The organism is Diaphorobacter nitroreducens (assembly GCF_002214645.1).
Lineage (GTDB): Bacteria > Pseudomonadota > Gammaproteobacteria > Burkholderiales > Burkholderiaceae_C > Diaphorobacter > Diaphorobacter nitroreducens.
Map to the genome: position 1 here is coordinate 3,951,684 of NZ_CP016278.1, position 54,774 is coordinate 4,006,457.

General features: G+C 68.9%; 55 protein-coding genes (2 of these 55 running past the window's edge). 24 read left to right on the forward strand and 31 right to left on the reverse strand.

Annotated elements, in window-relative coordinates:
* The 4 genes from BA022_RS18465 to BA022_RS18480 all read left to right on the forward strand — a co-directional run.
* A protein-coding gene (locus BA022_RS18465) for a COX15/CtaA family protein (RefSeq protein ID WP_187305990.1) crosses the window boundary here: on the forward strand, positions 1-594 show its 3' end. 597 nt of this gene lie to the left of the window's left edge; 594 of the gene's 1,191 nt are visible here — the last part of the coding sequence; its start codon lies off the left edge, out of view; its stop codon occupies positions 592-594.
* Positions 591-1,511 carry a heme o synthase gene (gene cyoE / locus BA022_RS18470; RefSeq protein ID WP_088888413.1) on the forward strand — a complete coding sequence of 307 codons (921 nt, stop codon included), beginning with the start codon at positions 591-593 and terminating at the stop codon, positions 1,509-1,511. Before BA022_RS18465 ends, cyoE begins: the two co-directional genes overlap by 4 nt.
* A gap of 57 nt (positions 1,512-1,568) precedes the next feature.
* Positions 1,569-2,132: an SCO family protein gene (locus BA022_RS18475; protein ID WP_015914157.1), complete on the forward strand. Its 564-nt coding sequence runs from the start codon at positions 1,569-1,571 to the stop codon at positions 2,130-2,132.
* Between the two features lie 215 nt (positions 2,133-2,347).
* Positions 2,348-4,171 carry a putative bifunctional diguanylate cyclase/phosphodiesterase gene (locus BA022_RS18480; protein ID WP_228403657.1) on the forward strand — a complete coding sequence of 608 codons (1,824 nt, stop codon included), beginning with the start codon at positions 2,348-2,350 and terminating at the stop codon, positions 4,169-4,171.
* A 21-nt stretch (positions 4,172-4,192) separates the two neighbouring features.
* On the opposite strand, the gene BA022_RS18485 is transcribed toward BA022_RS18480, so the two are convergent.
* From BA022_RS18485 to rpoH, 3 genes are all read right to left on the reverse strand, one after another.
* Positions 4,193-4,975, reverse strand: coding sequence for a Crp/Fnr family transcriptional regulator (locus BA022_RS18485; protein ID WP_088888415.1), 783 nt, complete (start codon positions 4,973-4,975; stop codon positions 4,193-4,195).
* A gap of 248 nt (positions 4,976-5,223) precedes the next feature.
* Complete coding sequence (locus BA022_RS18490; protein ID WP_088888416.1) at positions 5,224-6,234, reverse strand: Bug family tripartite tricarboxylate transporter substrate binding protein; 1,011 nt, start codon at positions 6,232-6,234, stop codon at positions 5,224-5,226.
* A 126-nt stretch (positions 6,235-6,360) separates the two neighbouring features.
* Positions 6,361-7,296, reverse strand: coding sequence for an RNA polymerase sigma factor RpoH (rpoH, locus tag BA022_RS18495; RefSeq protein WP_088888417.1), 936 nt, complete (start codon positions 7,294-7,296; stop codon positions 6,361-6,363).
* A gap of 189 nt (positions 7,297-7,485) precedes the next feature.
* On the opposite strand from rpoH, the gene cutA reads away from it, so the two are divergent.
* On the forward strand, positions 7,486-7,848 hold the full coding sequence (cutA, locus tag BA022_RS18500; protein ID WP_088888418.1) for a divalent-cation tolerance protein CutA: 363 nt from the start codon (positions 7,486-7,488) through the stop codon (positions 7,846-7,848).
* A 51-nt stretch (positions 7,849-7,899) separates the two neighbouring features.
* Here cutA and ftsY read toward each other — a convergent pair whose 3' ends face one another.
* A complete protein-coding gene (ftsY, locus tag BA022_RS18505) occupies positions 7,900-9,048 on the reverse strand; it encodes a signal recognition particle-docking protein FtsY (protein ID WP_088888419.1) in 1,149 nt (382 codons plus the stop codon).
* Between the two features lie 29 nt (positions 9,049-9,077).
* Between ftsY and BA022_RS18510 the strand changes: the two genes are divergently transcribed.
* The 4 genes from BA022_RS18510 to coaD all read left to right on the forward strand — a co-directional run bounded on the left by BA022_RS18510 (position 9,078) and on the right by coaD (position 13,191).
* The gene (locus BA022_RS18510) at positions 9,078-10,532 is read left to right on the forward strand and encodes a M16 family metallopeptidase (RefSeq protein ID WP_088888420.1); all 1,455 of its coding nucleotides are present in this window, start codon (positions 9,078-9,080) and stop codon (positions 10,530-10,532) included.
* Positions 10,533-10,547: 15 nt separating this feature from the next.
* Complete coding sequence (locus tag BA022_RS18515) at positions 10,548-11,930, forward strand: M16 family metallopeptidase (protein ID WP_088888421.1); 1,383 nt, start codon at positions 10,548-10,550, stop codon at positions 11,928-11,930.
* Positions 11,927-12,550 (forward strand): 16S rRNA (guanine(966)-N(2))-methyltransferase RsmD, encoded by a 624-nt coding sequence (gene rsmD / locus BA022_RS18520; RefSeq protein ID WP_088888422.1) that lies wholly within the window; start codon positions 11,927-11,929, stop codon positions 12,548-12,550. Before BA022_RS18515 ends, rsmD begins: the two co-directional genes overlap by 4 nt.
* A gap of 143 nt (positions 12,551-12,693) precedes the next feature.
* Positions 12,694-13,191, forward strand: a complete 498-nt coding sequence (gene coaD / locus BA022_RS18525; protein ID WP_011806614.1) for a pantetheine-phosphate adenylyltransferase — start codon at positions 12,694-12,696, stop codon at positions 13,189-13,191.
* On the opposite strand, the gene BA022_RS18530 is transcribed toward coaD, so the two are convergent.
* The 6 genes from BA022_RS18530 to BA022_RS18555 all read right to left on the reverse strand — a co-directional run bounded on the left by BA022_RS18530 (position 13,192) and on the right by BA022_RS18555 (position 17,488).
* Positions 13,192-14,292, reverse strand: a complete 1,101-nt coding sequence (locus tag BA022_RS18530; RefSeq protein WP_088888423.1) for a zinc-binding metallopeptidase family protein — start codon at positions 14,290-14,292, stop codon at positions 13,192-13,194.
* Positions 14,293-14,382: 90 nt separating this feature from the next.
* Positions 14,383-14,697 carry a BON domain-containing protein gene (locus BA022_RS18535; protein WP_015914146.1) on the reverse strand — a complete coding sequence of 105 codons (315 nt, stop codon included), beginning with the start codon at positions 14,695-14,697 and terminating at the stop codon, positions 14,383-14,385.
* Positions 14,698-14,796: 99 nt separating this feature from the next.
* On the reverse strand, positions 14,797-15,342 hold the full coding sequence (locus BA022_RS18540) for a ferritin-like domain-containing protein (RefSeq protein ID WP_088888424.1): 546 nt from the start codon (positions 15,340-15,342) through the stop codon (positions 14,797-14,799).
* A gap of 22 nt (positions 15,343-15,364) precedes the next feature.
* Positions 15,365-15,757, reverse strand: coding sequence for a hypothetical protein (locus BA022_RS18545; protein ID WP_011806610.1), 393 nt, complete (start codon positions 15,755-15,757; stop codon positions 15,365-15,367).
* Between the two features lie 55 nt (positions 15,758-15,812).
* Complete coding sequence (locus BA022_RS18550; RefSeq protein WP_011806609.1) at positions 15,813-15,977, reverse strand: DUF1328 domain-containing protein; 165 nt, start codon at positions 15,975-15,977, stop codon at positions 15,813-15,815.
* Between the two features lie 167 nt (positions 15,978-16,144).
* Positions 16,145-17,488 (reverse strand): sensor histidine kinase, encoded by a 1,344-nt coding sequence (locus BA022_RS18555; RefSeq protein WP_015914144.1) that lies wholly within the window; start codon positions 17,486-17,488, stop codon positions 16,145-16,147.
* A gap of 153 nt (positions 17,489-17,641) precedes the next feature.
* On the opposite strand from BA022_RS18555, the gene BA022_RS18560 reads away from it, so the two are divergent.
* On the forward strand, positions 17,642-18,274 hold the full coding sequence (locus BA022_RS18560) for a response regulator (RefSeq protein ID WP_015914143.1): 633 nt from the start codon (positions 17,642-17,644) through the stop codon (positions 18,272-18,274).
* Between the two features lie 115 nt (positions 18,275-18,389).
* Here the strand turns inward: BA022_RS18560 and BA022_RS18565 are convergent, their stop codons facing one another.
* The 4 genes from BA022_RS18565 to gpmA form a co-directional block, all read right to left on the reverse strand.
* The gene (locus BA022_RS18565; RefSeq protein WP_015914142.1) at positions 18,390-18,800 is read right to left on the reverse strand and encodes a response regulator; all 411 of its coding nucleotides are present in this window, start codon (positions 18,798-18,800) and stop codon (positions 18,390-18,392) included.
* Positions 18,801-18,908: 108 nt separating this feature from the next.
* Complete coding sequence (locus tag BA022_RS18570) at positions 18,909-19,673, reverse strand: HesA/MoeB/ThiF family protein (protein WP_088888425.1); 765 nt, start codon at positions 19,671-19,673, stop codon at positions 18,909-18,911.
* Positions 19,674-19,740: 67 nt separating this feature from the next.
* Positions 19,741-21,177, reverse strand: coding sequence for a S41 family peptidase (locus BA022_RS18575; RefSeq protein WP_015914140.1), 1,437 nt, complete (start codon positions 21,175-21,177; stop codon positions 19,741-19,743).
* A 114-nt stretch (positions 21,178-21,291) separates the two neighbouring features.
* Positions 21,292-22,035: a 2,3-diphosphoglycerate-dependent phosphoglycerate mutase gene (gpmA, locus tag BA022_RS18580; RefSeq protein ID WP_088888426.1), complete on the reverse strand. Its 744-nt coding sequence runs from the start codon at positions 22,033-22,035 to the stop codon at positions 21,292-21,294.
* Positions 22,036-22,108: 73 nt separating this feature from the next.
* On the opposite strand from gpmA, the gene BA022_RS18585 reads away from it, so the two are divergent.
* The 4 genes from BA022_RS18585 (at position 22,109) to BA022_RS18600 (ending at position 24,443) form a co-directional block, all read left to right on the forward strand.
* Positions 22,109-22,516 (forward strand): rhodanese-like domain-containing protein, encoded by a 408-nt coding sequence (locus BA022_RS18585; protein ID WP_047349768.1) that lies wholly within the window; start codon positions 22,109-22,111, stop codon positions 22,514-22,516.
* A gap of 50 nt (positions 22,517-22,566) precedes the next feature.
* The gene (gene grxC, locus BA022_RS18590) at positions 22,567-22,824 is read left to right on the forward strand and encodes a glutaredoxin 3 (protein ID WP_011806601.1); all 258 of its coding nucleotides are present in this window, start codon (positions 22,567-22,569) and stop codon (positions 22,822-22,824) included.
* 101 nt (positions 22,825-22,925) lie between these two features.
* Entirely contained in the window at positions 22,926-23,378 is a 453-nt protein-coding gene (secB, locus tag BA022_RS18595) for a protein-export chaperone SecB (RefSeq protein ID WP_011806600.1), read from the forward strand.
* A gap of 72 nt (positions 23,379-23,450) precedes the next feature.
* Positions 23,451-24,443 carry an NAD(P)H-dependent glycerol-3-phosphate dehydrogenase gene (locus BA022_RS18600; RefSeq protein ID WP_088888427.1) on the forward strand — a complete coding sequence of 331 codons (993 nt, stop codon included), beginning with the start codon at positions 23,451-23,453 and terminating at the stop codon, positions 24,441-24,443.
* Positions 24,444-24,753: 310 nt separating this feature from the next.
* On the opposite strand, the gene panC is transcribed toward BA022_RS18600, so the two are convergent.
* Both panC and panB read right to left on the reverse strand, forming a co-directional pair.
* Positions 24,754-25,626: a pantoate--beta-alanine ligase gene (panC, locus tag BA022_RS18605; protein ID WP_088888428.1), complete on the reverse strand. Its 873-nt coding sequence runs from the start codon at positions 25,624-25,626 to the stop codon at positions 24,754-24,756.
* Between the two features lie 16 nt (positions 25,627-25,642).
* Complete coding sequence (gene panB, locus BA022_RS18610; RefSeq protein WP_011806597.1) at positions 25,643-26,524, reverse strand: 3-methyl-2-oxobutanoate hydroxymethyltransferase; 882 nt, start codon at positions 26,522-26,524, stop codon at positions 25,643-25,645.
* A gap of 65 nt (positions 26,525-26,589) precedes the next feature.
* On the opposite strand from panB, the gene nadC reads away from it, so the two are divergent.
* The 3 genes from nadC to BA022_RS18625 all read left to right on the forward strand — a co-directional run bounded on the left by nadC (position 26,590) and on the right by BA022_RS18625 (position 30,541).
* Positions 26,590-27,468 (forward strand): carboxylating nicotinate-nucleotide diphosphorylase, encoded by an 879-nt coding sequence (gene nadC / locus BA022_RS18615; RefSeq protein WP_088888429.1) that lies wholly within the window; start codon positions 26,590-26,592, stop codon positions 27,466-27,468.
* Positions 27,469-27,547: 79 nt separating this feature from the next.
* On the forward strand, positions 27,548-28,672 hold the full coding sequence (gene nadA / locus BA022_RS18620; protein ID WP_088888670.1) for a quinolinate synthase NadA: 1,125 nt from the start codon (positions 27,548-27,550) through the stop codon (positions 28,670-28,672).
* 69 nt (positions 28,673-28,741) lie between these two features.
* Positions 28,742-30,541, forward strand: coding sequence for a chorismate-binding protein (locus BA022_RS18625; protein ID WP_088888430.1), 1,800 nt, complete (start codon positions 28,742-28,744; stop codon positions 30,539-30,541).
* Positions 30,542-30,889: 348 nt separating this feature from the next.
* Here BA022_RS18625 and BA022_RS18630 read toward each other — a convergent pair whose 3' ends face one another.
* The 5 genes from BA022_RS18630 to BA022_RS18650 all read right to left on the reverse strand — a co-directional run bounded on the left by BA022_RS18630 (position 30,890) and on the right by BA022_RS18650 (position 34,470).
* Complete coding sequence (locus BA022_RS18630) at positions 30,890-31,252, reverse strand: 5-carboxymethyl-2-hydroxymuconate Delta-isomerase (RefSeq protein WP_011806593.1); 363 nt, start codon at positions 31,250-31,252, stop codon at positions 30,890-30,892.
* A 31-nt stretch (positions 31,253-31,283) separates the two neighbouring features.
* Positions 31,284-31,664, reverse strand: a complete 381-nt coding sequence (gene panD / locus BA022_RS18635; RefSeq protein ID WP_011806592.1) for an aspartate 1-decarboxylase — start codon at positions 31,662-31,664, stop codon at positions 31,284-31,286.
* Between the two features lie 27 nt (positions 31,665-31,691).
* Positions 31,692-33,281, reverse strand: coding sequence for an L-aspartate oxidase (gene nadB / locus BA022_RS18640; RefSeq protein WP_088888431.1), 1,590 nt, complete (start codon positions 33,279-33,281; stop codon positions 31,692-31,694).
* 49 nt (positions 33,282-33,330) lie between these two features.
* Complete coding sequence (locus BA022_RS18645; RefSeq protein ID WP_011806590.1) at positions 33,331-34,191, reverse strand: segregation and condensation protein A; 861 nt, start codon at positions 34,189-34,191, stop codon at positions 33,331-33,333.
* Positions 34,192-34,266: 75 nt separating this feature from the next.
* On the reverse strand, positions 34,267-34,470 hold the full coding sequence (locus BA022_RS18650) for a DUF3460 family protein (RefSeq protein WP_011806589.1): 204 nt from the start codon (positions 34,468-34,470) through the stop codon (positions 34,267-34,269).
* 144 nt (positions 34,471-34,614) lie between these two features.
* On the opposite strand from BA022_RS18650, the gene bamE reads away from it, so the two are divergent.
* Together bamE and BA022_RS18660 are read left to right on the forward strand one after the other, a co-directional pair.
* Positions 34,615-35,115 (forward strand): outer membrane protein assembly factor BamE domain-containing protein, encoded by a 501-nt coding sequence (gene bamE, locus BA022_RS18655; protein WP_088888432.1) that lies wholly within the window; start codon positions 34,615-34,617, stop codon positions 35,113-35,115.
* Between the two features lie 149 nt (positions 35,116-35,264).
* Positions 35,265-35,951 (forward strand): YitT family protein, encoded by a 687-nt coding sequence (locus BA022_RS18660; RefSeq protein WP_088888671.1) that lies wholly within the window; start codon positions 35,265-35,267, stop codon positions 35,949-35,951.
* A gap of 120 nt (positions 35,952-36,071) precedes the next feature.
* Here BA022_RS18660 and BA022_RS18665 read toward each other — a convergent pair whose 3' ends face one another.
* The 4 genes from BA022_RS18665 to BA022_RS18680 form a co-directional block, all read right to left on the reverse strand.
* A complete protein-coding gene (locus BA022_RS18665; protein WP_088888433.1) occupies positions 36,072-37,727 on the reverse strand; it encodes an acetolactate synthase large subunit in 1,656 nt (551 codons plus the stop codon).
* A 67-nt stretch (positions 37,728-37,794) separates the two neighbouring features.
* On the reverse strand, positions 37,795-38,955 hold the full coding sequence (locus BA022_RS18670) for an L-lactate dehydrogenase (RefSeq protein ID WP_088888434.1): 1,161 nt from the start codon (positions 38,953-38,955) through the stop codon (positions 37,795-37,797).
* The gene (locus BA022_RS18675; RefSeq protein WP_088888435.1) at positions 38,945-39,835 is read right to left on the reverse strand and encodes a bile acid:sodium symporter family protein; all 891 of its coding nucleotides are present in this window, start codon (positions 39,833-39,835) and stop codon (positions 38,945-38,947) included. Before BA022_RS18675 ends, BA022_RS18670 begins: the two co-directional genes overlap by 11 nt.
* Positions 39,836-39,863: 28 nt before the next feature.
* The gene (locus BA022_RS18680) at positions 39,864-41,471 is read right to left on the reverse strand and encodes an FAD-dependent oxidoreductase (protein ID WP_088888672.1); all 1,608 of its coding nucleotides are present in this window, start codon (positions 41,469-41,471) and stop codon (positions 39,864-39,866) included.
* A gap of 115 nt (positions 41,472-41,586) precedes the next feature.
* On the opposite strand from BA022_RS18680, the gene BA022_RS18685 reads away from it, so the two are divergent.
* Positions 41,587-42,600 carry an AraC family transcriptional regulator gene (locus BA022_RS18685; protein WP_228403659.1) on the forward strand — a complete coding sequence of 338 codons (1,014 nt, stop codon included), beginning with the start codon at positions 41,587-41,589 and terminating at the stop codon, positions 42,598-42,600.
* 48 nt (positions 42,601-42,648) lie between these two features.
* Here BA022_RS18685 and BA022_RS18690 read toward each other — a convergent pair whose 3' ends face one another.
* From BA022_RS18690 to mnmH, 5 genes are all read right to left on the reverse strand, one after another.
* On the reverse strand, positions 42,649-42,918 hold the full coding sequence (locus BA022_RS18690; protein WP_228403661.1) for a hypothetical protein: 270 nt from the start codon (positions 42,916-42,918) through the stop codon (positions 42,649-42,651).
* 56 nt (positions 42,919-42,974) lie between these two features.
* Positions 42,975-45,041, reverse strand: a complete 2,067-nt coding sequence (gene metG, locus BA022_RS18695) for a methionine--tRNA ligase (protein ID WP_088888438.1) — start codon at positions 45,039-45,041, stop codon at positions 42,975-42,977.
* Between the two features lie 59 nt (positions 45,042-45,100).
* Complete coding sequence (locus BA022_RS18700; RefSeq protein ID WP_088888439.1) at positions 45,101-46,333, reverse strand: patatin-like phospholipase family protein; 1,233 nt, start codon at positions 46,331-46,333, stop codon at positions 45,101-45,103.
* A gap of 29 nt (positions 46,334-46,362) precedes the next feature.
* Positions 46,363-46,932 carry a restriction endonuclease gene (locus BA022_RS18705; protein WP_088888673.1) on the reverse strand — a complete coding sequence of 190 codons (570 nt, stop codon included), beginning with the start codon at positions 46,930-46,932 and terminating at the stop codon, positions 46,363-46,365.
* A 166-nt stretch (positions 46,933-47,098) separates the two neighbouring features.
* The gene (gene mnmH, locus BA022_RS18710; RefSeq protein WP_088888674.1) at positions 47,099-48,148 is read right to left on the reverse strand and encodes a tRNA 2-selenouridine(34) synthase MnmH; all 1,050 of its coding nucleotides are present in this window, start codon (positions 48,146-48,148) and stop codon (positions 47,099-47,101) included.
* Positions 48,149-48,276: 128 nt separating this feature from the next.
* Between mnmH and selD the strand changes: the two genes are divergently transcribed.
* The 3 genes from selD (at position 48,277) to apbC (ending at position 51,584) form a co-directional block, all read left to right on the forward strand.
* Positions 48,277-49,347, forward strand: a complete 1,071-nt coding sequence (gene selD, locus BA022_RS18715) for a selenide, water dikinase SelD (protein ID WP_011806578.1) — start codon at positions 48,277-48,279, stop codon at positions 49,345-49,347.
* Positions 49,344-50,414, forward strand: a complete 1,071-nt coding sequence (locus tag BA022_RS18720) for a tellurite resistance/C4-dicarboxylate transporter family protein (RefSeq protein ID WP_088888440.1) — start codon at positions 49,344-49,346, stop codon at positions 50,412-50,414. The genes selD and BA022_RS18720 overlap by 4 nt, the downstream gene beginning before the upstream one ends.
* A gap of 78 nt (positions 50,415-50,492) precedes the next feature.
* Complete coding sequence (gene apbC / locus BA022_RS18725; RefSeq protein ID WP_015914116.1) at positions 50,493-51,584, forward strand: iron-sulfur cluster carrier protein ApbC; 1,092 nt, start codon at positions 50,493-50,495, stop codon at positions 51,582-51,584.
* 21 nt (positions 51,585-51,605) lie between these two features.
* Here apbC and pstS read toward each other — a convergent pair whose 3' ends face one another.
* Positions 51,606-52,721 (reverse strand): phosphate ABC transporter substrate-binding protein PstS, encoded by a 1,116-nt coding sequence (pstS, locus tag BA022_RS18730; protein WP_088888441.1) that lies wholly within the window; start codon positions 52,719-52,721, stop codon positions 51,606-51,608.
* A gap of 351 nt (positions 52,722-53,072) precedes the next feature.
* On the opposite strand from pstS, the gene BA022_RS18735 reads away from it, so the two are divergent.
* Positions 53,073-54,774 carry the 5' portion of an NADH-ubiquinone oxidoreductase-F iron-sulfur binding region domain-containing protein gene (locus BA022_RS18735; protein WP_088888442.1) on the forward strand. The gene runs 284 nt beyond the window's last position, so 1,702 of the gene's 1,986 nt are visible here — the first part of the coding sequence; its start codon is at positions 53,073-53,075; the stop codon falls past the right edge of the window.

The window sequence follows — 54,774 nt, forward strand, 5'->3', positions numbered from 1 at the left end:
CTGTGCGTGCAGGCCGTGCGCCAGACGCAGATGACGGCACCCGTGGCGCTGCCACGCGGCCTGCGCTGGCTGCTGGGCGTGACGGCGGCGCTGGTGGCGCTGCAGGTCGTGCTGGGCGGCTGGGTCAGCACCAATTACGCGGTGCTGGCCTGCACCACTTTCCCGCAGTGCCAGGGCAGCTGGTGGCCCGACATGGCCTTTGCCGAGGGCTTTCAGGTCTGGCGCGCGCTGGGCCTGCTGCAGGACGGCAGCCACATCAGCTTCGCCGGGCTCACGGCCATCCACTATGTGCACCGGCTCGCGGCCTACCTGGTGCTGGCGGCGCTGGCGCTGCTGGCCTGGCGCCTGCGCCGCGCGGGCGTGTTGCGCGACCTGGCGCGCTGGCTCGCAGGCCTGGCGCTGCTGCAGTTTGTCACCGGCCTGTCCAACGTGGTGCTGGACTGGCCGCTGGTGGCCGCCGTGCTGCACACGGGCGGCGCTGCCGCGCTGGTGGTGGTGCTGACCTGGGCGCTCACGGCCAGCCGCGCCACCGCCGGCGCCACGGCTTCGCAGCCGCGCGCCGGTGCCGATTCCGTCAAGAGAGTTTCCGCATGAGTGCCGCTCCTGCTCCCGCCCCCGCCGCCGCAGCGCCACGCGCTCTGCCGTCGCGGCTGTCCCAGTTCTACGCGCTGACCAAGCCGCGCGTGGTGCAGCTCATCGTGTTCTGCGCCTTCATCGGCATGGTGCTGGCCGTGCCGGGCATGCCCAGCGGCGCGCAGTGGGCGTTGATGGCCGTGGCCAGCGCGGGCATCTGGCTCGTGGCCGGTGCGGCGGCGGCGTTCAACTGCATCGTGGAGCAGGGCATCGACGCCAAGATGAAGCGCACGGCCTGGCGCCCCACGGCCAAGGGCGAGCTGTCCAACACGCAGACGCTGCTGTTCTCGGCGCTGCTGTGCGCGGCGGGCTCGGCGCTGCTGTACTGGTGGGTCAACCCGCTGACCATGTGGCTGACCTTCGCCACGTTTGTCGGCTATGCGGTGATCTACACGGTGATCCTCAAGCCGCTCACGCCGCAGAACATCGTGATCGGCGGCGCCAGCGGCGCCATGCCGCCCGTGCTGGGCTGGGCCGCGATGACCGGCGAGGTGGGCCCCGAGGCACTGATCCTGTTCCTCATCATTTTCCTGTGGACGCCGCCGCACTTCTGGGCACTGGCGCTGTACCGCGTGGAGGACTATCGCAAGTCCGGCCTGCCCATGCTGCCCGTCACCCACGGCAACGAGTTCACGCGCCTGCAGGTGTTTCTCTATACCTTGATCCTGTTCGCAGGCTGCCTCATGCCTTTCGTGTACGGTATGAGTTCGTGGATCTACCTTGCAGCCGCCGTGGTGCTGGGCGCGGGCTTTTGCCTGTACGGCTTCCGGCTGTGGCGCGATTACTCCGACACGCTGGCGCGCAAGACCTTTCGTTTCTCGCTGATCCACCTGAGCCTGCTGTTCGCGGCGCTGCTGGTGGACCACTACCTCCTGTGAGGCAAGCTTATGGATAAACGTGATGCTCTGAAAAAAATAGCTGCTGGCGCTCTCTGGATGGGCGTTGCAGGCACTTTTGCCGCGTGTTCTCCGAAGGCGCCCAAGTTCCAGGGGGTGGACCTCACGGGCGCCGAGTACGCGCGCGACCTGCAGTTGACCGACCACAACGGCCAGCCGCGCAGCCTCAAGGACTTCGCGGGCAAGGTGGTGGTGGTGTTCTTCGGCTACACGCAATGCCCGGACGTTTGCCCCACGTCGATGTCCGAACTGGCCGACGTCAAGCGCGCCCTCGGCGCGGACGGCGACAAGCTGCAAGGCATCTTCGTCAGCGTGGACCCCGAGCGCGACACGCCCGAGGTACTCAAGGCCTACATGGCCAACTTCGATCCCAGCTTCCTCGCGCTGCGCGGCACGCCCGAGCAACTGGCCGCCGTGGCCAAGGACTTCAAGATCTACTACAAGCGCGTGGAGGGCCAGACCCCCACGAGCTACACCATGGACCATTCCGCCGGCAGCTATGTCTATGACCCTGCCGGCCGCCTGCGCGTGTACCACCGCTACGGCAGTGGGGCACAGAGCCTGGCGGCCGACGTGCGCGCGCTGCTGGACGAAACGCGCTGATTCCACGCGCTCCACGCGCCCAGGGGCTGGCGTGTGGCAAAAGCCACATTGCCCGTAGGGCCTGAATTGACGTGTGCGTCACCTTGGGTGGCGATAGGCGCCAGGAGTACGCCGCGCCTGCCTAGAGTGCGCAGTGGCTGGTCGCCATGCGCATCGACGGTGATGGCGCAGGCGCCGGCCACGGCCTCAACCTACCGACGCCCTACCGACGCGCCATGGATTCCTTTGCCCCTGCCGCCCGCCCCCGGTCCGAGGACGGCGTGACGCACCCGCCGCCCCATCGGACCGATGACGCCGCCGACGACAGTGCGGCGGCCTTCCTGCAGCGCATCGGCAGCCTGCGCGCGGGCACGCTGGAGCGCGCTGCCATGGATGCGGCGCCCGACGGCATCGTGCTGGCCGACCGACAGGGCCGCATCCTCATGGTCAACGCCCCCATGGAGACCATCAGCGGCTACACCAACGCGCAGTTGTGCGGCCAGTCCATCGACCTGCTGGTGCCGGTGCACGCGCGGCCCGAGCATGGCCAGCATATGCAGCGCTACCACCAGTCTCCCAGCCGCCGGCCCATGGGCATGGGGCGCGACCTGTGGTTGCAGCGACGCGACGGTAGCCAGGTGCCGGTGGACATCGCCCTCGGCCATTCCTCCGCCCACGGGGGCACGGTGGTGGCTTTTGTGCGCGACGTCTCCGACCTGCGGCGCCTGGAGGCGCGTATGCACTACCAGGCCACGCACGACACGCTGACCGGTCTGCTCAACCGCTGGAAGTTCGGCCAGCGGCTGGAACAGGCGATCGCGGAGCAGGCGGCAGCGCAAAGCCCGCCCTTCGCGCTGCTGCTGCTCGATCTGGACGACTTCAAGGCCATCAACGATGGCTACGGCCATGCCGCCGGCGACCAGGTGCTGCAGGAGGTGGCGCGGCGCCTGCGGGGTGCGCTGGGCACGGGCGACATCCTTGCGCGCCTGGGCGGCGACGAGTTCACCGTGCTGTTGCCCGGGGTGGCCTGCGCCGCGCAGGCCGAGTGCGTGGCCGCGCGGCTGATGCAGGCGCTGTGCGTGCCCTGCCGCGTGCAGGGGTTCGAACTGAACTTCGGCGCCAGCATGGGCATTGCGCTGTGCCCGCAGGATGCGGGCGACGCCGCCACGCTGCTGCGCTATGCCGACATGGCCATGTACCACGCCAAGCACCGCGGGCGCGCCAACTTCGCGTTCTACGCTCCGTCCATGGGCCGCAAGATGGCCGAGAAGATCCAGTTGCACGACCGGCTCAAGCTGGCGCTGGCCTACGGCGGGCTGACGCTGCATTACCAGCCGCAGGTCGAGGTGGCCACCAACCGCATGGTGGGTGTGGAGGCCCTGCTGCGCTGGCACGACCCGCAGCTGGGCGAGGTGTCGCCCGAGCGCTTCGTACCCGTGGCGGAGGCCACGGGACTGATCCTGGAGTTGGGCGCCTGGGTCATGGCCGCGGCCTGTCGCCAGATCGCGGCGTGGGAGCGCCAGGGCATGCGTCTGCGCGTGGCGGTGAACCTGTCCGCCCAGCAGCTGCGGCAGACCGACCTCGTCGAGCAGGTGGCGCGCAACCTGCGCACCCACCATGTCCCGCCCGAGCTGCTGGAACTGGAGGTGACCGAGTCCGAAGCCCTGGCGGACCCCGAGCAGGCCTGCCAGGTGCTGAACGAGCTGCGCGCGCTGGGCGTGGCCGTGGCGCTGGACGACTTCGGCACGGGCCACTCGTCGCTGGCCTACCTCAAGCGCCTGCCGGTGTCGCACATCAAGGTGGACCGGGAATTCATGCGCAACGTGCCTGCCAGCGGAGGCGACACCACGCTGGTGCGCGCCGTGGTCGCGCTGGCGCACACCATGGGGCTGCGGGTCGTCGTGGAGGGGGTGGAAACGCGCGAGCAGCTGCAGTTCTTGCGCGAGATGCAGTGCGCCTGCTACCAGGGCTGGCTGTTTGCCAAGGCGCTGGCGCCCGACGACGTGGCGCTGCTGTACGCGGCCGGTGCCGACGTGGCGGCGGAAGGCGCGCTGGGCTGAGGTGCCGGCAGCGACGCTGGCTTACAGCGCGGCGTGCACCGGCGCTTGCGCCGCAGGGGTGGTGCGCGCAGCCGCACGCGCCTGGTACAGGTTGGCCGCCGAGCGGCGGCCGCCGCGCGTGAGCGCCAGCAGCGGCGCGCGCTGGATCTCGCAGTGCCAGCGGTCGCGCCGCAGCACGCCTTGCTCCTGCGCCAGCAGCGCCAGGGCGCGCGCCACGGACTCGCGCGTGGTGGCGAGCAGGGCAGCCAGCACCGTATGGCTGGGCAGGCGCACCAGCGTGCTGCGCTGCAGCTCGGCCAGTTGCAGCAGCGCGCCCGCCAGTTGGCCCACCACGCCGCGGATGCGGGCGATGCGGCCCCAGTCGGCCAGGCGCGCGTTGGCGTTCAGTTGTTCGCGCGCCAGTTCCAGCAGGAATTCGCCTTGGGACTGGCGGCCCGCCCCCAGCAGGGGCGCCAGGTCCAGTTGGCAGACGCGCCCCGGCGTGACCGCCACGTAGGACAGGTCCGCCGGCTGCTGCAGCAGCGCGGGGGCGCCCAGGGCCTCGCAGCAGCCCGCCATGCCTACGGGGTGCTCCACTCCATCGTCGCCGCGGCGCTGCACCAGCAGCGTACCGATCTTGACCACCTGCACACTGTGGATGCTCTCGCCCTGGCGCTGCAGCATCTCGCCCTTGCGAAAGCGCCGCTCCGTCAGGTGCCCGCGCCAGCCCGCGCGCGTTTGCGGGTCCAGGCGGCCCAGCAGGCACTGCTGCTGGCAGGCGCAGTCGTTGCAGGTATGGCCGCCGGAGGACGGATGGTCGGTCATGAGTACAAGCCAAAATGGGCTTCAGCGCTTGTCTGGCAAGCGGTGGAAGCTATGAATACCGTAGCGTCTCGCAGAGGGCCGGTCAGCGGCCTCGGAGTGCTGGGGATTGGCGGAGAGTGTGCAAGGCGGGGCCGTCCTGCCCCGTGACCTAGGTCAACGTTTGGGACCAAGTGCTTGCACTGCGCGCCGCAGGCCGCGCCCCCGGCCGGCCCTTACCGCCGTGGCCGCCGCGCTGCGACGGTGCGCGGTCAATCGGCGCGGATGCCCTGTTCGCGGATGACGCGGCTCATGGTGGCCGTGTCGGCCTGGATCCGGTTGGCCAGCCCCTCGGCCGAGGAGCCAATGGCCTGCCAGCCCTGCTGGAACAGCTTGGCGCGCACTTCCGGGCTGCGGGCGATCTCGCCGATCACGCGGGACAGCCGTGCGCGCACCGGGGCGGGCATGGACGCGGGTGCGGCAAAGGCGTTCCAGATCTCCAGCTGGAAGTCGCGCACGCCGGCCTCCGCCAGGCTGGGCACCTCGGGCGCCAGCGTGCTGCGGCCCGCGGAGGTCACACCGATCAGGCGCAGCTTGCCCGCCCGTGCCTGGGCCTGCGCGAGCGCGGGCGGCAGCAGCGCCATTTGCAACTGGCCACCGAGCATGGCGGTGGCCACCTGCGGGTAGCCGGGGTAGGGTACGTGCACCGGGGCGATGCCGGTGCGCGCCTTGAGCAGCTCGGTGCCCAGGTGGCCCACGGTGCCCACGCCGGGGGTGCCGTAGCTCCAGCGGTCGCCCCCGGTGCGCGCGGCCTGCAGGAAGGCGCGTGCGTCGGCGCCCGCGGGCACGTCGGGCTGGTTCACGGGAGCGGTCAGGACCAGGGGCGATACGCCGATCAGCGACAGCGGCGCGAAATCCTTCACGGGGTCGTAGGGCACGTGCGCGTTGAGCAGCTTGGCGATCGTCAGGTTGCCGTTGATAAACAGGCCGATGGTGTGGCCGTCCTGCGCCTTGGCGACCGCATCGGCGCCGATGTTGCCGCCCGCACCCACCTTGTTTTCCACGACCACGGGTTGGCCCAGGGCTTGGGACAGTGGCTCGGAGAAGGTGCGCGCCGTCAAGTCGGGCGAAGAACCCGGTGGGAAGCCCACGATGATGCGCAGGGGCTTGGCGGGCCAGCCGGGGGTGGCGGGCGCGGCATCCTTCTGGGCCATGGCGGCGCCGCAGGCCGAAGCCAGGGCCAGTGCCAGCAGGCCGCGGCGGGCGAGGGGGTGGGGGAACATGGGTGGCGATCTCCAGTCTGGGCCGGGCAGCGAAGTGCGGCCCCGCCGGCAAAGAAAAAGGCGCGTAGCCGGTGAGGGCCGCGCGCCTGGATTATCTGCCCGCGATCCGGGCTGCTGGGCGAAGGCTCAGGCGTACTCGGCCAGCGCCTTCTTCATCTTTTTCATGGCGGCCACCTCGATCTGGCGGATGCGCTCCGCGCTCACGCCGTACTCGGCCGCCAACTCGTGCAGTGTCATGCCGCCCGAGCCATCGTCGTTCACCTGCAGCCAGCGCTGCTCCACGATGCGGCGGCTGCGTGCGTCCAGGCTGTCCAGGGCGGTGGCAATACCGTCCGTGGCCAGCGCGTCACGCTGGCGCGACTCGATCATGGCGGTGGGCTCATGGCCCGCGTCGGCGAGGTAGGCGATGGGGCCAAAGGCCTGCTCGCCGTCGTCGCTGGGAGCGGGGTCCAGCAGCACGTCGCCACCGGACAGGCGGGTTTCCATCTCGATGACTTCCTCGCGCTTCACGTTGAGCTGCTCGGCCACCAGGTCGATCTCGTGGTCGGATAAGGTCTCGCGGTGCGTGTCGGCGTCCAGCGCGTCGGCCTTGAAGCCCTGCTTCATGGAGCGCAGGTTGAAGAACAGCTTGCGCTGCGCCTTGGTCGTTGCCACCTTGACCATGCGCCAGTTCTTCAGGATGTACTCGTGGATCTCGGCCTTGATCCAATGCATGGCGTAGCTCACCAGGCGAACGCCCTGGTCAGGGTCAAAGCGCTTGACGGCCTTCATCAGGCCCACGTTGCCTTCCTGGATGAGGTCGCCATGCGGCAGGCCGTAACCCAGGTACTGGCGCGAGATGGACACGACCAGGCGCAGGTGCGACAGCACCAGGCGGCCGGCAGCCTCGACATTGTTGTCATCCTTGAGCTGGCGCGCGTAGCGCTGCTCCTCCTCCTGCGTGAGCAGGGGAAGGCGGTTGACGGCGGAGATATAGGCGTCCAGGTTGCCCAGCGGGGGAACCAGCGCCCACGGGTTCGCGGGCGCGAGGGTCGTCACGGAGGTTGCAGTCTGGAGTGCCATATCGGTAGTCCTTTCTTCCATGCAAATCATATTAGCACTCCATTGGATAGAGTGCTAAAGGCATAGTTCCCCTACGGATGTAGGAAATAACCACCAAGAGGCGCAACGACGGCCTTAGAACGCAGGTGGGGCTGCTTCGCCGCGCGTCAAGGTCCGTTATGCAGTTACGCCTTGTGCCAGACTTCGATCATGACATCTTCCCCAGACGCACAGATCGCCGTTGTGACCACCACCGTGGGCGGCGACGCCGCCGCACACCGACTGGCCAGCGGCGCTGTCCAGGCGCGCCTGGCCGCCTGCGTGCAGGTGGAGGCCATCACCTCGCACTATGTCTGGCAGGGGGTGCAGCAGGCGGAAGCAGAGTGGCGGCTGGTGTGCAAGACGCTGTTGTCTGCCGCGCCCGCCTTGCGGGACTGGCTACGTGCCCAGCACCCCTACGAAGTGCCGCAACTGCTCACCCACGCCGTGCAGGCAGAGCAGGACTATGTGCTGTGGGTGGCGCAGCAGGTGGACCCGGCCTCGATAACCGGGCCTGGTCAAGCGCCGCGTTGAAGCCAATGGCTGGCGGATGCCGCCTGCATCCGCCCACAGAGGGTAACTATCTCAGGTCAGCAGGGCCTGGGCGAATTCGCGTGCGCTGAAGGTCTCCAGGTCTTCCACCTTCTCGCCCACGCCAATGAAGTACACGGGCACGGGCCGCTCCTGCGCGATGGCGGCCAGCACGCCGCCCTTGGCCGTGCCGTCCAGTTTGGTGACGATCAGGCCGGTGAGTTGAAGCGCGTCGTCGAACGCGCGCACCTGCGCCAGGGCGTTCTGGCCGGTGTTGCCGTCGATCACCAGTAGCACCTCGTGCGGGGCGCTGGCATCGGCCTTGGTGACCACGCGGCGGATCTTCTTCAGCTCTTCCATCAGGTGCAGCTGCGTAGGCAGGCGGCCGGCAGTGTCCACCAGCACCACATCTTTGCCGCGCGCGCGGCCGGCGGTAACGGCGTCAAAGCTCACGGCGGCAGGGTCGCCCCCTTCCTGGCTGACGATCTCCACCGTGTTGCGCGTGGCCCAGACACCCAACTGCTCGCGCGCCGCGGCGCGGAAGGTATCGGCGGCGGCCAGCAGCACGCTCTCGCCATGGTCGGCCAGGTGCTTGGTGAGCTTGCCGATGGAGGTGGTCTTGCCCGCGCCGTTCACGCCGGCCACCATGATCACGGTGGGTGTGTGCTCGCCGATCACCAGGGGCTTTTCCAGCGGCCGCAGCAGGTCGGCCAGCGCATCGGCCAGCAGTCCCTTTACGGCAGCAGGCTCGGTGGTCTTGGTTTCTTTCACGCGGCGCTTGAGGTCCTCCAGCAGGTGCTGCGTGGCTTTCACCCCGGTGTCGGCCATGAGCAGGGCTTCCTCCAGCTCGTCGTACAGCGCGTCGTTGATCTGCGTGCCCGTGAAGACGGTCGCGATGCTGCTGCCGGTCTTGCGCAGGCCGGATTTCAGCCGGTCCATCCAGCCCTGGCGTGCGCCCTCGGGCTTCGGGGTGGGCTCGGGGACGGCAAGGGGCGCGTCGATGGCTGCGGGGGCGCCGGCCGAAGGGGCAGCCGGCTCCGCCACGCTGGTGGCGCCTGCGCCAAAGGGCTTGCGCAGCCAGCCGAATGCGCCGCCGCTGGCGGGGGCGTCGGCTGCGGGCGGCGCCGCAGGGCTGGCCACGTCCTCGGGTGCAAGGGCGGGTTCGGTGGGGGCGGGCGGTTTCTTCTTGAAAAAACTGAACATTGGCGGGTTCTTAGAATCGCAGCCATTCTATGAAACGCGCTATCACCCTTGTGGGCCTGCTGGCCTGTCTGCACGCCTGGGCGCAAAACCCGGCGCATGAGTCCCCACCTGCTGCGTCTGCCGCGGCGGCGCACGCCCAGGCCACCTCGGCCAGCGGTGCGCAGCAATTCACCCTGAAGAACGGCATGCAGCTCATCGTGCAGCCCGACCGGCGCGCGCCCACGGCGGTGCACATGGTCTGGCTGCGCGTAGGCGCCATGGACGAGGTGGACGGCACCTCGGGCGTGGCGCATGTGCTGGAGCACATGATGTTCAAGGGCTCGAAGGCCGTGCCGCCGGGCGAGTTCTCGCGCCGCGTGGCGGCGCTGGGCGGGCAGGAGAACGCCTTCACCAGCCGCGACTACACCGGCTATTACCAGCAGATACCGGCCGACCGGCTGGCCGACGTGATGCGGCTGGAATCCGACCGCTTCGCCCACAACCAGTGGCCCGACGCCGAGTTCACCAAGGAGATCGAGGTCGTCAAGGAAGAGCGCCGCATGCGCACCGAGGACCAGCCGCGCGCCGCGCTCATCGAGCAGCTGTTCGCCTCCACCTTCATCGCTTCGCCCTACCGTCGCCCGGTGGTGGGCTGGATGAGCGACCTGGACTCCATGACCCCCGACGACGTGCGCCGCTTTCACCGCGACTGGTACGTGCCCGGCAATGCCGCCGTGGTGGTGGCGGGCGACGTGGACCCGGCGCAGGTGCTGGCCCTGGCGGAGAAGACCTACGGCACCATTCCCGCACGTGCCCTGCCGGCGCGCAAGCCGCGCACCGAGCCGGCGCAGCAGGGCCTACGCCGCATCGCCTTCAAGGCGCCGGCCGAGCAGGCCTACGTGGCGCTGGCCTTCCGCGTGCCGGGTGTCACGCGCCTGGACGACATGACCGATGCCGACCGTGACGGCCTGGCGCTGCTGGTGCTGTCGGCCGTGCTCAGCGGCTACGACGGCGCGCGGCTGGAGCGAGCCCTCACGCAGGGTGCGGACCGTGTGGCCGACGGCGCGGACAGCCAGGCGTCCATCCTCGGGCGCGGACCGGCGCTGTTTCTCATGACCGGCGTGCCCGCCGCGGGCAAGACCTCGGCCCAGGTCGAGGAGGCGCTGCGCGCCGAGGTGGCCCGCGTGGCGCGCGAGGGCGTGAGCGAGGCCGAGCTCTCGCGCGTGAAAACGCAGTGGGCGGCCTCCACCATCTACGCGCGCGATTCGCTTTACAGCCAGGCCAGCGATCTGGGCAGCAACTGGGTGCAGGGCCTGCCGCTGGACGCGGACGAACGCATGCTCAAGCTGCTGCGCGCGGTCACGCCGCAGCAGGTGCAATCCGTGGCGGCGCGTTACTTCGGCGACGATCAGCTCACCGTTGCCACGCTGCTGCCCCAGCCCGTGGCGGCCGGTGCCAAGCGCGCCGCCCCAGCACCCGACGCTGCCGGTGGCCGCGTGCATTGAGCCAAGGTGTCATCGATGTACAGAACTATTAAAACGATAGCTGCTCGCGCTTTGTTGATAAGCGCTGGAGCCATTTTTTATACCCAATCCGCCTGGGCGCTCCTGCCCATCCAGCACTGGACCGAGCCCAGCGGCGCACGCGTGTGGCTGGTGGAAAGCCCGGCCATTCCGATGGTGGACGTGCAGGTGGACTTCGATGCCGGCGCGCGCCGCGACCCTGCGGCCCAGGCGGGCCTGGCCGCGGCGGCCGCGCTCATGAGCTCCAAAGGCGTGACCGCGGGCGGGCCGAACGAGCCCCCGATGGACGAGAACGACCTGGGCGAGGCCTGGGCAGACCTGGGCGCCAGCTTCGAGGCGGGCGCCGAGCGCGACGGCCTGGCGTTCTCGCTGCGCTCGCTGACCGAGCCCGATCTGCTGGACCGTGCCGCGCGCCTGGCCGCGCGTCAACTGGGCCAGCCCAGCTATGCACCGGACGTGTGGCAGCGCGAGCGGGCCCGTTGGAGCGCCGCCATCAAGGAGGCCGACACACGCCCCGGCACGGTCGCCGGCAAGGCCTTCAACGCCGCGGTGTTCGGCAGCCACCCCTACGGCCAGCGCGCCACGGCCGAGACACTGAACAACATCCAGCCGGCCGATCTGCAGGCTTTCCATGCCCAGTACCTGCAGGCCTGCCGTGCGCGGGTGAGCATCGTGGGAGCCCTCACGCGTTCCCAGGCGCAGACGTTGGTGCAGACGCTGCTGTCGCGCCTGCCTGCGCCCCAGGCCGGGGCCTGCGCGCCGTTGCCAGCCGTGGCCGAGGTGCAGCCGCTGGCACGCGCCGTGCAGGAGGATGTGCCCTTCGCTTCGGCCCAAGCCCACGTGCTCATCGGCCAGCCGGGCTTCGTGCGCCGGGATCCGGACTTCCTCGCGCTGCTGGTGGGCAACCACATCCTGGGCGGCGGTGGGTTCACCTCGCGCCTGACCAATGAGGTGCGCGAGAAGCGCGGCCTGTCCTACAGCGTGGGCAGCAGCTTCTCGCCTGGCTTGAACGCCGGGGCCTTCGTCGTCGGCCTGCAGACCCGGCCCGACCAGGCCGCCCAGGCCGTGCAGGTCACGCGCGACGTGCTCGCGCGCTTCGTGGCCGAAGGACCCACCGAGGCCGAACTGCGCGCCGCCAAGGACAACCTCGTCGGCGGCTTTGCGCTGCGCATCGACAGCAACCGCAAGCTGCTGGCCAACGTGGTCAACATCGCCTGGAACGACCTGCCGCTGGACTACCTGGAGCACTGGACCGACCGCGTGGAGGCCCTCACCGTGGCCGACATCCGCGCCGCCCTGCAGCGCAAGCTGCAGCCCGAGCGCATGGTGACCGTCACCGTGGGCGCGCAGCCGGCCGCCACGGCAAAGGCCCGGCCATGAACGGGCGTGCCGCGGCGCCAGCCGCCCCGCGCACAGCCCCACGTACGGCAGTGCGTGCGCCCGCCAAGGGCGCCGGCGAGGTGCGCATCATCGGCGGGCAGTGGAAACGCACGCGCCTGCCGGTGCTGGACAAGCCCGGCCTGCGTCCCACGCCCGATCGCGTGCGCGAGACACTTTTCAACTGGCTGGGCCAGGACCTGACGGGCTGGCGCTGCTTGGATGCCTTCGCCGGCACCGGCGCCTTGGGTTTCGAGGCCGCATCGCGCGGCGCGGCCAGCGTGCTGCTGGTGGAGGGCGACGCCGCACTGGCCGCACAGCTGGAGACGCTGCGCCAGCGCCTGCACACGAGCGCCGTGCGCGTACAGCGTGGCGACGGCGTGGCCGCGCTGCGCCGGTGCGCGCCAGCCAGCATGCACCTGCTGCTCATCGACCCGCCGTTTGGCGGCGAGCTGTTCGCCCCCGCGCTGCAAGCAGCCGCACAGGCCGTGGCGCCCGACGGCTTCATCTACCTGGAGGCGCCCGCAGCCTGGACGCAGGAGCAACTCGGCCCGCTGGGGCTGGCGCTGCACCGGCACCTGAAGGCCGGGGCCGTGCATGCGCACCTGCTCCACAAAGCCTGATTGCTATTGATATAGTAGCTGCTGGCGCTTATTGGTAGGGCGCTGGAAGCTGATTTGGTTTCAATGCCCTTTAGGTGGGCGTGCGCTGCATAATCCGCCCCACGGAGCCTGGGGGCTCCGCCACTGCAAGGAGACCCCACGCCATGGCGCATGTGCTCGCCGTTTATCCCGGAACCTTCGACCCCATCACGCTGGGGCATGAGGATCTGGTGCGCCGCGCGGCAAGACTGTTCGACCGCGTAATCGTGGCCGTGGCCATTGCCCACCACAAGAAAACCCTGTTCAGCCTGGACGAGCGCATGGAGATGGCGCGCCAGGCGCTTGCCGACTGTCCGCAGGTGCAGGTGGAATCCTTCGAGGGGCTGGTGACGGAGTTCACTGCCGCGCGCGGCGGCACGGCCATGGTGCGCGGGCTGCGCTCGGGCACGGACTTCGACTACGAGTTCCAGCTTGCCGGCATGAACCGCGCGCTGGTGCCCGGTGTCGAGACGGTGTTTCTCACACCCGCGAGCCAGTACCAGTTCATCAGCAGCACGCTGGTGCGCGAGATCGGCACGCTGGGCGGCGACGTGGCGCAGTTTGTCTCGCCCGGCGTGCACGAGCGCCTCTTGCACAAGCTGGGCCGCACCGCCGCGGCGTGATCAGCGCCGCGCCACGGTGTCGTGCACGAAGCGCAGCTTGCGCAGCGCGCCCGTGGACAGGGCAAACGGATAGGCATCGCGCTGGCCCATGCTGCGGTTCAGGCTGTTGAGCAGCAGCGTCAGCGGCATCCACGCCGAGACCATGGCATCAAAACCGGGCGCCGGCTGTGCAAACGGGTCGGGCATGGCGTAGTACTGCGCGTGGTCGGGTGTCGTGCCGGGAATGGCCATGCGGGTCTGAAAGCTGGCGGCCGTCTCCAGCAGATCGACCAGGTGCAGGTAATGCGCCCACGTCTCGGCCCAGTCCTCCCAGGGGTGCGCGGCGGCATAGGCGCTGACGTGCTGCGGCTGCCATTGCGCAGCGGGCAGGGGGGCACGCTGGTAGTGCGCCTGCAGCGCCTGGGCGTAGTCGCGCCGCTCGTCGCCGAAGAGTGCGCGGAAGGCCTCCACATGCCCGGCGCGCAGCACCAACTCTTCCCAGTAGTAGTGGCCGGATTCATGCCGCAGGTGACCCAGCAGCGTGCGGTAGGGTTCATGCATGGCCTGGCGCCGGCGCGCGCGCTCGTCGTCATCAGCCTCGGCCACGTTGAGGGTCACGACACCCTGGGCATGCCCCGTCATGACGGGCGGCGCGCCCGTCACGTCCGCCAGGAATTCATACACCGGCCCGGGCTGCTGCGTGCTCAACAGTCCCAGGCGCGCCAGCGTGTAGAACAGGTGCCGCTTGGCGCTCTCTATCTGCGACCAGCGGCGCAGGTTGTCGGGCAGGGACAGGTCCGGCAGCACGCGCGTCCGGCGGCAGGCGGCGCACAGCCCGCCGTGCGCCTGGGCATCTGCGGCCGGTAGCGCAAAGGTGCAGGCGCCGTAGGTGGTGCGGTTGGTGCATAGCTGGTAGTGGGCCGGTGGCGCAGTGCCGTCGCTGCCGCGTGTAGGAACACGCTGCCAGGTGCGCGACAGGGCGTGGTCGCCGTCGTCCGCAGGCGCGAGCGCCAACATGGCCATGTCTTCGGGAGAGAACGCCAGCGTGCAGCCGCAGTGCACGCATTGCACGCTCTCGAAGAACACGAGGGAGCCGCATTGGCCGCAGTGGAACAGTCGCATGCGTAGGGATTCTGACGCAGGTAGTACGCCTCACCTGCCATTGAAAAAAAACGCCGCCCAGAGGGCGGCGTTCCTGCGCAGTCGTGTGCGTCACGGGCGCACGACGATGCTGTTGCGCACCTCGCGCACATGCTTGGTGTTGCGCGCGATGGCTTCGGCGCGGTCCTTCTCGGCCTGGGTCTTGGCAAAGCCCGAGAGCTGGACGGTGCCGTTCAGCGTCTCCACGCTGATGGCGGTGGCAGAGACGCTCTTGTCCTCTGCCATCTTGGCCTTCACGGCGGTGGTGATACCTGCGTCGTCCATGTAGGAGCCCACGGTTTGCTGGTTGCGTGCTACCGAGCAGCCGGTGGAAACGATGGTGGCGCCTGCAAGCAGGGAGAAGGCGATGGCACGTGCGTATTTCATGGTTGTGTCCTTGGGTTATGGTTGAAAACACGGGTGCTGGGATAACCCCGCTGCGGCCTGTTGCACCCTCCGGTGGCCTCAACGGTTGGGAAAGGGAGGCTAGCGGTGCAGCCAGTCCTTCAGTTCATCCGCATGCTCCTCCTCGTCGGCCAAGATGCCTTCGAGCATGCGCCGCGTGGTGGGATCCTTGTCGCCGATCAACTGGATCATCTGGCGATAGGCCTCCACCGCGATGCGCTCCGCCACCAGGTTGGCGCGCACCATGTCTTGCAAATCGGACGACTCATCGTATTGCGCATGGCTGCGCGACAGCAGCGTAGAAGGGGAGAAGTCCGGTGAGCCGCCCAACTGCACGATGCGTTGGGCGAGCAGATCGGCATGGGCTGCCTCCTCGTTGGCGTGCACCAGGAACTCTGCGGCGATCGCCGGCGACTCGCGGCCGTCCGCCGTGAAATAGTGCCGCTTGTAGCGCATCACGCAGACCAACTCGGTCGCCAGAGCGTCGTTGAGCAGGGCAATGATGGCATCGCGGTGTGGGCCGTACGCGGGCGTCACGGCGCCTTCGTCCAGATCCGCGGTGGCTGCCTGGCGCAGCGCGGCTTCGTCAAGCTGAAGCGCGCTGGCGTGGGTATCGCTGTGCATCATCGGGTCGGTTCCTGCGGTGGTCTCAATAACGCTCGCTGCGGTGGCGTGTCCACATCAGCGCAGTGGCAAAGGCGGCGCCCGCGGCTGCGGCGATCAGCAGGGACTTGCCGGGTTGTTCCGCGACGTAGCGGTTCGTGGCGTCCGCAGCCTGGTGAAACTGGCGCCGCGCGCGTTCGCCGGTGTGCGCGCAGTACGAAATGCCGCGCGTGGCCAGGTCCTGCGCCTTGGCGGCCAGGTCGTCGATCATCGGGTCCACGCCCTCTTGCATGCGCTGCATGCGGGTCTCGGCCTTGTCGATGGACTCATTGGTCATCCGGCGGGTGGACTGCAGTGTTTCGGACGCCTTGTCGAACACGCCTTCGGCCACGTTGTGCGCCGTCTCTGCCGCCTTCTGGGTGGTGGTTTGGATCGTCATTGGGGGAGTTCCTTTCTGTGGTGGCATCTGCCTGGCGGACCAGGTTGCTGGGGCGTCAGCCCCTCTTCAACAAGCTGAGCACGAAGGTCACAACCGCCATGATCACGAACACGAAGAACAGGATCTTCGCGATGCCCACGGCGCCGGCGGCGATGCCGCCAAATCCGAACAGGGCGGCCACCAAGGCGATGACCAGGAATACCACTGCGTAATGCAACATAACCAGCTCCTTGTTTTCGGCGCGGTGCGCCGGGTGGTTGCGAATGCGCCTGAGCACATGGCTTGACTGTAGGGAGGCTGGCGTTACATGAGTGCCGGTGGCTGGCGCACCCCGCTGTAGGACGCCACCGATCAGATGAGCAGCCCGGACGCAGGGCTGCGAACGCGTCAGGTGAGCGTGTGCGGCAGCACGGCGCTGACCAGGGTGCCCTCGCCGGGCGTGGACGTGACCGTGAGCTTGCCGCCCGCCGCCTCGACACGGTGGCGCATGCCGAACAGACCATGCGCGTCGGGGGCGATGCTTGAGATGTCGAACCCGTCGCCGTCATCCCGCACCTGTACCGATACATGGTTGGGATAGCTGTGGACCGACACCAGCACCTTGCGCGCGTTGGCGTACTTGCTGATGTTGGTCAGCGACTCCTGCACCAGCCGGTAGACGGTGAGCTGCGCTGCGTCGGACAGCTTGGCGGACTCCAGGCTGGTGTCTATCTGCAGGTTGCTGCGCTGCGCGAAGTCGCGCGTGAGGATTTCCAGCGACGTGGTGAGCCCGAGATTGGAGAGCGACGAAGGGCGCAGGTCCTCGATGATGCGCCGCTTGAGCGCGATGCCGCTGTTGAGCGTCTCGGTGAGGTGCTGCACGCGCTCGGCGTTCTCGGGGGTGTGCAAATCGATGCGCGACTTCAGGCGCGCCACGTCCAGCTTGGCGGCCGTGAGCAAAGCACCCAGCTCGTCGTGCAGCTCGCGCGCCAGGTGTGCGCGCTCTTCCTCGCGCACTTGCTGCAGATGGCTGGCCAACTCGGAGAGCGCGGCAGTGCGTTCACGTACCAACTGCTCCAGTCGGTCGCGTTCGCGCGCCAACACCTCCTGCTCGCGCGCATGCGCAGCCTGCAAGGCGCTGGTCTGGCGCAGGTACAGGTAGAACGCCAGCAGCCCCACCACCGCCACGGCGGCGATGCCGATGCGCGAGAGCATCAGCGAATGCAGGATCTCCTGCGTGCTGTGTTCCGTTTGCTGGGCGCTGCGCGCCACCAGTCGCGCTGCGATCGCCCGGATGGCATCCATGTTCTCCTTGCCCACGTCGGTGGAGAGCACGAACTTCCAGGCGTCGTCGTTGTCCTGGCGGCGCAGCTTGAGGCTGAGGTCGAGTTCGGAAAGCTTGCGCGTGATCTGCTGCGACAGCTGGGAAAAGTCGTCCAGGTCCTGCGGTGCGTGCCGGTAGGTCTGGCGCAGCTCATCAAGGTTGGTATTGATGGTGGCGACCGCCTGCTCGTAGGGCTGCAGATAGCGCTCGTCGCCGGTGAGCAGGTAGCCGCGCAGCCCCGTCTCGGCGTTGAGCATGTTCTGCAGCAGCCGGTCGAGCGCGGCGCGTGTGGCGTGCGAGCGGGCCAGGTCGCCCACGGCCGCGTGCGAGCGCATGTACCCGGTTTCGTTGATGCCGACCAGCAGGGCCACAGCCAGCAATGCCAGCGGCAGACTGACGGCGATCTTGCGCAAACGGGACCAACTCATGCTTGGGCTTCTCCAAGGGGACTGGCAGGGCACGGTTGAAAATGCATATCATCGGCCTGCGCTGCCATGCTAGTGCAATGCAGAGCAGATGGGCAGATCTTCAGACCATACCTTACCGGGGAGCAAGGCGCTCTCCTCTTGAAAGAAGGCTCAATGATCAAGATTGGCATTGTGGATGACCATGCGATAGTCCGTGCCGGGCTGCGCCAATTTCTCTCGGAACATGTGGACCTGCGGGTCGTTGGCGAGGCAAGCAACGGCAGGGAAGCCATCGATCTGGTGCGCGTTCACGAGATCGACGTCCTGGTGATGGACCTGTCCATGCCCGGCCAGAGCGGCTTGGATGCGTTGGCCATGCTGCGCGCCAAGGCGCCTGACATGGGCATTCTTATCCTCAGCGGCTACCCCGAGGAGCACTATGCGATCAATCTGATCCGCCAGGGTGCGAGCGGCTATCTGAACAAGGAATGCGAGCCCAAGGAGATCGTCGAGGCCATCCGCACCATCGCCCTGGGGCGCCGCTACCTGACCCCGTCCGTAGCCGACCTGCTGGCCCAGCAGCTCAACCGCAAGGACGATGCGCCGCCCCACGAGCAGCTGTCGGAGCGCGAGTTCCAGGTGTTCCTCAAGCTGGCCAAGGGCGAGACGGCGGGTGACATCGCCAAGTCGCTGTCGCTGAGCGTGAAGACCGTGAGCACCTACCGCACGCGGCTCATGGAAAAGATGGGGCTGTCCTCCAACAGCGATCTGACGTACTACGCGCTCAAGAACAAGCTCATCGATTGAACGCAAAGCGCACGAAGCACAAGGGCCAGTCACTGACTGGCCCTTGTGCTTTGTGCAGAGGTTTGAGAGTAAGGATGGGCGCGTGTCAAAGTGCAGATGGGCTCGCGCAGCGCGTTCAATTGGTGGCCGCTGAACTGGCGGCTGCCCGCTGCGTGCTGTTGCTGTGTTCGATGCAATAGTCCACCAGCGCCTCGATCTCGTTGGATTTGTCAAACACGGCGTCCACCCCCAACTGCGCACAGCGCATGCGCACGTCGGGTGTCGCATAGTTGCTCAGCACCACCATCTTCTGCGCTGAAAGGCGGTTGCGGCAGGCGGCCAGCACGCCCAGCCCGCTGCCTTGGCGCAGGAACAGGTCCACGATGGCCAGGTCCCACTGGGAGGTGTGCGAGGTAAGCCACTCCTTGCCCTCGTCCTCCGTCTCGGCGATGCCGACGGCTTCCACCTCCGCCAGTTCTTCGAGCGTTCCGATCAGGTTTTCGCGGATGGTGGCGTTGTCTTCGACGATGTACGTGCGCAGTTTCACGGTGCTTCCTGTTCGGCCGGGAACGAAAAATAGGGCATCGGCGCTACTGTATGAAAACAGGCTGGCGGATTCTGCCAGCAGCCGGGTGCAGTGCCCGTAGGTGCATTCCTACCCGGCCGGCGCGTGCAGGGATCCGCACACGGGGCAATCCGGGTCGCGCTGGGTGCGCACTTCGGTCCACTGCATGTCGCGCCCGTCCAGCATCAGCAGCCGGCCAGCGAGCGAGCTTCCGACCCCCACAAGCAGCTTGAGCGCCTCGGCCGCCTGCATGGTGCCGATGATGCCGACCATGGGCGCGAACACGCCCATGGTGGCGCATTGCACCTCCTCAAAACGGGCGGTGGGAGAGAACAGGCAGGCATAGCAGGGCGTGTCATCCCGGCGGGGGTCGTACACGGAAATCTGCCCGTCGAAGCGGATGGCCGCGCCTGCCACCAGGGGCTTGCGTTGGCGTACGCACGCGGCGTTGATGGCCTGGCGCGTCTGGTAGTTGTCCGTGCAGTCGAGCACCACGTCTGCGGCGTTGACCAGCCCATCCAGCGCGGCTGCGTCCACACGCTGGCGCACGGTGCGCACTGAAACCAGGGGGTTGATGGCCTGCACGGCCTGGGCCGCGGAGTCGACCTTGGGCGTGCCGACGCGCGCCGTGGTATGGGCGATCTGGCGCTGCAGGTTCGTGAGGTCCACCACGTCGTCGTCCACCAGCGTCAGGGTCCCCACGCCTGCGGAGCCGAGAAACAGCGCGGCCGGCGAGCCCAGACCGCCGGCACCGATGACGAGTACGTGGGCTGCCAGGATGCGTTCCTGCCCCTCGATACCGATCTCGTCGAGCAGGATGTGGCGGGAATAGCGCAGCAGTTGATCGTCGTTCATGGGGTGGTGGGCGTGAAAAAGGCCGGGCTCCGCGGGAGTCCCGGCCTGGTTGCCAAGAAAGACAGCGTCAGTTGTCCTTCTTCTCTTCCTTGCGTTCCGTGAGGGTCTTGCTGGCCAGCACGGTGCGGCCCTTGAGCTGGTTGAGTGCCTGGCTGAGCTGGAAGTCCTTGTCCGAACCGTACTCGGGCAGCTTGCGCTCGGACACGGGCTTCTTGGCCTCTTCCTCGAGGCGCTTGCGGGCCTCCTCGCGCGCCTTCTCGCGGCCGGCGTCCTTCGCTTCCTCGCCCTGGCCGCTGGTCAGGTGTTTTTCCAGGTCGGCTTCGCGCATGCGCAGCGATGCGTAGATGTCACCCTCGGCGGTCTCGTCGAGCATGACGTCTGGCACGATCCCCTTGGCCTGGATCGATTTGCCCGACGGCGTGTAGTAGCGCGCCGTCGTGAGCTTGATGCCCGTGTCGGGGCCCAGCGGCCGCACGGTTTGCACCGAGCCCTTGCCGAAGGTCTGGCTGCCCATGATGGTGGCGCGCTTGTGGTCTTGCAGCGCCCCCGCGACGATCTCGCTGGCCGAAGCCGAGCCTTCGTTGACCAGCACCACCAGGGGCACGGTCTTGATGGCGGCGGGCAGGCGCTTGAGCGGGTCGCCGCTGCCGCGGCGCAGATAGAACTCGGGCGAGGCCTTGAAGGTGGCCTTGCTCTCGGCCAGCTGGCCGTTGGTGGAGACCACCGTCACGTTCTCCGGCAGGAAGGCAGCCGACACGGCCACGGCCGCATCCAGCAGGCCGCCGGGGTCGTTGCGCAGATCCAGCACCAGCCCCTTGAGGCGGGGATCCTGCTTGTAGACCTCTTCGACCTTGCGCACGAAGTCGTCCACCGTGCGCTCCTGGAACTGCGACAGGCGGATCCAGGCGTAGCCCGGCTCGATGATCTTGCCCTTGACCGATTGGGTCTTGATCTCCTCGCGCGTGATCGTGACAGGAAAGCTGCGGCTCTCGTCGCGGCGCAGGATGGTCAGCGTCACCTGCGTGTTCGGCTCGCCGCGCATGCGCTTGACCGCGTCGTTGAGGGACAGGCCCTTCACGGCCGTATCGTCGATTTTCGTGATGAGGTCGTTGGTCTTGAGCCCCGCGCGGTCGGCGGGGGAGCCCTCAATGGGCGAGACGATCTTGATCAGGCCGTCTTCCTGGGTGATCTCGATGCCCACGCCCACGAAGCGGCCAGTGGTGCCTTCGCGGAATTCCTTGAACGACTTCTTGTCGAAGTACTGCGAATGCGGATCGAGGCTGGCGACCATGCCACCGATGGCATCGGTGATGAGCTTGCGGTCATCGACCGGCTCTACATAGTCGGTCTTGATCAGGCCGAACACGGCCGAGAGCTGCTGAATCTCCTCCAGCGGCAGCGGGGTCATGGCGCCGCGTGCCACGGTCTGCAGCGAGACGGTCGTGAGCGCTCCGGCCACCACGCCCACCGATATCCATCCAGCAATTTTGAGTTTGTGGCCCATAGAACACCTCTACCGATTCAATATACACCTTGGAAGGGCTGCGGCCTGGGCAGTTCCTTCAGGATCTGCCTATTTTTCAAGCAAGACCGCGCTACGCTTTCCAGAAGCGGCGGCTCAGGCCTTGCCCTGCGCGGCCACGGCGGCGGCGGCCTTGGCGGCGGCCTCGGCGTCGCCCAGGTAGTAGTGGCGCAGGGGCTTGAGTTCCGCGTCCAGCTCGTACACCAGCGGAATGCCGTTGGGAATGTTCAGGCCCACGATGTCTTGGTCGGAGATGCCGTCCAGGTACTTGACCAGCGCGCGGATGGAGTTGCCGTGCGCTGCGATCAGCACACGCTTGCCCGAGCGGATCGTTGGCGCGATGGCTTCGTTCCAGTAGGGCAGCACGCGCGCCACCGTGTCCTTGAGGCACTCGGTCAGCGGCACCTGCTCGGGCGCCAGGCCCGCGTAGCGGATGTCGCCGCGCTCGCAGCGCGGGTCGGTGGGCTCCAGGGCCGGCGGCGGCGTGTCGTAGCTGCGGCGCCACACCAGCACTTGCGCGTCGCCGTACTGCTTGGCCATGTCGGCCTTGTTCAGGCCCTGCAGAGCGCCGTAGTGGCGCTCGTTCAGGCGCCAGCTGTGCTCCACGGGCAGCCAGGTGCGGTCCATCTCGTCCAGGCAGTGCCACAGCGTGCGCGTGGCGCGCTTGAGCACACTGGTGTAGGCCAGGTCAAACTCGTAGCCCTCGGCCTTGAGCAGGCGGCCGGCATTCTTGGCCTGCTCGATGCCCGTGGGGGTCAGATCCACATCGGTCCAGCCGGTGAAGCGGTTTTCCAGATTCCACGTGGATTCGCCGTGGCGGATCAGAACGAGTTTGTGCATGGTGTCCCTTGGGGCTTCAGGTCAAAAACCCGACATTCTAGAATTGCGCGGTTTGCATACCCCAAGGAACCCCGTGAATTTCGTTCTCGACAATTGGTATTTGATCTTCCTCGCGCTGGCCTCGGGCGTCATGCTGTTGCTGCCGGCCCTCAAGGGGGCCGGGGCCGGTACCCTGGGCACGGCGCAGGCCGTACAGCTCATCAACCGTGAGAAGGCGGTGGTGATCGACGTGTGCGAGCCTGAGGAGTTCGCCGCGGGCCACGTGGGTGGCGCCAAGAACATCCCGCTGGGGCAGTTGCAGGAGCGCCTGCCGCAGGTGGCCAAGAACAAGGCCGTGCCCATCATCCTCGTCTGTGCCAAGGGCGCCCGCGCCTCGCGGGCTGCAGGCATCGCCAAGGGCCTGGGCTACGAGAAGGCGCAGGCGCTGGCCGGCGGCCTGGCCGCTTGGCGCGAGGCCAACCTGCCGGTTGAAAAGGCCTGAGACGCCCGCATCTACCAGCATTGTTCGTTACGCAGAAAGGTCGCCGTCCCATGCAAGCCGTGAAGATGTACACCACCGCCGTGTGCCCCTATTGCATCCGCGCCAAGCAATTGCTGAAGCTGAAGGGTGTGGAGCAGATCGAGGAAATCCGGGTGGACACCGACCCCGCCGCGCGCCAGCACATGATGGAGATCACCGGCCGGCGCACCGTCCCGCAGATCTTCATTGGTGACACCCACGTCGGCGGACATGACGACCTCGTGGCCTTGGACAGCCGTGGCGGCCTGGTGCCGCTGCTGGGCGCCTGAGCCTTTGCCGCCATTGGCGCGTTGCATAATGCGCCCCATGTTGCCCGCTGCGGGAGCCTCTCCCGGGCGGGCTTTGTTTTGACCGAAAGACCGAGACCACCATGGCCGAAGAAACCCCCGTGTTCCAGATTCAGCGCGTGTACCTGAAGGACCTGTCGCTGGAGCAGCCCAATTCGCCCGCGATCCTGCTGGAGCAGGAGCAGCCCAGCGTGGACATCCAGCTGGGGGTCGAGGCCACACCCGTGGTCGAAGGCATCTTCGAGGTGGCCGTGACCGCCACCGTGCAGACCAAGATCAAGGACAAGACCGTGTTCCTGGTGGAGGCCAAGCAGGCCGGCATCTTCGAGATCCGCAACGTGCCCGAGGACCAGATGGGCGCCATCATCGGCATTGCCTGCCCCCAGATCATCTACCCCTACCTGCGCGGCAACGTGGCCGACACCGTGACGCGTGCGGGCTTTCCGCCCGTGCACCTGGCCGAGATCAACTTCCAGGCCATGTACGAGCAGCAACAGGCCGCAGCCGCCGAGGCTGCCACCAGCACGGCCCAGTAAACGGCTTCTTGGTCGTAACGGGTGTTAGAGCCATTTAAGGCTCTAGCGCTCGCCTGACAAGCGCGAGTAGCTATGAAAATAGTAGTCCTTGGCGCAGGCGCCTGGGGCACTGCCCTGGCCATGAGCGCGGCTGCGCACGCAGCCTGCCATGAGGTGACGCTGTGGGCCCGTGACGCACAGCAGGCGCAGGCCATGCAGGCGAAGCGGCAGAACCAGCGCTACCTGCCCGGCCTTGCGTTCCCGCCCGGCCTGCACGTGGCGTCGGGTGACATGGCTGCGCTGGCCGCGGACGCCGACCTCGTCGTCGTCGGCACGCCCATGGCGGCGCTGCGCGGCATGCTGGAACGGCTGGACGGCTGCGCGGCGCCCATCGCGTGGCTGTGCAAGGGCTTCGAGGCCGGCACGGGGCTGATGGCGCATGAAGTGTGCGCGCAGGTCGCACCGCGGCTGCACAGTGGTGTGTTCAGCGGCCCCAGCTTCGCCCAGGAGGTCGCCACCGCCCAGCCCACGGCCATGGTGGCCGCCAGCCCCCGCGCCACGGTGCGCGATGCGCTGGTGCAGGCCTTCCACGGGCCCGCGTTGCGCGTGTACGCCAGCGAGGACATCGTAGGCGTGGAAGTCGGCGGTGCGGTCAAGAACGTATTGGCGATTGCCACCGGCCTGTGTGACGGGCTGCAACTGGGGATGAATGCGCGTGCGGCATTGATTACCCGCGGCCTGGCGGAAATGACCCGCTTAGGCCTTGCCCTGGGCGCGCGGCCCGAGACCTTCATGGGCCTGTCGGGCCTGGGGGATCTGGTGTTGACTGCTACGGGCGACCTGTCGCGCAACCGCCGTGTGGGGTTGTTGCTGGCCGAGGGGCGGACCTTGGCACAGGCGGTGGAGTCGCTGGGCCATGTGGCTGAGGGGGTGTACAGCGCCCGCACCGTGGTACAGCGCGCGCGCGCGGTGGGCGTTGAGATGCCCATTGCGGAGTGCGTCGTGGCGCTGCTCGACGGTGAACTGCGCGCTGCCGAGGCGGTGGCCCGGCTCATGGAGCGCGAGCCTACCGTCGAGCGCCATTGATGCGTACACATCTCCCGTGAACAGCAAAAAGCGGCCCGCAGGCCGCTTTTTGTCGTGCGCGGTTCAGGGTGCTTGGGTCACACGACACCGAACAGCATCAGCAGCAAAACGATACTCAGCGGGACACCCAGAAGCCAAAGAATGATCGGCATGTACGCCTCCTATAGGGATGGTTGAAACATGCCTTCACCTTAGCGATGGGCCAGACGCCCCGATGTCCGTCCAGGCTGCCACGCCGCGTAGGTCATCGCGGTCCTGTGCTTGTGCGAGTGCGCCTACGCCTACGCACGGACTGCCGCCGCGCGCGGTCTCAGAATTCCAGGTTGTCGATCAGCCGCGTGCTGCCCAGGCGTGCCGCGCCCAGCGCCACCAGCGTACCGGCGGCTGCGCCTGCAGCGGGGGGCTGAAGATTGTGGCGCTGGCGCACAGTGAGGTAGTCGGGCGCCCAACCTTGCTGCGCCAGGGTCTGCAGAGCCTGTTGTTCCAGGGCGGCCAGCGGGGGGGCGCCGGGTGCCTGCGCCGCCTGGGCCAGCGCGCGCAGCGCCGCGGACAGTTGCACGGCCTGGCCGCGCTCGGCGGTGCTCAGGTAGCCGTTGCGTGAGCTGAGGGCCAACCCATCGTCGGCGCGGGCCGTCTCGCCTGCCACCACCTCTACGGGCAGCGCGAACTGCTGCACCATGCGGCGGATCACCATGAGCTGCTGGTAGTCCTTCTTGCCGAACACGGCCGTGCCGCCGCCGCTGGCGAAGAACACTGCGGAAAACAGCTTCATGACCACGGTGCACACGCCCGTGAAGAAGCCTGGGCGGAAATGCCCTTCCAGGATGTCGGCCAGTTGCGGGTCGGGCTGCAGCTTGAAGGTCTGGGGCTCGGGGTAGAGATCGCTCTCGCGCGGCGCGAAGACGATGTCGCAGCCCGCGGCCTCCAGCTTGGCGCAATCGGCCTCCCAGGTGCGGGGGTAGCTGTCGAAGTCCTCGTGCGGGAGGAATTGCAGGCGGTTCACAAAGATGCTGGCGACCAGCACGTCGCCCAGCGGCCGGGCCTGGCGCACCAGGGCGATGTGGCCGTCGTGCAGATTGCCCATGGTGGGCACGAAGGCGGGGCGGCCCTTGCCGGGGCGGCCTGTGCCGGGATGCGCGGCGATGGCGGCGCGCAGTTCGGGAATGGTGCGGACGGTGATCATGGGTGAAGGTGTTTGGTCAGTTCCAGGCGTGCAGTGCGTCGTCGGGAAAGCGCCCTTGCTTGACGGCCTGCACATAGGCCTCGATGGCGCCGCGCACGCTGCCCGCGTCCCGCATGAAGTCGTGCACGAACTTCGGGTTCTTGCCCAGGTTGATGCCCAGCATGTCGTGCATCACCAGCACCTGCCCGGCCGTGCCGCTGCCCGCGCCGATGCCGATGGTGTGGCAGCGTGGCAGGGCCTGCGTGAGGTCGCGTGCCAGGGGAGTCGGCACCATCTCCAGCACCAGCATGGCGGCGCCGGCGTCCTGCAGCTCCAGTGCCTGGCGGCGCAGCTGCTGGGCGGCCTGGTCGCCCTTGCCCTGCACACGGTAGCCGCCCAGGGCGTGCACCGTCTGAGGGGTGAGGCCCAGGTGGGCGCACACTGGCACGCCGCGCTCCACAAGGAACTGCACCGTGGGCGCGGTCCAGCCGCCGCCTTCGAGCTTGACCATGTGGGCGCCCGCCTGCATGAGCTGGCAGGCACTGCGCAGCGCTTGCTCGCGGCTCTCGGCATAGCTGCCGTAGGGCAGGTCGGCGATCAGCCAGGCCGTGCCCTGTACGCGGTGCAGGCCGCGTGCCACGCTGGCCGTGTGGTAGGCCATGTGCTCCAGCGTCACGCCCACGGTGCTGGGCAGGCCCTGGCAGACCATGCCCAGCGAATCGCCCACCAGGATGCACTCCACGCCCGCGGCGTCGGCCACGGCTGCGAAGGTGGCGTCGTAAGCGGTGAGCATGGTGATCTTCTCGCCCGCCTCGCGCATCTGCGCCAGGCGGGGCAGGCTCACGGGGCGCCTCTGGGGCAGCGGCGACGCGGGCGGCAGCGTGCCATAGGGCGTGCCGGCGGTGGGGGAGTCGGTCATGGCGCTTGGGATCCGTCGGGTTGCAAAAGTGCGGCGAGTCTATGCGATGCGGCTATGCTCGCCCCATGACGACGAGAGACTTGTTTGGCGCCGACGCACTCGCGGCGCTGGCCCGTGCCGATGTGGACCGCGCCCTGCTAGAAGACGTGGGCAGCGGCGACCTGACGGCCGGCCTGATCGACCCCGCGCGCCGCGTGCGTGCGCGCATCCTGGCGCGTGAAGCCGCCGTGATCTGCGGCGCTCCTTGGGTCGAGGCTGCGCTGCGTGCGCTGGACCCCGGTGTGACGCTGACCTGGCATGTGGCCGAGGGCGCGCGCTGCGCTACCGACCAGGTGGTATTGGAGATTGAAGGCCAGGCGCGCGCGCTGCTGAGCGCCGAGCGCACGGCGCTCAACTTCCTGCAGCTGCTGTCGGCCGTAGCCACCAAGACGCGCACCTATGTGGATGCCGTGGCCGGCACCCGCGCCCACATCGTGGATACGCGCAAGACGCTGCCGGGCCTGCGCCTGGCGCAGAAGTACGCCGTGCGCAAGGGCGGTGGCACCAACCATCGCATCGGCCTGCACGATGCCGTGCTCATCAAGGAAAACCACATCGCTGCCGCGGGCGGCGTGACGGCGGTGCTGCGGGCCGCCCAGGCGGTGGCTGCGCAGGCTGCATTCATCGAGATCGAGGTGGAAACGCTGGCGCAGCTGCAGGAGGCGCTCGATGCGGGCGCGACGATGGTGCTGCTGGACAACATGCCGCTGGCACAGCTGCGCGAGGCCGTGCGCATCAACGCGGCGCATGCGGGCGGGGGCGCCATCCTGGAGATCTCGGGCGGCGTCACGCTGGAAGGCCTGCGTGCGCTGGCCGAGACGGGCGTGGACCGCATCTCCATCGGCACGCTGACCAAGGATGTGAAGGCCACGGATTTCTCCATGCGCCTGCAGGAATTGGCCTGACACGGCGTAGCGTCTTCCAAGGCGCGACAATCGTTTCCCCCTCGTGAAGCCGTCGCGCCCCGGCGGCGAGAGCATTGCCATGAATACGACCGCCATCAAGGACGTCGAGTACGAACAGCCCCTCGCGGGCGCGGACGGCGCCACCTGCTCCACCAAGCACGCCTGGGCGCGTGTGCCGCCCGAGTTATCGCCCGCCGAGCGTGCGGCGCTCAAGGACAGGATCCGCCGCCTGCTGAAAGAGAAGAACGCGGTGATGGTGTCGCACTACTACGTGCACCCGGACCTGCAGGACCTGGCCGAGGAAACCGGCGGCATCGTCAGCGATTCGCTGGAGATGGCGCGCTTCGGCCGCGACCACGCGGCGCAGACACTGGTGGTGAGCGGCGTGCGCTTCATGGGCGAGACGGCCAAGATCCTCAGCCCCGAGAAGACCGTGCTCATGCCCGACCTGGACGCGACCTGCTCGCTGGACCTGGGCTGCCCCATCGACGAGTTCAGTGCTTTCTGCGACCAGCACCCCGACCGCACGGTGGTGGTCTACGCCAACACCAGCGCCGCCGTGAAGGCGCGTGCCGACTGGCTGGTCACGTCCAGCTGCGCGCTGGACATCGTGCGTGCGCTCAAGGATGCGGGCCACCGAATCCTGTGGGCCCCCGACCGCCACCTGGGCGCCTACATCGAGCGCGAAACGGGCGCCGACATGGTGTTCTGGAACGGTGCATGCATCGTGCACGACGAGTTCAAGGCGCTGGAGCTGGAGTTGCTCAAGAAGGAACACCCGCAAGCCAAGGTGCTCGTGCACCCCGAGAGCCCGCCCGAGGTCGTGGCCCTGGCCGACGCCGTGGGTTCGACGTCCGCCATCCTCCAGGCTGCGCGTGAAATGGACGCGCGCGAGTTCATCGTCGCCACCGACAACGGCATGATGCACAAGCTGCGCAGGCTCAACCCCGGCAAGACCTTCCACGAGGCCCCCACCGCCGGCAACAGCGCCACCTGCAAGAGCTGCGCGCATTGCCCCTGGATGGCCATGAACGGGCTGGCCGACGTGGCGCGCGTGCTGGAGACCGGCGCCAACGCCATCCATGTGGACCCCGCGCTGATCCCGCGCGCGCGCCAACCTATCGACCGCATGCTGGCCTTCACCGCGGCGCTCAAGAGCGGGCAGCCCGCGGGTGCGCTGGTGCCGCATTTCGGGGCGGCCTGACGGGGTGTTTGATTGCTATAAATTGAGTAGCTGTTTGCGCTTGATGGATAAGCGCTACGGCCTGTTTTCATGGGCACCACATCGCTGATCGATTTTGCCGATCCGCGCGACACCGCCGTGCCGCGCCTGCGCCACGCCTTCGCGTCGCCGCGCCAGGTGCTGGTGGCTGCACGTCTGCAAGAAGTGACGGGTGTGTTGCATGCGGTGGAAGCCGCGGCGCGCGCCGGCCACTGGTGCGTGGGCTGGGTGCGCTACGAGGCCGCGCCCGCGTTCGACCCGGCATTGGCGGTGCATGCCGAGGCGCAAGGGGAGGGCGCGCCCGCGCTCGCCTGGTTCGCGGTGTACGACGCCCCCGCGCCCTGGCCCGCGCACGAGGCCGCGGGAACGGCGACCATCGACTGGACGCAGGCGCTGCCACGCGCCGCATTCGATGCAGCGCTGACGCAGATCCAGCAGGGCATCGCGGCGGGGCGCTACTACCAGGTCAACTACACCGCACCGCTCATGGGCACGTGGCAAGGCGACGCACAGGCACTGTTCGCGGCGTTGCGCCGCGCGCAGCCCGGCGGTTACGCGGCGCACCTTGACGACGGCGTCGGCACGCAGGTGCTGTCGGTGTCGCCCGAGCTGTTCTTCGATTGGCGCTCCGGGCCCACGGGCGCGGGTGGCATCCTCACCCGTCCCATGAAGGGCACGGCCGCGCGCGGCGCCACGCCCGAGGCCGATGCGGCGAAGGCCGCAGCGCTGCGCGGCAGCCCCAAGGAACGCGCCGAGAACGTGATGATCGTGGATCTGCTGCGCAACGACCTCTCGCGCATCGCCGCGCCGCACAGCGTGCGCGTGCCGGCGCTGTTCCACACCGAGCAGTTGCCCACCGTCTGGCAGATGACCTCCGACGTGGTGGCGCGCACGCGCACCGGCACGCGGCTGGCCGACGTGTTCGGCGCACTGTTTCCCTGCGGTTCGGTCACGGGTGCGCCCAAGGTGGAGGCCATGCGCGCGATTACCGCGCTGGAGACCGGCCCGCGCGGCGTGTACTGCGGCGCGGTGGGCGTGGTGCGGCCCGATCCGGCGGCGGGCGCGGGCGCCATCGCCGCCACCTTCAACGTCCCTATCCGTACCGTGGAGCTGCGGGGCGGCCACGCGCGCTGCGGCATCGGCAGCGGCATCGTCTGGGGCGCCGACCCGGCGGCCGAGTGGGGCGAGTGGGCGGCCAAGCGCGCCTTCGTGGATCGCGCCAGCGCGCCGTTCGACCTGTTGGAAACGCTGGGGCTGCATGCCGGCGTGCTGCGCCACCGCGCGGAGCACCTGGCGCGCATGCAGGCCGCCGCCGTGCACTTTGGCTATCCCTGGAATGCCGCGCGCGTGCAGGCCTGCCTGGATGCACTGGCCGCTTCCCATGCGCAGGGCGACTGGCGCGTGCGCCTGCTGCTGAACGCACACGGCGTGCCGCGCGCCGAAGCCTTCGCGTTGGCCGCGACGCCCATGCCCGTGCGGCTGGCACTGGCTGATCGCCCCTTCACCGAGGCGCACAGCGAATTCACGCGGCACAAGACCACGCGCCGCGCGCACTACGCCGCTTTCGCACCGGCGGCGGGCGGCGGTGGGTTCGACACCGTGCTCTACAACGCGGCGGGTGAGATCACCGAGGGCACCTTCGGCAACCTGGCGTTGCTGCTGGACGGTCGCTGGGTCACGCCGCCGCTGGCCTGTGGCCTGCTGCCCGGTGTGGGCCGCGCCGTCGCCCTGCGTGAGGGACGCATGGTGGAAGCCGTGGTGCGCTTGCAGGATCTGCCGCGCGTGCAGGGCTGGGCCTTCATCAACAGCCTGCGCGGGTGGCTGGACGCGACGTTGGACGGGGCGCCTTAAGCGGGGCCCCCCTGCTAAGGCGGTGGTTCCGCACCCGCGCATATCGGCGTTTACGGCAAAACCCGCTGAACCCGCTGAACCTGCTGAACCCGCCGGATTTCCCACTTGGTGCAGGATTGCGCGAAGTTGTTTGTTCCATAGGCTCGGCCCCACCGCAGGGACTGGCCGGGTAGTGGGGACGTGCGCACGGAGGCAGCGCGGGGGCGTGCGTAAGCAGCCTGCACATGCCGTGCGCAGTGCCTCGGCGGCGTTCTCCCGGTGAGGAACGGCCGGGCCGGGCAGGCACCCCAACCGCTGTGACTCTCAGAGCACAGCGGTTTCTTTTTTACGTTCCGGATCCCCAGGTGCTTACAGGCGTTCCTTCACGTAGCTCGGCCGGTCCATGTCCACGATCTCCACGCTGAGCTGTACCAGCACGCCCGCAGGGTGCGGGGTGTGGCGGCGCAACACCTCGGCGATGCGCCCCGCCAGGTCTTTCTTGGCTTCGGGGCTGCGGCCGGACAGCAGGCGCAGCTGCGCATGCACGAACGCGCGGTTGGCGGGCTGCGTGCCGATCTGGAAGCTGCCGCTGGTGCGCACGAAACGCGACTTGAGGTCGGCTTCGTCCAGGATCTCAGGGCTGGCGCACAGGGATGCGTTGAGATCGGCCAGTGCCTGGGCCTCGGGATAGCCGGGCAGGTTGCTGGAGTATTCGATGGTCAGGTGGGGCATGGTGTGTTCCCGGGAGTGGAGGGGTGGTGGATCAAAGTGCCTGCGTGGGTACGTGGTGGCGCAGTTCCACCTGGCGGTTCTGGTCGTTCACGAACACCAGTTGCGGCTGGTGTGCGGCCACGTCGGCTTCTGCCACTTGGGCGAAGGCCGCGATGATGAGCAGGTCGCCCACGCAGGCGCGGCGCGCGGCCGATCCGTTCACCGAGATCATGCCGCTGCCACGCTGGCCCTTGATGGCGTAGGTGACGAAGCGTTCGCCGTTGTCCACGTTCCAGATGTGCACCTGTTCGTTCTCGCAGATGTTGGCGGCCTCCAGCAGGTCTTCGTCGATGGCGCACGAGCCTTCGTAGTGCAACTCGCAGTGCGTGGTCTTCACACGGTGGATCTTGGACTTGAGCAGGGTGCGGTACATGGAATCTCCTTGGATTGTGAAAAGGGGTCAGCGTGCGGGCGGCACCAGGATGGTGGGCGCGGCGGGGGCGGCCATGTCGGGCCAGTCGCGGCTGAAGTGCAGGCCGCGGCTTTCATGGCGCATCTGCGCGCTTTTCACGATCAGGTCGGCCACCTGCACCAGGTTGCGCAGTTCCAGCAGGTCGCGCGTGACGTGGAAGTTGGCATAGAACTCCTGGATCTCGCCCTGCAGCAGCGCGATGCGGTGCGCCGCGCGCTCCAGCCGCTTGGTGGTACGCACGATGCCCACGTAATCCCACATGAAGCGGCGCAGCTCGTCCCAGTTGTGGGAGATGACCACGCACTCGTCGGCGTCGGTCACGCGGCTGTCGTCCCACGCGGGCAGCGCGGGCAGGTCCGCGCGCTGCGCCTGCTGGATGTGCGCGGCCGCGGCGCGCGCGAACACCATGCATTCCAGCAGAGAGTTGCTGGCCAGGCGGTTGGCGCCGTGCAGGCCGGTGCAGGCGGTCTCGCCAATGGCGAAGAGGCCGTGCAGGTCGGTGCGGCCCGCCAGGTCGGTCAGCACGCCGCCACACGTGTAGTGCGCGGCGGGCACCACGGGGATGGGCTCGCGCGTGATGTCGATGCCCAGCTCCGCGCAGCGCGCGAGGATGGTGGGAAAGTGCTCCTGCAGGAACGCGGGGCTTTGGTGCGAGATGTCCAGGTGCACGCAGTCCAGGCCGTGCTTCTTCATCTCGAAGTCGATGGCGCGCGCCACGATGTCGCGCGGCGCCAGCTCGGCGCGCGCGTCGTGCTGGGGCATGAAGCGCGTGCCGCCGGCCTGCGGCGGCAGCTTGAGTTGCCCGCCCTCGCCACGCACGGCCTCGGTGATGAGGAAGCTCTTGACGTGCGGGTGGTACAGGCACGTGGGGTGGAACTGGATGAACTCCAGGTTGGACACGCGGCAGCCCGCGCGCCAGGCCGCGGCAATGCCGTCGCCCGTGGCCGTGTCGGGGTTGGTGGTGTACAGGTACACCTTGCCCGCGCCGCCCGTGGCCAGGATGGTGTGCGGTGCGCGAAAGGTGAGCACCTCGTCGGTGGCCTCGTCCAGCGCGTACAAGCCCAGGCAGCGCTGCGCGCCAGCCAGTCCCAGCTTGGCGCTGGTGATCAGGTCCACCAGGGTGTGGTGTTCGAACAGCGTGATGCCGGGCGTGGCGCGCACCACGTCGATCAGCGTGCGCTGCACGGCCGCGCCCGTGGCGTCGGTGGCGTGCACGATGCGCCGCGCGCTGTGGCCGCCTTCGCGCGTGAGGTGCAGGGCGCCCTCTTCCTGCGAGAACGGCACGCCCAGGCCCTGCAGCCAGCGGATGGCCTGCGGCGCGTTCTCCACCACGAAGCGTGTGGCCGCCAGATCGCACAGGCCGGCGCCGGCCACCAGCGTGTCCTGCACGTGCGACTCGAAGCTGTCGCCCTCCGCCAGCACCGCGGCGATGCCGCCTTGGGCCCAGCCGCTGGCGCCGTCGGCCAGTTGGCGCTTGGTGAGGACGGCCACGCGGTGGGTGGGCGCCAGCTGCAGCGCGGCGGTCAGCCCCGCGAGGCCGCTGCCTACGATGAGTACGTCGAAGTCGTGTGAGGTCATGGCAATGTGCGCCGCAGCCACCCGGCCGTGGCGAGGGGGATGGGGGCGATCAGACAGGCGTATAGGCCAGGCGCACGTAGATGGGTGCGAACGCCTCGGCCTGGGTGATCTCGATCAGGGTTTCCTTGGCCAGCTCCAGCAGCGCGATGAAGGTCACCACGAGCACGGTGCCGCCCTTCTCGGGCTGGAACAGTTCCTCGAATTCCACGAAGCGCCGGCCCTGCAGCGCCTTGAGCACATGGCTCATGTATTCGCGCACCGAGAGTTCCTCGCGCGTGATCTTGTGGTGCTGCACCAGCTTGGCGCGCTTCAAGATGTCGCGCCAGGCTTCCTGCAGGTCGGTCAGGCTCACGTCCGGAAAGCGCGGCTGCAGGCTCTGCTCGATGGTGACCTGCGCGCGGAGGAAGTCGCGGCCGTACTGCGGCACCTGGTTCAGGCGCATGGCGGCCAGCTTGATCTGCTCGTACTCCAGCAGGCGGCGTACCAGTTCGGCGCGCGGGTCCTCGGGCTCGGCGCTGCCTTCCTGCTTCTTGGGCGGCAGCAGCATGCGCGACTTGATCTCGATGAGCATCGCCGCCATCAGCAGGTACTCGGCCGCCAGCTCCAGGTTGCGGCTGCGGATCTCCTCCACGTAGCCCAGGTACTGGCGCGTGACATCCAGCATGGGGATGTCCAGGATGTTGAAGTTCTGCTTGCGAATCAGGTACAGCAGCAGATCCAGCGGGCCTTCGAAGGCCTCCAGGAACACCTCCAGCGCGTCGGGCGGGATGTACAGGTCCTGCGGCAGCGCGAACAGGGGCTCGCCATACAGGCGCGCCAGCGCCACCTGGTCCACCACCTGCGGCAGGCCGTCGCCAGAGGCCGGCGGCGCACCGTCGTCGGCAGTCGCGGCGAGACGCGGAGCGGCCATGGAGCTTACTATTTATTCAATAGCTGCCAGCGCTTGCTGCATGGGCGCTGGAGCCTGATTTGATGTGTGGCGCGCTCAGGAGCGCGACTGGTACACGTAGGGCTGCTGGGGGATGCGCCCGGCGTTGTAGTCCTGCCAGGCATCGCGGTCCACCTGCTTGTCCCACAGCAGGGCGCGGCCGGCCTGCTGCTGGGCATCCAGCTCGGGCTTCTGGGCCTTGAGCTGCTTGATGAACTGGGTGGTGTCGGATTCGTAGTCGGGGCGGCGAAAGAAGGACATGGTGCGGTGCGTGAGCCTCTTGGTAACCGCGCATTTTAGCCCCGGCCCCTGGGCGACGGCCCGTGCGGCAGGCCCGTAGACGCTCTACAGTGCAGCCTGTGCGCCGCGACCGGGCGGCCGATCACCATGAGGATGGACCTACCGATGGCTTTTCACCACTGGCTCAAGGGCGCGGGCGCCTCCCTGCTGGCCGTGCTCACCCTGCTGGCGGGCTGCGACGAGCAGCGCATCCGCGAACTGGAAGAAGGCGTCTCCACCGAGCAGGACGTGCGTGCGCGCTTTGGCGAGCCCGAGCAGGTCTGGCAGGAGGCCGACGGTTCGCGAACCCTGGAGTACAACCGCCAGCCGGCCGGGCGGCGCAACTACATGATCACCATCGGCACCGACGGCAAGATGAGTGCGCTGCGCCAGGTGCTGGCGCCGCACCACTTCGCCAAGGTGCAGCCCGGCATGACGCAGGAGCAGGTGCGCCGCCTGCTGGGCAAGCCCGGCAAGCAGGTGACCTACGAGCTCAAGCAGGAGACCGAGTGGGACTGGCACTGGACCGACGCTCCCGCGCAGGAGAAGCTGTTCACCGTGGTGTTCGGCGCCGACGGGCGCGTGCTGCGTGCGGCCAGCACCGAGAAGCTGCACGACGGTCCTTGATCCGATCCTGGGCCGCTTCCTGAAGCCGCCCTGAAATGCGCGGGCGGGGAGGGACGGGCGCGGGTGTCCAGCAGACCTAGGGTTTTCCATGAGATGATTGCGCCCCGGCGCCACCAGCGCCGACCCGCAGGATGCTCAGGAACCACACCATGGCCAGCCGCACCGCACACACTTTGCACGCCCAATCGTCTCTTTCCGCACTCGCGCCCGCTGGCGGGGCGCACGTTCCCTCTTCCAACGCCACCCTGCGCCACGGCCCGTTCGAGGACGCCCAGGCGCTGTTCGCCGGCTCGCTGTTCGTCGGACTGGCCATGCTCATGTACGCCCAGGCCGGGCTGCTCACGGGCAGCACGGCGGGGCTGGCGTTCGTGCTGCACTACGCCACGGGCTGGTCGTTCGGCGCGGTGTACTTCCTCATCAACCTGCCGTTCTACTGGTTTGCCTGGCGCCACCTGGGGCGCGCCTTCACGCTCAAGACCTTCGTCTGCGTGGCCATGCTGTCGCTGGTGATGGTGCTGGCGCCGCGCGTGTTCCACATCGACTACCTGCACCCGGCGTTCGCTGCGGTGGCCGGAGGGTTGCTGATGGGCACGGGCGTGCTGTTCCTGGCGCGCCACCAGTCCAGCCTGGGCGGCGCGACCATCGTGTCGCTTTACGCGCAGCAGCGCCACGGCATCCGCGCGGGCAAGGTGCAGTTGGCCATCGACTGCTGCGTAGTGCTGCTGGCGCTGTGCGTGGTGCCGTGGCAGCGCGTGGCCTGGTCGGTGCTCGCCACGGTGGTGATGTGCGTGTTCCTGTGGGTCAGCCACCGGCCGGGACGCTACCAGGGCGGTTGATGCAGTTGATATGAAAAAGTGAGCTGCTCGCGCTTGTCTGGAAAGCGCTAGAGGCCAAAATCATTCATATAAAGAAAGCCCCGCGGTGCGGGGCTTTCTTGCGTGGGGCTCTCGGCCGCCTCACGGCGCGATCTTGCGCTTGAGCGCGCGCGCCACCTGCGGCGGCAGGCTGGGCAGGGCGCGCAGCAGCCAGGGCAGCACCTTGCGCTTCGGGCCGGCCAGCGACTCGGGCACCAGCGCCTCGATCAGGTGCGGCCCGGGGTGCGCCAGCGCGTATTCCAGTGCCTGGCAAAAGTCCTCGGCCGTGCTGGCGCGCACCGCATGCACGCCCATGCCCTGCGCGAGCTGGGCGAAGTTGAGTACCGGGCCCTTCAGGTCGAGCTGCGACTTGGCCTTGGGGCCCGCTTGCTCAGCGCCCACGCGCTCCAGCTCCACGTTCAGCACCGAGTAGCTGGCGTTGTTGAAGATCACGGACACCACATGCAGGTTCTCACGCGCCATGCTCCACAGCGCCTGGAGGGTGTACATCGCCGTGCCATCGCCGATCAGTGCGATCACCGGGCGGTCGGGGCAGGCGATGGCCGCGCCCACGGCATTGGGCAGGCCCTGGCCGATGGCGCCGCCGGTCAGCGTGATCAGGTCGTGGCGCGGGCAGCCCGCCGTCATCACGCCCAGCATCAGGCCGGAGGTGATGGCCTCGTCGATGAGGATGGCGTTCTCGGGCAGCAGGTGGCCCACGGCCTTGCACACCTTGGGCGCGGTGAGCGGCCCGCGCGGGCGGTCGGGGCGCTGCGCCAGGGTAAGGGGCGGCTGCGTGGCGCTGGCGCCCAGCGCGGCGGCCAGTTTGTCCAGGCTCGCCGCCGCGTCCTGCGCCGGGCTGCACAGGGTGTGCACCGTGCAGCCCGCGGGCACCAGGTCGCTGGCCTTGCCGGGGTAGGCGAAGAACGAGACGGGCGACTTCGCATCGACCAGCACCAGGTGCCGTGCGCCCGCCAGTTGCACGCCGGCCAACTCGGCCAGGTAGGCCACGCGCTCCACGGCGGGCAGGCCCGCGCCGCGCTCCATGCGGGTGGGAAACACCTCGGCGAGCAACTGCACGCCGCTGTGGGCCGCAATGCGCGCGGCGCTGCGCAGCGCCCCCTCGCGCAGCGCGTGGCCGCCCAGCAGCACGATGGTCTTCTCGCCCGAGCGTATGGCCTGTGCGGCGGCCTGCACGGCTTCGTCGCTGGCGGCGGCGGGCGCGGGCAACGCCGGCGGCGGGCAGGGCTGGCCGCCCTCGCCCCACGACACGTCGGCGGGCAGGACCAGCGTGGCCACCTGGCCCGGCAGGCCGCGCGCGGCAGCAATGGCGTCTGCCGCGTCCTGGCACAGGGCCGCAGTGCTTTGCGCGGTGCGCACGAAGCCGGGCGAGACGTTGCGCGCCACGGTCTCGATGTCGGACTGCAGCTGCGCGTCGTACTGCGTGTGGTACGTGGCATGGTCGCCCACGATGTTGACCACCGGCACCTTGCCCTTGCGTGCGTTGTGCAGGTTGGCCAGGCCGTTGCCCAGGCCGCAGCCCAAGTGCAGCAGCGTGGCGGCGGGCTTGTCCGCCATGCGTGCGTAGCCGTCGGCCGCGCCAGTGGCCACGCCCTCGAACAGCGCCAGCACGGCGCGCATGCGCGGCTCGCTGTCCAGCGCGGCGACGAAGTGCATCTCGCTCGTGCCAGGGTTGGTGAAGCAGACCTCGATACCGGCATCGGCCAGGGTTTTCAGCAGGGCTTGTGCGCCGTTCATGGGAATCTCCTTGCTTCTCTATTGATAGCTTCTAGCGCTTGATGGGTAAGCGCTGGAGCCGTTTTTATTACCAATCCGTGTCGAGGTGCTGGGGGCCGATGTCGGCCACGCGCGTCACGCCCGCCAGCGTCATCGCCAGCAGCAGCTCGCGCTTCCACTGGGCCAGCAGGGTGCGCACGCCCGCCTCGCCCTGCGCCGCCAGCGCCCACACCCAGGGGCGGCCGATGAGCACGCCGCGCGCGCCCAGCGCCAGGGCCTTGAACACATCCACGCCGCTGCGCACGCCGCCGTCCACCAGCACCTCGGTCTGCGCGCCCACGGCCTGGGCGATGGCGGGCAGCTTGGCGGCGGTCGAGGCCACGCTGTCGAGCTGGCGCCCGCCGTGGTTGGAGACGACGATGCCGTCCGCGCCCACCTGCACGGCGGCCTGGGCGTCGTGCACGTCCAAGATGCCTTTGAGCAGCAGGCGGCCCTGCCACTGGCCACGCAGCCAGTCGATGTCGCGCCACGTCACGCTGGGGTCGAACTGCGCGTCCACCCAGGCCTTGAAGGCGCCCAGGTCGCGCGCGCCGGGCACCTGCGCGGTCAGGTTGCCAAAGCGCAGCGGCTGGCCGCGCAGCGCCACGTCCCGCACCCAGCCGGGGCGCGCCAGCACCTGTGCGGCGCGGATGAGCGCCGGGCGCGCGCCGCTCGCGGCCATGCCGTGGCGGATGTCGCGCAGGCGCATGCCGGGCAGCGGCAGATCGACCGTGAAGACCAGCGTGCGGCAGCCGGCGGCCCAGGCACCGTCCAGCAGCGCGCGCACGGCGCCGCGGTCGCGCAGCATGTAGAGCTGGAACCAGGGCGGCGCGCCGGCGGCGGCCGCCACCTCGGAGATGGGGCAGATGCCCACGGTGGAGAGCGTGAATGGCACGCCCGCGGCTTGCGCCGCGCGCGCGGCCTGCGCCTCGCCCCGGCGCGCGGCCATGCCCGCCAGACCGATGGGTGCCAGCGCCAGCGGCAGCGCGCAGGGCTGGCCGGCCAGGGGGGCGCGGGTGTCCACCTGGGCCACGTCCACCAGCACGCGCTGGCGCAGGCGCAGGGCGGCGAAGTCCTGCACGTTGGCGGCCAGCGTGCGCTCGTCGCTGGCGCCGCCGTCGATGTAGTCGAACAGGAAGCGTGGCAGGCGCCTTGCCGCCATGCGGCGCCAGTCCTCGGTGGAGGCGGGGTAGGACAGGTCAGGCAGCATGGGCGGCCTCCGTGGCGCGGCCGTGGCCGAAGCGCCGCATGGCCAGCGCGAAGACCAGCCCGCCGGCATACATCAGCACGCCGTAGAGCGCGCCGGGGATGGCCATGGCGTCGTCCTTGAGCACGGTGCTGGCGATCACCAGCGCCAGCGCGGCGTTCTGCACCGCCGTCTCGATGCCCAGCGTGACCGATTGCCGGTAGGACAGCCGCGCGGCCCAGGCCACGGCGAAACCCAGCGTGAGCATGCTGAGGTTGAGCGCCACGGCGAAAGGCGCCAGCGAGCCGAAGTTGTCCACCAGCAACGCCCAGTTCTTGGCCACGGCCAGCACCACGATGAGCACGAACAGCACCGTGGCCACCTTCGTGGCGCGCGGCTCGAAGCGCAGCGCCCAGGCGGTGAACCGCCGGCGCGCCCACATGCCCAGGCTGACAGGCACGCCCAGCACCAGCGCCACCTGACCCATCATCAGGCCCACGGGCACGTCCACGGCGCGCGCCGCGCCGAGGAAGTGGCCCAGCGCCCAGGTGACGACCAGGGGCAGCGTGAAGATGGTGAGCACGCTGGCCACGGCGGTGAAGCTCAGCGCCAGCGCCACGTCGCCGCGCGCCAGGTAGGTCAGCAGATTCGACGTGCTGCCCGTGGGGCAGGCGGCCAGGATCATGAAGCCCACGGCAAACACGCCGCCCATGCCGAGCAGCGTGAGCATGAGGTAGCAGACCAGCGGCAGCAGCACGAAGTGACAGGCCACGCCCACCAGCAGCGCGCGTGGCTGCGCCAGGATGCGCCGGAAGTCGGCCGGCGTGAGCCCCAGGCCGAGCGAGAACATGATGAACGCCAGGATGAGCGGCAGCAGCACGCCCGAAACGATGTCTCCCTGCATGGTGTCGTTTCCTTTCGCTGTGGTTGTCTCAGCCGCCCGCCGCGATGGCGCGCGCTGCCGCCCGGCCCGTGAGGATGCAGCCGGGCAAAAAGGTGCCTTCCAACGAGCGCTTGCCGTTCGCACCGCCGCCGCCAAAACCCGCCGCCTCGCCCACGCAGTACAGGCCGTCGATGGGCTGGCCTGCGCCGTCGAGCACGCGGCTGTGCAGGTCCGTCTGCAGCCCGCCCAGGCTCTTGCGCGTGATGAGCTGCATCTGGATGGCGATGAAGGGCCCCGCGCCGGGTTGTTGCAGCGGCGCGGGCGCGCAGGTGCGCAGCCGGTCGGGGCCCCACTGGCGCGCGTGCAGGATGCGGCGGATCTGGTCGTCGTTGTGCAGCTTGGCGCCGTGGGCAAAGTTGGCGTCGAAGGCGTCGGCCGTGGCCTGCAGTACCTCAGGCGCCACATCGAGCGAGGCGGTGAGTGCGTTCATCTTCCCGGCCAGCCCGGCCAGGGTGTCGTCCACCAGGAAATGCGGGCTTTGCCGCTGCATCTGGCGCACCAGGCGGTGGTTGCCCAGCAGCGTTTCCTTGAGGAACTGGGGGAACTGCATGTCGCGGATGCGCTGGTTGTGCTCCGCGCCCGAGATGGCGAACTCCTTGGCCGCGATGCGCCAGTTGAGCAGGTGCCAGGTCCAGGGCTTTTCTTGTGCGGCCACACGCTGGCACAGCCAGTGCGTGTCGAAGCCGGTGACCAGCGGCGCGGGGCCGATGCGCTCGCCCCGGTGGTTCAGCCACAGCGCCGACTTGCAGGGAATAGCCGACAGGCCATGCCCGTCGAAATGCGGAAACGGGTGCGGAAAGCCGGCGGCGTAGTTCCACATCTCGCCCGCGTGCGTGATCTGCGCGCCCAGGCGGGCGGCGTGGCGGTGCAATTTGCCATCCGCGAAGGGGTGTGCGCCGTTGAGCATGGCGGCGGGGCGCGGCCGGCCCTGGGGCCAGTTGGCGCGGGTCTCCTCGTGCCCGCCGTTGATGCCGCCCATGGCCAGCACTACCACCGGGGCTTGCAGGCGTACTTCCTCGCCCGTGGCTTCGTTCACCGCCACGGCGCCGGCGATCCGTCCGTCCTGGTGGTCCAGTGCCGTGACGCGGTGGCCGTGCAGCAGTGTGAGCCTGCTGCCTTCACCCGCACGCCGCAGTGCCGCGATCAGGCACCGCGTGAGTTCGCGCGAGGTGCCCCAGACGATGTGGTAACGCGGCAGGCTGTTGCCGTCGCCGTGCAGCCCGCGCTCCACCCAGTTCACCGCGGGCATGAACTTCACGCCCTCCTGCAACAGCCAGTCGTGCACCTGCGCGCGCGAATGCTCCACGTAGTGCCGCGCCCAGGCGTGGGGCCAGTGGTCGTCAGCGTCCAGCTCGCCAAAGCGCAGCCAGTCGGCCAGCGCACGCTCGGGCGTGTCGGGGATCTTCATCTTTGCCTGCAGCGGCGTGCCCACCAGGGCCATGCCGCCGAAGGCCCACAGCGCCAGGCCGCCGAAGCGTTCAGGCGTGTCGCGGTCCACCAGGGTGACGCGCTGGCCCGCGCGCAGCAGCTCCAGCGCGGCCACGATGCCGGCCAGGCCGCCGCCAATGACGACGGTGTCGGAATGTTGGATTGCCATGCGGCTGTCTCCTTGCGCGCTCTGTGTGGCGCACTGCCGGCCAAGATAGCGGCATATCATGGCGCGGCATAGACTTTGGAGGCCATAGAAATTGACCTTGCAGGCCAGCGTTTCGATGAGTTGGGTGAACACCGTGCTGGCCGCCGCCGAGCGCGCGGGCGTGGCGCGCGAGCGCCTGCTGGCGCGGGCGGGCATCGCACCGGCCGAGCTGGCGCACGAGCGCTGGCCCATTGACCACATCACGCGGCTGTGGCGCGCAGCCGTGCACTGCACGCAAGATTCGGGTTTTGGCCTCAAGGTGGGGGCACAGGTGGGGCCGGGCAGTTTCAATGTGGTGAGCTACCTGCTGCAGTCCGCGTCCAGCCTGCGCGCGGCCATTGCCGCGGTGCAGCAGTACCAGCGCCTCATCAGCGACGGCGGGCGTTTCCAGACGATCGCGGGCGAAACCGCCAGCTGGGTGGTGTACCACCCGCGCCAGGGCGCGCTGGCATTCAGCCCGCACCAGATCGAGGCGGTGCTGGCCGCGGTCGTGGCGTTTGCGCGGTGGGTCACGGGACAGGTGGTGCGTCCGCGGCAGGTGCAGTTCAGCCAGGCACGCATCGGGCCGCTGGCGGGCTACCGCGAGGCCTTCGGCTGCGCCGTGGAATTCGAGCAGGCCTTCAGCGGCGTGCTGCTGGACAACGCGCTGCTGGACGCGCCGCTGCCCCAGGCCGACGAGCAGCTCGCGCGCCTGCACCGCGAACATGCGACGACACGGCTGGCGGCACTGTCAGCGCCGGCCGACCTTGCACAGGCGCTGCACGCATGGATGGCCGATCAATTGCAAGCGCCGCTGCAAGGCAAGGCCCCCGAGCGCGCCCAGGCCGCGGCAGCGCTGGGACTGAGCGAGCGCACCCTGGCGCGACGCATGCAGGCGCTGGGCTTGAGCTACACCGCCGTACTGGACGCGGCGCGGCACCAGGCCGCACTGCACGCGCTGGCGCAGGCGGACCGCCCGCTGGGGGAGATCAGCCAGTCGCTGGGGTTCGCGGAGCCCAGCGTGTTCAACCGGGCCTTTCGCCGCTGGACAGGCTGCACACCGGGGCAGTGGCGGCAGGCCGCGCGGCCACCGGGCGAACCCTCGGCGTGACCATGCGTATGTCCTGTGGCGGGTGCCGCCAGGCAACGCGCGCAGAGGCTACGGCAGCGCCTCAGGCGTGGGTGCCGCCTGCTCCCGCGGCGGGGCATCCGGCAGCGGCTGCGGTGTGCCGCCTTCGCGGTAGCGGATGGTGATGCCGCTGTGGTCTTCTTCGTCGGTCATCGCGTCATAGGCCTTGCCCACGCCTTTGCCCACGACCTTCGCCGTGCCCACGGCGGCGTCGGCCGCGAGCCCCACGGCGGTCGCCGTGACACTGACGGCGGCTGCACCCACCGCCACCACCGTGCACCCCGAAAGCAAGGCGCACAAAAAAACCCCTGCCGCCGCAAGGCGCAGGGGCTGGCGTGATCGCCCGGGGCGGGCCATCAGTGGATACGCATGCCCGGCTGCGCGCCGGGGAAGGGCTCCAGTACGAAGATGCCGGGGTGCGCCTTCTCGTCGGCGTGGCTGGCGGCCAGCACCATGCCCTCGCTCAGGCCGAACTTCATCTTGCGCGGTGCCAGATTGGCCACCATCACCGTGAGCTTGCCCTGCAGGTCCTCGGGCTTGTACATGCTGGCGATGCCGCTGAAGACGTTGCGTGTCTGCCCTTCGCCCACATCCAGTGTCAGGCGCAGCAGCTTGGTGGAGCCTTCCACGGCCTCGCATTTCACGATCTTGGCGATGCGCAGGTCCACCTTGGCAAAGTCGTCGATGGTGATCGTCGGGGCGATTTCCTCTCCGCCGGGGATGACCTTTTCGACCACGGGAGCAGGGGGTTCGAACAGCGCGTCCAGTTGCTCCTGCGTCACGCGCTGCATCAGGTGCTGGTACTGGCCGATCTGGTGGCCGGCGCCCAGGGGCTGGGCCACTTCGGCAAACTGCTCGGGCGGCACGATGAGAAAGCGGGCCACCTCGGCAGCCACCTGCGGCAGGATGGGCTTGAGGTAGATCGTCAGGATGCGGAAGGCCTCGATGCAGGTGGTGCAGACGTCCTGCAGGCGCGCCTCCATGCCTTCCTGCTTGGCCAGCTCCCAGGGCTTGTTGGCGTCCACGTAGCTGTTCACGCGGTCGCACAGCAGCATGGTCTCGCGCACGGCGCGGGCCGTGTCGCGCGCCTCGTAGGCCGCAACGATGGGACCGGCCTGTTCGCGCAGCTGCGCCAGCAGCGCCTGGCCATCGGCGCTGACTTCGCCCAGCTTGCCGCCGAAGCGCTTGAAGATGAAGCCCGCGGCACGGCTGGCGATGTTCACGTACTTGCCGATCAGGTCGGCATTCACGCGGGCCATGAAGTCTTCGGGGTTGAAGTCGATGTCTTCGTTCTTGCCGTTGAGCTTGGCGCCCAGGTAGTAGCGCAGCCACTCGGGGTTCATGCCCAGGGCCAGGTATTTGAGCGGGTCCAGCCCCGTGCCGCGGCTTTTGCTCATCTTCTCGCCGTTGTTCACGGTCATGAAGCCGTGCACGCAGATCTTCGTGGGCGTCTTGCGGCCGCTGAACTTCAGCATGGCGGGCCAGAACAGCGTGTGGAAGGTGATGATGTCCTTGCCGATGAAGTGGTACTGCTCCAGCTGCGGGTCGGCCATGTAGGCGTCGTAGTCCTCGCCGCGCTTGTTCAAGAGATTCTTGAGCGAGGCCAGGTAGCCCACGGGGGCGTCCAGCCACACGTAGAAGTACTTGCCCGGCGCATCGGGGATCTCGATGCCGAAATAGGGGGCGTCGCGGGAGATGTCCCAGTCGTCCAGACCTTCGCTGGTCGTGCCGTCGGGATTGGTGCGCGTGCCGAACCATTCCTTGATCTTGGCGGCCACTTCGGGCTGCACATGCTGGCCGTTCTGCGTCCACTCGGTCAGGAACTCCACCGCGCGCGGGTCGGAGAGCTTGAAGAAGAAGTGCTCGGAGGTCTTGAGCACCGGCTTGGCGCCCGACAGCGCCGAGTAGGGGTTGATCAGGTCGGTGGGCGCGTAGACCGAACTGCAGACCTCGCAGTTGTCGCCGTACTGGTCCTTGGCATGGCAGCGCGGGCACTCGCCCTTGATGAAGCGGTCGGGCAGGAACATGTTCTTCTCGGGGTCGAAGAACTGCTCGATGGTGCGCGTCTCAATGAAGCCGGCGGCCTTCAGGTCCAGGTAGATCTGCTGGGACAGCTCGTGGTTTTCCGGGCTGTCGGTGTTGCTCCAGTTGTCGAAGGCGATGTGAAAGCCATCCAGGTATTGCTTGCGCCCGGCGGCGATGTCGGCCACGAACTGCTGGGGCGTCTTGCCCGCCTTCTCGGCGGCAATCATGATGGGCGCGCCATGGGCGTCGTCCGCGCCGACGAAATTGACCGCGTTGCCCTGCATGCGCTGCGCGCGCACCCAGGTGTCGGCCTGGATGTACTCCATGATGTGGCCGATGTGGAAATTGCCGTTGGCATACGGCAGGGCGGTGGTGACGAAGATCTTGCGTGCGGTCATCGGGGGCGGCTCTCCAGTCGCCTCGGGTTTCGAGGCGCAACCCTCGATTTTAGGGCGTGTCAGTTCCGCGGCGCCCGCACGGGATTGCCGTGGTCCTGCCAGCCGAAGAAGGCGCAGATCTCGCTGCGCCGCGCCAGCGCGTCCCCGTGGCCCAGTGCCATGAGCTCTTGCGTGTAACCCCGCTCGAACAGCAAATAGCTGGCCAGCGCGCCGGTGCCCGCGTCAGGCCGGTCGGCGCGCACGCCCAGCGCGCTGAGCAGGGTGCGGATGGTCCCCGGCAGATCGCACACATGCCGTGCCGCCATCTCGTCCAGGTTGCGCGAGGGGGCGAACACCAGCAGCTCCAGCGGCCGCAGCGGGCTGTGGCTGCGGGCCTCGGGCGGAATCAGCGCCAGCGTCTGGTTGATGCGCTGAGCGCGCTCGATATCCACCGACAGCGCATCCAGAAAGATGTTGGATAGCGTGTGGCCCGCCACCTGGGCCAGCGCCGGGTAGGGCTGCTGCGTGCCAGCCATGCAGGGGCGCGGCGGCTCATAGGTGCGGCTGGTGCCCACCACCAGCAGGCGCTGCGCACCCAGGTGGATGGCGGGCGCCAGCGGCGCGGTCTGGCGCATGGAGCCGTCGCCGAAGTATTCGGTGTGCCCGTCGATGGCCAGTGGCGCTGCCGGGAACATGAACGGAATGGCCGACGAGGCCAGCAGGTGGTTGCGCGTGATGGGGCCGCGCGCGGATTTGCGCAATGAGCGTACCCAGGGCTCCTGGGCGTCTCCGGCGTCAAAGAACGCCACGTGCTGGCCCGAGCTGTAGCTGGACGCGGTCACCGCCAGGGCGCGCAGATGGCCCGCGCGGATCAGCCGCGGCACGCGCGCCAGCGGCACCAACTGGTCCAGCAGCTGCGCGAGCGGCGCGTTGTCCAGCAGCGAGTGCGGGCGCATGCGGCTCCAGCGGGTGAGAGCCCAGCCCAGCGACAGCAGCGTGAGCCAGCGCGCGCCGCTGCGCATCACGCTCAGGGAGTCGGCGCGGTACACCTGTCGGGCATGGAACTGGGTCCACACGCGCGCCAGGCGCCGCACCGTGCGGTCGAACTGGTCCGCGCCACAGGCCAGGGCCGCCGCGTTGATGGCGCCGGCCGAGGTGCCGGTGAGGATGCCGAATGGCCCCGGCCCGCGCCGCTCGCCGCAAGCCAGCCGCAGGTCGGCAATCGCCTGCAGCACGCCCACCTGGTAGGCGGCGCGCGCGCCGCCGCCCATCAGCACCAGGCCGGTGTGCGCAGGGGCAGGGGAGTGGGTCATGGAGCCACGCGGCTTGGGTTGCGTTTTTTTTAACCTGCGGGCGTGGCCTTGAGCAGCAGGGCAGCCAGGGCATCGCCCTCCAGCAGCACCACGCCATGCTCGCGCGCAAAGCTGCGTGCGGTCTCGCTCACGGTGCCGGTCAGCGCCACGTACACGGCCTGCGCGCCTTGCTGCTGCGCTTGGGCGTGCAGTTCACGCAGGGGTTCCACACCATGGGTGGCGGCCTTCCAGCGGCGTGCGGCCACCAGCACCGCGCGGTCGCCCCGCGTGATGCGCAAGTCCGCGTGCAGGCCGGTCAGGCGTTGCACCTCGTGCCCCTCGGTGCGCCATGCGCGCTCCAGCGTGTTGGCGAAATCCTTCCACGGCATGGCGGCAGCGGCCTGCAGGGCACCCTGAACGCGCGCGGCGCTGGGGGCGCGCCACTGGCGCCACGCGGCGATGCAGCCGATCACGGCGATCGGCAGCGCGCCCATGGCGGCGAACGGGGCGATGTCCCTCGGCAGCAGTGCGCCGCAGACGAGCACGATGGCGGCGGCGATGGCAAAGCTCACCCACCAGGGCGAGCGCAGCAGGATTGCGAAGCCCGAGTTCGGGGCCATCTTCAGTTTCACAAAGGAGTCCTTGAGGAATGAGGTGGGTTTGAGCCTAGCCGAAGGCGGCGTGTTCCCGCACGAATCGCCGGGATTTCATCTGCGCGAGAGGGTTTCAAAAATGATAGCTGCTTGCGCTTATCCATAAAGCGCTACAGCCTGATTTGACGCCGAACTATTCCAGCGCCAGCACGGCCTGCGCCACACCGGCGATGCCCTCGGGCGACAGGTCCGGCGCGCCCACGCGCTGGCGTGTCTCCCAGTGCGTGAAGTTGCGCGCCTGCGAGCGTCCGTAGTGCGGGTCGTAGTGCAGCAGCATCAGCTCGGCGAACAGCGCGGACAGCTCCCCCGCCCGGGCCCAGGCCTGCCAGCGCTGCACGACTTCCTTGCCCTGCAGCTCGGTGAGCGTGCCCAGGCGCTTGGCCAGTGCATCGGGGTCGTCGCCCAGGTAAGCGTAGTCGCGCAGCAGGTAGGCCAGGCGCTCTTCGGGCGTGGCTTCGATCTCGATGCACGCGGCGGCGCGCAGGCGTTGCACCAGCGGCACGGGTACCGTGAGGCGGCCGATGCGCGCGCTCTCACCCTCCACATACACGGGGCGGGACAGGTCCAGCGCCTCCAGTGCGGTGGCGATCTGTGTCTCGAAATTCTTTTGCGACGGCTGGGGCACGCCCGGCAGCGCGCCGAGCAGCGAGCCCTTGTGGCGGGCGCAGTGCTCCAGGTCCAGCACCTGCGCGCCCATGCCGGCCAGCTGCTGCAGCACGCGCGTCTTGGCACTGCCGGTGGCGCCCACCAGCACGCGCAGCTCCAGCTGCGGCACCAGGGTCTCGATCTGCGTCATCACATGGCGGCGAAAGGACTTGTAGCCGCCGGCGAGCTGCTGCGCGTCCCAGCCCACCAGGCGCATCCACTGCACCATGGAGCCGCTGCGCATGCCGCCGCGCCAGCAGTAGACCAGCGGGCGCCAGTGCGCAGGCTTGTCGGCGAAATGCGTGCGCAGGTGGTGCGCCAGGTTGGCCGCCACCATGGCCCCGCCCACGCGGCGCGCCTCGAAGGCGCTTTGCTGCACGTAGATGGTGCCGACGATGGCGCGCTCCTCGTCGTTCAGCACCGGGCAGTTGATCGCGCCGGGGATGTGGTCCTCGGCGTATTCGGCGGGCGAGCGCGCGTCGATGAGGGCGTCGAACTGGTGGCGGTCTTCGGGACGGATGGGGCGGTGGTGGGACACGGGAATGCGGTGCTGAACAAAGCCGGGCAGGTGCGAATCTGGGATGATGCGCGCGGCGCGCCCGCGGCACACTTTTGTGCGTCGGGGCAGGCGCCATTGTCCGTCACCGCGCTTTTTCCCTGTTTGCCATGAATGCTTCAGCACCCACCGCCGCCCCTTCCCATCCGCGCCTGACCTCGCTGTCGCATGGCGGCGGCTGCGGCTGCAAGATCGCGCCGGGCGTGCTGTCGCAGATCCTGCAGCAAAGCGGCGCGGGCGCCGTCATGCCGCCCGAGTTGATGGTGGGCATCGAGACCTCGGACGACGCGGCCGTGTACCGCCTGAACGAGAGCCAGGCGCTGGTGGCTACCACGGACTTCTTCATGCCCATCGTGGACGACCCATACGAGTTCGGCCGCATCGCTGCCACCAACGCGCTGTCCGACGTGTACGCCATGGGCGGCAAGCCCATCATGGCGCTGGCGCTGGTGGCCATGCCGGTGAACACGCTGCCGCTGGACGTGATCGGCGCCATCGTGCGCGGCGGGCAGGACGTGTGCCGCGCGGCGGGCATCCCGATCGCGGGCGGCCACACCATCGACTCGGTCGAGCCCATCTACGGCCTGGTGGCCATGGGCCTGGTGCACCCGGACCGGGTGCGCCGCAACGCCGGCGCCCAGCCGGGCGACGTGCTGGTGCTGGGCAAACCGCTGGGCGTGGGCGTGTATTCGGCCGCGCTGAAGAAGGAGCAACTGGCCGACGCCCACTACCGCGAGATGATTGCCGCCACCACGCGCCTGAACACCCCCGGCCCGCTGCTGGCCGAGCTGCCCGGCGTGCACGCCATCACCGACGTGACGGGCTTCGGCCTGGCCGGCCATGCGCTGGAGGTGGCGCGCGGCGCGGGCGTCACGGTGCAGATCGACTGGTCGCGCGTGCCGCTGCTGCCCGGCGTGGCGGACCTGGCCGCGGCGGGCTTCGTGACCGGCGCCAGCGGCCGCAACTGGGCCGGCTATGGCGAGGGCGTGGCGCTGTCCGCCGGCCTGCCAGCCACCGCACAGGCGTTGGTGACGGACCCGCAGACCTCGGGCGGCCTACTGGTGGCCTGCGCGCCGGACAGCGTGCAGGACGTGCTCGCGGTGTTCGCGCGCGAGGGCTTCGCGCAGGCGGCGGTGATTGGCAGCGTGCAGGCGGGGCCGGCACGGCTGGAGCTGCGTTGAACACGCCGCCGGGGTCGCCGCCGCAGCTGGCTACTCCGGCGGGGCAGGGGGGATTGCGCGAGCTGTCGCCTGCCTACTTTGGCCTGGTCATGGCCACAGGCATCGTTTCACTGGCTGCGGACATGCTGGGCCATCCCCTGCTGGCGCGCGCGTTGCTGGTCCTGAATGCCGTGCAGTACGTGGTGCTGTGGGGCTTGTATGTACTGCGGGCCTGGCGCTATCCCCGGCGTTTCTTTGGCGACATGGTGGACCACGCGCGCGGGACCGGCTACTTCACCATGGTGGCTGCCACGGGCATCCTGGCCAGCCAGTGCATCGTGCTGCTGGGCCATGTGCCGCTGGGCTTCGCGCTATGGGCGCTGGCGGCGCTGCTGTGGCTGGTGTTGACCTACACCATTTTCACGGCCTTCACCATCCGCCGGGACAAACCTCCGCTGGACCGGGGCATCAGCGGTGCCTGGCTGCTGGCCGTGGTGTCCACGCAGGCGCTGGCCGTGTCCAGCGCCCTGCTGGCCGCGCGCATCGGCCAGCCGCTGCGGCTGGAGCTCAACCTGCTGGCGCTGTCCATGTGGCTGTGGGGCGGCATGCTCTACATCTGGATGATGGCGCTGATCTTCTACCGCTACCTGTTCTTTCCCTTCTCGCCGGGCGACTTGTCGCCGCCGTACTGGATCAACATGGGGGCCATGGCCATTTCCACGCTGGCCGGCTCGCTGCTGATCCTGAATGCGCCGCAGGCGCCGTTCCTGGTGTCGCTGCTGCCGTTCCTCAAGGGCTTCACCGTGTTCTACTGGGCCGCGGGCACCTGGTGGATTCCCATGCTGGTGCTGCTGGGCATCTGGCGCCACGGCGTGCGCCGCTTTCCGCTGCGCTACGACCCGCTGTACTGGGGCGCGGTGTTTCCGCTGGGCATGTACGCGGCCTGCACCTGGCAGATGGACCAGGCCATGGCCTTTGGCTTTCTGGATGCGCTGCCCCGGCTGTTCTTTGCCGTGGCGCTGCTGGCCTGGCTGCTGGCGTTCATCGGCATGCTGCGCAGCGTGGCGCGCCAGCTGCGTGGGCTGTAGGCAAACAAAGGCACAGGCGCGCCAGTGCCAAGGCCGCTTGGCTAGACTCCGGCTTTCTCTTCAGCAAACCACACAACCATGGCACTCACAGAACAGGCATTGTTGGCGGCGATCGCCGGCGTCCAGGATCCGCACACGGGCAAGGACTTCGTGAGCACGCGCGCGGTGCGCAATGTGCAGATCAACGGCGGCGATGTCGCCTTCGACGTGGAGCTGGGCTACCCCGCCAAGAGCCTGGTGCCCGAGTTGCGCCGCCAGTTCATCGCCGTTGCCAAGGCAGTGGCGGGTGTGGAGAACGTGTCGGTCAACATCAACACCAAGGTGATCGCACACGCGGTGCAGCGGGGCGTACAGCTGCTGCCGCAGGTGAAGAACATCATCGCCGTGGCCTCGGGCAAGGGCGGCGTGGGCAAGAGCACCACGGCCGCCAACCTGGCCCTGGCGCTGGCCGCTGAAGGCGCCCGCGTGGGCGTGCTGGATGCCGACATCTACGGCCCCAGCCAGCCCATGATGCTGGGCATCAGCCGCCGCCCGGAGAGCGAGGACGGCAAGACCATGGAGCCGCTCGAGAATTACGGCGTGCAGGTCATGTCCATCGGCTTCCTGGTGGATCAGGACGAGGCCATGATCTGGCGCGGCCCCATGGCCACGCAGGCGCTGGAGCAGCTGCTGCGACAGACCAACTGGAAGGACCTGGATTACCTCATCATCGACATGCCGCCGGGCACGGGCGACATCCAGCTCACGCTCTCCCAGCGCGTACCCATGACCGGCGCGGTGATCGTCACCACGCCACAGGACATTGCGCTGCTGGACGCCAAGAAGGGCATCAAGATGTTCGAGAAGGTGGGCGTGCCCATCCTGGGCATCGTGGAGAACATGGCCGTGCACGTGTGCAGCAACTGCGGCCATGTGGAGCACATCTTCGGCGCCGACGGCGGCAAGAAGATGGCCGCCGACTATGGCATGGACTACCTGGGCGCGCTGCCGCTGGACATGCACATCCGCCTGCAAGCCGACAGCGGCAAGCCCACCGTGGTGGCCGACCCTGACGGCGAGGTCGCGCAGATCTACAAGAAGGTGGCGCGCGATGTGGCCGTGAAGATCGCGCAGCAGGCCAAGGACTTCTCCAGCAAGTTCCCCACCATCTCGATCAGCAAGAACACCTGATCTGCCAGGGCGCGTTGCGGCTCAGCGCAGCGCGAGCCGCGCGCCCGCGCCTTCCTCTGCTCCGCCCATCACGGGCAGCGGCTTGCCGTCCGGTGCGCGCACCGTGCTCAGCAGCGCCACCACGCGGGCCTGCGTCTCGGCGGGCAGTGGCGCAAAGCCGGTGCCGGCCACCGCGCGGTCGCCCATCAGGAACGAGCGATAGAAGAAGTTGAGCGCGCGTGCCGTGCGCTCGGGCGCGGCGGGCTTGCTGTCGATCACGATGTAGGTGGCCGACACGATGGGCCAGGCCATGGGGCTGTCCACGTCCACCAGCGGCGGCGCGTTCAGGCCGTCACGAAACAGGTTGGCGCCGCGCACGGCGGCGCGGTAACTCGCCACCGAAGGGGTCACCCATTCACCGCGCCGGTTGCGCAGCGCGACGGCGGCGGGGCCGTCGCCCACCACATAGTCCGATGAGACGTAGCCCAGGGCACCGGCGGTGGCCTGCACCGCTGCCACCATCTTGCTGGAACCCTCCACGGCCTGGATCGCGCCGCCGGCGGGCCAATTCGCACGTCCGTCCTTGAGGGGGATGGCGCTGTCGTCCGCGGCCGCGGCCTGCCGCAGGTAGGCGAGCAGCACTTGCGTGGTGCCCGAGCCGTCGGCCCGCACAACGCGCGTGATCGGCAGGTTGGGCAGCTTCAATTCAGGGTTCAGCGCGGCAATCGCCTTGTCGTTCCAATGGTCGATGCGTGCGGCGAAGATGGCGGCTAGCACGTGCGCATCCAGGCGCAGCTGGCCGCTGGCTACGCCCGGCAGGTTCACGACCGGCACCACACCGCCGACCATCGTGGGGAACTGGATCAGGTGATGCTGGGCCAGCTCCTGCTGCGACAGGGGAATGTCGGTGGCGCCGAAGTCGACCTGCTGCGCCTTGATCTGCTGCACGCCTTGGGTAGAGCCGACGGCTGCGTACTGGACCTTGGTGCCGCGCTCCTGCGCATAGTGGCTGGCCCACTGGGCATACACCTTGGCGGGAAAGGAAGCGCCCGCGCCACGCAGGGTGAGGTCTTGGGCCAGTGCGGGTGCGGCCAGGACCAGGCTGACCAGCGCGGGGGCGGCGATCAGCGCGATACGCGATCGGAAAGTCGTTTGCATAGCGAGAAAGCGTCGGAAAGAGTGGTAGGGCAGGGCCCGCATGCGCCGCAATCCAGGGGTGCGGCGGCGGGGGGGCTGCAGGGCCGGGCGGGAGCCAGGAGCGGAGCGCGGCTTTGAAGGGCGCGCATCTTACCGGCCTTTGCAAGGAGGCAGGACGGCTGGATGAGATGCCATGCAGAGGGAGCGGTATGGGAACAAGGTGCCGAGGGCAAGCGAAGTGCGCGCAGGCAAGCGCGGGGCGGCGTGCCGGACAGCAGGGCCCGGCCTTAGTCCTGCCCGGTGGGACCGCGTGCATTGACGCCGCGGGGGGCGCGGCGCACACTGCCTGCGCTTCCTTTTCCCCGCGATTCCATGATCTCCCGACCCGAATTCACCGCCGTGCCCGTGGCCACGGCAGACGATCTGCGCGAGCGCCTGCGCCGCAAGGCCCACCTCAAGGGCCGCCAGCCCGAGGCCTCTGCCTTGACCGAGGTGCAGGCGCTGATCGGCGCGCGCCCGCCCGAGGGCTATGCGCGCGACCGGCTTATCGAGTACCTGCACCTGATCAACGATCGCCACGGTGCGCTGTACGAGCGGCACCTGGTGGCGCTGGCGCGCCTGATGAACATGCCCATGGCCGAGGTGTACGAGGTGGCAAGCTTCTACCACCACTTCGAGGTGCTGCGCGACGCCGACGGGCCGCCGCGCCTGGTGCTGCGCGTGTGCAACGGGCTGTCCTGCTGCATGGCCGGGGCCGACGCGTTGCTGGCCGAACTGCCCGGGCGGCTGAGCGCCGCGGGCCATGGCGACGTGCGTGTGCAGGCCGCGCCGTGTGTGGGCCGCTGTGAGCAGGCGCCTGTGGCCGTGGTGCACCAGTGCCCGGTGCCGCGTGCCACGCTGGGGGCGGTGCTGGAGCGGGTCGATTTGATGCCGGATCGGGCTCAGGCCCAGCACCCTCAAGCGCCGACAGCTCCTGTTTTTGAAGCGCTGCCGCAAACGGCCATCACGCGCGGGCCGGAGGCGGTCGCGCCGCCGTGGGTGGGATTGGCCGCCTATCGGGCGCGCGGCGGCTATGCGTTGGCCGCCGGCCTGGGCCAGGGGCGCGTGCCGGCCGACGGCGTGCTTGCGGCCATGGAGGACTCGGGCCTGCGCGGCCTGGGCGGTGCGGGTTTTCCGGCGGGGCGCAAGTGGCGCATCGTGCGCGAGCAGGCGGCCCTTGCCGGGCGCCAGGCCGCCCCGAGCGAGGCAACGGCCCCCTCGGCGGGCAGCGGACCACGCGAAGCCGGGGAGCGTGGGGGCGTGGCCCTCATGGCGGTGAACATCGACGAGGGTGAGCCCGGCACGTTCAAGGACCGCACTTACCTAGAGCGCGACCCGCACCGCTTCCTGGAGGGTGTGCTGGTGGCTGCACAGGTCGTGGGTACCGCGGAGGTGTACATCTACCTGCGCGACGAATACCACGGCTGCCGCGCCCTCCTGCAGGCAGCGATTGCCGAACTGCAAGCCGACCCGCCGTGCGCCTTGCCGCGCATCGAGTTGCGCCGCGGGGCAGGCGCCTACATCTGCGGCGAGGAGTCCGCGATGATCGAGAGCATCGAAGGCAAGCGCGGCGAGCCGCGTATGCGCCCGCCCTATATCGCCCAGGTGGGGTTGTTCGGCCGGCCCACGCTGGAGCACAACTTCGAGACGCTGTACTGGGTGCGCGACATCGTGGAAAAGGGCCCCCAGTGGTTTGCCAGCTTCGGCCGCCACGGGCGCAGGGGGCTGCGCAGCTTCAGCGTGAGCGGGCGGGTGAAGGAACCCGGCGTGAAGCTGGCGCCCGCGGGCATCACGCTGCGTGAACTGGTGGATGAATACTGCGGCGGCATGGCCGACGGGCACGTGCTGTATGCCTACCTGCCCGGTGGCGCGTCGGGCGGCATCCTGCCGGCGCGGCTGGCCGATGTGCCGCTGGACTTCGACACGCTGCAGCCGCACGGCTGCTTCATCGGATCGGCGGCCGTGATCGTGCTCAGCCAGCACGACCGCGCGCGCGATGCGGCGCTGAACATGATGCGTTTTTTTGCGCACGAGA

Coding starts and splice junctions, on each gene's coding strand:
- ftsY (WP_088888419.1), bottom strand. CDS start 9,048: ATGTTCAGTTTTTTCAAGAAGAAACCGCCCGCCCCCACCGAACCCGCC.
- BA022_RS18625 (WP_088888430.1), top strand. CDS start 28,742: ATGGGCACCACATCGCTGATCGATTTTGCCGATCCGCGCGACACCGCC.
- panC (WP_088888428.1), bottom strand. CDS start 25,626: ATGATCACCGTCCGCACCATTCCCGAACTGCGCGCCGCCATCGCCGCG.
- BA022_RS18575 (WP_015914140.1), bottom strand. CDS start 21,177: ATGGGCCACAAACTCAAAATTGCTGGATGGATATCGGTGGGCGTGGTG.
- BA022_RS18645 (WP_011806590.1), bottom strand. CDS start 34,191: ATGGCCGCTCCGCGTCTCGCCGCGACTGCCGACGACGGTGCGCCGCCG.
- cyoE (WP_088888413.1), top strand. CDS start 591: ATGAGTGCCGCTCCTGCTCCCGCCCCCGCCGCCGCAGCGCCACGCGCT.
- BA022_RS18490 (WP_088888416.1), bottom strand. CDS start 6,234: ATGTTCCCCCACCCCCTCGCCCGCCGCGGCCTGCTGGCACTGGCCCTG.
- panB (WP_011806597.1), bottom strand. CDS start 26,524: ATGACCGACTCCCCCACCGCCGGCACGCCCTATGGCACGCTGCCGCCC.
- BA022_RS18680 (WP_088888672.1), bottom strand. CDS start 41,471: ATGGCAATCCAACATTCCGACACCGTCGTCATTGGCGGCGGCCTGGCC.
- BA022_RS18540 (WP_088888424.1), bottom strand. CDS start 15,342: ATGATGCACAGCGATACCCACGCCAGCGCGCTTCAGCTTGACGAAGCC.
- BA022_RS18545 (WP_011806610.1), bottom strand. CDS start 15,757: ATGACGATCCAAACCACCACCCAGAAGGCGGCAGAGACGGCGCACAAC.
- grxC (WP_011806601.1), top strand. CDS start 22,567: ATGCAAGCCGTGAAGATGTACACCACCGCCGTGTGCCCCTATTGCATC.
- secB (WP_011806600.1), top strand. CDS start 22,926: ATGGCCGAAGAAACCCCCGTGTTCCAGATTCAGCGCGTGTACCTGAAG.
- nadC (WP_088888429.1), top strand. CDS start 26,590: ATGACGACGAGAGACTTGTTTGGCGCCGACGCACTCGCGGCGCTGGCC.
- BA022_RS18670 (WP_088888434.1), bottom strand. CDS start 38,955: ATGCTGCCTGACCTGTCCTACCCCGCCTCCACCGAGGACTGGCGCCGC.
- BA022_RS18570 (WP_088888425.1), bottom strand. CDS start 19,673: ATGAACGACGATCAACTGCTGCGCTATTCCCGCCACATCCTGCTCGAC.
- BA022_RS18510 (WP_088888420.1), top strand. CDS start 9,078: ATGAAACGCGCTATCACCCTTGTGGGCCTGCTGGCCTGTCTGCACGCC.
- bamE (WP_088888432.1), top strand. CDS start 34,615: ATGGCTTTTCACCACTGGCTCAAGGGCGCGGGCGCCTCCCTGCTGGCC.
- cutA (WP_088888418.1), top strand. CDS start 7,486: ATGACATCTTCCCCAGACGCACAGATCGCCGTTGTGACCACCACCGTG.
- rpoH (WP_088888417.1), bottom strand. CDS start 7,296: ATGGCACTCCAGACTGCAACCTCCGTGACGACCCTCGCGCCCGCGAAC.
- apbC (WP_015914116.1), top strand. CDS start 50,493: ATGGCACTCACAGAACAGGCATTGTTGGCGGCGATCGCCGGCGTCCAG.
- BA022_RS18530 (WP_088888423.1), bottom strand. CDS start 14,292: ATGCGACTGTTCCACTGCGGCCAATGCGGCTCCCTCGTGTTCTTCGAG.
- panD (WP_011806592.1), bottom strand. CDS start 31,664: ATGTACCGCACCCTGCTCAAGTCCAAGATCCACCGTGTGAAGACCACG.
- BA022_RS18485 (WP_088888415.1), bottom strand. CDS start 4,975: ATGACCGACCATCCGTCCTCCGGCGGCCATACCTGCAACGACTGCGCC.
- gpmA (WP_088888426.1), bottom strand. CDS start 22,035: ATGCACAAACTCGTTCTGATCCGCCACGGCGAATCCACGTGGAATCTG.
- BA022_RS18665 (WP_088888433.1), bottom strand. CDS start 37,727: ATGAACGGCGCACAAGCCCTGCTGAAAACCCTGGCCGATGCCGGTATC.
- selD (WP_011806578.1), top strand. CDS start 48,277: ATGAATGCTTCAGCACCCACCGCCGCCCCTTCCCATCCGCGCCTGACC.
- BA022_RS18535 (WP_015914146.1), bottom strand. CDS start 14,697: ATGAAATACGCACGTGCCATCGCCTTCTCCCTGCTTGCAGGCGCCACC.
- BA022_RS18555 (WP_015914144.1), bottom strand. CDS start 17,488: ATGAGTTGGTCCCGTTTGCGCAAGATCGCCGTCAGTCTGCCGCTGGCA.
- BA022_RS18700 (WP_088888439.1), bottom strand. CDS start 46,333: ATGACCCACTCCCCTGCCCCTGCGCACACCGGCCTGGTGCTGATGGGC.
- BA022_RS18600 (WP_088888427.1), top strand. CDS start 23,451: ATGAAAATAGTAGTCCTTGGCGCAGGCGCCTGGGGCACTGCCCTGGCC.
- BA022_RS18560 (WP_015914143.1), top strand. CDS start 17,642: ATGATCAAGATTGGCATTGTGGATGACCATGCGATAGTCCGTGCCGGG.
- coaD (WP_011806614.1), top strand. CDS start 12,694: ATGGCGCATGTGCTCGCCGTTTATCCCGGAACCTTCGACCCCATCACG.
- BA022_RS18475 (WP_015914157.1), top strand. CDS start 1,569: ATGGGCGTTGCAGGCACTTTTGCCGCGTGTTCTCCGAAGGCGCCCAAG.
- BA022_RS18675 (WP_088888435.1), bottom strand. CDS start 39,835: ATGCAGGGAGACATCGTTTCGGGCGTGCTGCTGCCGCTCATCCTGGCG.
- BA022_RS18650 (WP_011806589.1), bottom strand. CDS start 34,470: ATGTCCTTCTTTCGCCGCCCCGACTACGAATCCGACACCACCCAGTTC.
- metG (WP_088888438.1), bottom strand. CDS start 45,041: ATGACCGCACGCAAGATCTTCGTCACCACCGCCCTGCCGTATGCCAAC.
- BA022_RS18480 (WP_228403657.1), top strand. CDS start 2,348: ATGGATTCCTTTGCCCCTGCCGCCCGCCCCCGGTCCGAGGACGGCGTG.
- nadB (WP_088888431.1), bottom strand. CDS start 33,281: ATGACCTCACACGACTTCGACGTACTCATCGTAGGCAGCGGCCTCGCG.
- BA022_RS18515 (WP_088888421.1), top strand. CDS start 10,548: ATGTACAGAACTATTAAAACGATAGCTGCTCGCGCTTTGTTGATAAGC.
- BA022_RS18660 (WP_088888671.1), top strand. CDS start 35,265: ATGGCCAGCCGCACCGCACACACTTTGCACGCCCAATCGTCTCTTTCC.
- rsmD (WP_088888422.1), top strand. CDS start 11,927: ATGAACGGGCGTGCCGCGGCGCCAGCCGCCCCGCGCACAGCCCCACGT.
- BA022_RS18705 (WP_088888673.1), bottom strand. CDS start 46,932: ATGGCCCCGAACTCGGGCTTCGCAATCCTGCTGCGCTCGCCCTGGTGG.
- BA022_RS18630 (WP_011806593.1), bottom strand. CDS start 31,252: ATGCCCCACCTGACCATCGAATACTCCAGCAACCTGCCCGGCTATCCC.
- nadA (WP_088888670.1), top strand. CDS start 27,548: ATGAATACGACCGCCATCAAGGACGTCGAGTACGAACAGCCCCTCGCG.
- BA022_RS18550 (WP_011806609.1), bottom strand. CDS start 15,977: ATGTTGCATTACGCAGTGGTATTCCTGGTCATCGCCTTGGTGGCCGCC.
- BA022_RS18685 (WP_228403659.1), top strand. CDS start 41,587: ATGAGTTGGGTGAACACCGTGCTGGCCGCCGCCGAGCGCGCGGGCGTG.
- pstS (WP_088888441.1), bottom strand. CDS start 52,721: ATGCAAACGACTTTCCGATCGCGTATCGCGCTGATCGCCGCCCCCGCG.